Here is a 55,015-nt window from a genome sequence, read left to right on the forward strand (position 1 = left end):
GAAACCCGTTCTTTTGTGCCGTCTGCTGAGTTTGTGGCGGGGGCGAATGTGTCTGGGGAGTGGTATGAGCGGGCTGGGGTTGATCGTGAGGGGTTTTGGGCGGAGCAGGCGGGGCGGTTGTCGTGGGAGCGGGGGTGGGATCGGGTGTTGGACTGGTCCGGGGCTCCGGTGGCGCGGTGGTTTGTGGGTGGGTCGTTGAATGTGGCTTATAACTGTGTGGATCGGCATGTGGAGGCGGGGTTTGCCGATCAGGTCGCGATTCATTGGGTGGGGGAGCCGGGTGATCGGCGGGATCTGACGTATGGGCAGTTGCGGGTTGAGGTGTGCCGGGCGGCGAATGCGTTGGTGTCGTTGGGGGTGGGGTCGGGGGATCGGGTGGCGATTCAGTTGCCGATGATCCCGGAGGCGATTGTGGCGATGCTGGCGTGTGCGCGGATCGGGGCGTTGCACAGTGTGGTGTTCGGGGGGTTTTCCCCGGCGGCGTTGCGGTCGCGGGTCGATGATGCGGCCGCGAAGGTGGTGATCACCTCCGATGGGCAGTATCGGCGGGGTAAGGCGGCGCCGATGAAGGCCAATGTGGATGAGGCGTTGGCGGGGGCGGAGTCGGTGGAAACGGTGCTGGTGGTGCGCCGGACCGGGGATGAGGTGTCGTGGGTGCAGGGCCGGGATGTGTGGTGGCACGAGGTGGTCGAGGCCCAGTCGGACAGTCATACCGCGGAGGCGTTCGACGCGGAGCATCCGTTGTTCATCCTCTACACCTCGGGCACGACGGGGAAGCCGAAGGGGATCCTGCACACCTCGGGTGGGTATCTGACGCAGGCGGCCTACACCCATCATGCGGTGTTCGATCACCGGGCGGGCGAGGATGTGTACTGGTGCACCGCCGATATCGGGTGGGTGACCGGGCACACCTACATCGTGTACGGGCCGTTGGCGAACCGGGCCACGCAGGTGGTGTACGAGGGCACGCCGAACACCCCGCACGAGGGGCGGCACTGGGAGATCATCGCCGAGCACAAGGTGTCGATCTACTACACCGCGCCGACGCTGATCCGCACGTTCATGAAGTGGGGTGCCGACATCCCCGCCCGCTACGACCTGTCGTCGCTGCGGGTGCTGGGCAGTGTGGGTGAGCCGATCAACCCGGAGGCGTGGATGTGGTATCGCGAACACATCGGCGGTGAGCGGTGCCCGGTGGTGGACACCTGGTGGCAGACCGAGACCGGGGCGATCATGATCTCCCCGCTGCCCGGGGTCACCGCGGCCAAACCCGGTTCCGCGCAACGCGCCCTGCCCGGGATCTCCGCGAAAGTGGTCGACGACCAAGGGGTCGAAGTCCCCCCGGGCGGCGGCGGATACCTGGTGCTCGACGAGCCGTGGCCGGCGATGCTGCGCGGGATCTGGGGCGACGAGCAACGTTTCCGCGACACCTACTGGTCCCGCTTCGCCGAGCAGGGCTTCTACTTCGCCGGTGACGGCGCGAAATACGACGACGACGGCGACATCTGGCTGCTGGGCCGGGTCGATGACGTCATGAACATCTCCGGGCACCGCATCTCCACCACCGAGGTCGAATCCGCCCTCGTGTCCCACCCCGACGTCGCCGAAGCCGCCGTCGTCGGCGCCACCGACCCCACCACCGGACAAGGCATCGTCGCGTTCGTCATCCTCCGCGGCACCGCCACCGACCACGGCACCGACACCGCCACCACCCTGCGCAACCACGTCGCCACCGAGATCGGGCCCATCGCCAAACCCCGCCAAATCCTCGTCGTGCCCGAACTCCCCAAAACCCGCTCCGGCAAAATCATGCGCCGACTCCTCCGCGACATCGCCGAAAACCGCGAACCCGGCGACGTCACCACCCTCGCCGACACCACCGTCATGGACCACATCACCACCGGCCTCAACAAAAACACCACCGACGAATAACCCACCAAACACGGGCAGGGGAACTGTTCCCCTGCCCGTGCTTGGAAACTGTCGGCGGCGGGTAACCAGGCGACTATGAACGAGCGAACCGGAGGCCGTGCCGACGACGTGCCGCTGTCCGAACACCAGCGCCCCGCGGGCATGGACGACGTGACGGTGCGGGCCGTCGGGGCACTCAGTGAGGCATTGGAAACCGTCGAGCGGGCTCGTGGGCAGCTCTACGGCTTCCACCAGTTGACCGGTAGGGCGGACGCACAGCTGGCTACCGCCGTTGACCTGTTGCGGGAGGCGGGTCACCACGAGATCGCCGACCGGCTGGATCGCGAGCTGGTGGGCCGCAATGTCATCGAAGGCCGGTGGACCTTCCAGGTGGTCGAGGAGTACGACGACGGTTACTACGTGCCGTTCCAGGGGCACGAGCGCCGTGTTCGTGACGAGATCGCCGGCGGGCGCAGGCACGTGTACGAAGCGGAGATGAAGGAGCGGGAGCGCAGCAGGCGCCCAGACGGCACGCCGGAAAGCCTCCATGCCGCGACACCGGCCTCCGAACCGGGCTGAGGGTGCGGGTTCAGCGTCCCAGCTGATTCACGATCTCCAGCAGCTTCTCCCGGAAGGCCTCGTCGTTGCCGAGCGCGCCCCACACCACGGGGTCATGCCGCTCCGCGACGACCGCGCGCTGGTAGACCTTCCGCCCCTCGGAAGTGGCGCTGATCAGCACCCGCCTGCCGTCCTGCGGGTCCGAGCCGCGCTCGACGAATCCGGATCGGCGCAGGCGGTCGACGATACGGCTCATCGTCTGATCGGCCACCCTGCACCGGTGTGCGAGGACGCGCTGGGGCAGTGCGTCCCCGCCGAGGGTGTGCAGCGCGACTAGCCCTGCGTGCGTGAGGTCCAACTGCTCGAGAAGGACCGCCCAGCGGGCTTCGATCAGGCGGGCGGCCACCGAGAGCAGGCGTCCGGTCGGCCAGGCGCGGACGTCCTCCGCCGACCCGGCGAGCGGCTCGGTGTCCACCCTCACACTCCTCCGTGCTGCGCAATGTTCAGCATGCTGAATAATAGTCCCATGGTCTCCGATCGCGCGAGTGAGCGCACCGGCCGCTCACGGGTGCCGGCCCTGCGGTGGATCCTGCCCGCGTTGCTGATCGTCGGGTGGCTGGCACTCGGTGCCGTCGGCGGACCGTTCGCCGGAAAGCTCAGCGAGGTCGCGGAGAACGACAACGCGGCCTTCCTGCCGTCCTCCGCGGAGGCCACGGAGGTCAACGAACTGCAGAAGCAGTTCGCCGACAGCCAGACGGTGCCCGCCATCGTCGTCGCCGAACGGACCGAGGGGATCTCCGCGCAGGATCGGACGTTCCTCACAGCGGCCTCCGCGAGGATCAGTGAGATCCCCGGCGTGGCAGGTGCACCCTCCCCGCCGATCCCGTCGCCACTGGACGACCAGGCCGTGCAGGTCATCGTGCCGATCGCCGCCGATGGCAACCCGGGGGACGTCGTCACCGAGGTGCGAGCAGCGTTGACCGGGGCGCCGGAGGACCTGACGGTGCTGGTCACGGGCCCGGCGGGGCAGCTCGCGGACCTGGTCGAGGCCTTCAGCGGGATCGACGGGCTACTGCTTATCGTGGCGGGTTCCGTGGTCGCGTTGATCCTCGTCGTCGTGTACCGCAGCCCGGTGCTCCCGGTGCTGGTGCTGCTGTCGGCGGTGTTCGCGCTCGGCCTCGCGAGCCTGATCGTGTACCTGCTGGCCGACGGCGACGTGCTGGCGCTGAACGGGCAGAGTCAGGGGATCCTGTTCATCCTCGTGTTCGGCGCCGCGACGGACTACGCGCTGCTACTGGTATCCCGGTTCAGGGAGGAACTGCGGGACACCGCCGACCGGGTCGAGGCCATCGGGAAGGCTTGGCGGGCGACGATAGAACCGATCGCCGCGTCGGCGGGCACCGTCATTCTGGGAGTGCTGTGCCTGCTGTTGAGTGACCTGAACTCGAACAAGGGCCTCGGCCCGGTGGCCGCTATCGGGATCGCCGCCGCACTGCTGGCCTCCACGACCTTCCTCCCGGCCGCGCTCGCGTTGCTCGGGCGTGCCGCGTTCTGGCCCTTCCGTCCCGAGCTGGGCTCGGAGCATCCGGAGAACTCGGGAATCTGGGGCCGGATCTCGCGCGCGGTCGGTCGTTCGCCGAGGCTCATCTGGATCGGCACGACAGTGGTGCTCCTGCTCGGAGTCGCGTTCGTCCCGCAGCTCAAGGCGAGCGGAACCGCGCAGTCCGACGTGTTCCTCACGCCGGTGGACTCCGTGGCCGGTCAGGAGATTCTCGGCAGGCATTTCCCGGCGGGCGCGGGCTCGCCCACGGTGATCGTCGCCAATTCCGGACACCTGGGCCAGGTGCTCGACGCGGCGCGGGTGGACGGCGTCTCACGTGCCGCACCGATGGCGGGCCCGGACGGTGCGCCGAAGGTGGTGAACGGGCGAGTTCTGGTCGAGGCGGTGCTGACGACCCCCGCGGACTCCGAGGAGGCAATCTCCACGGTGCAGCGGATTCGCGAATCGGTGCACGAGGTGCCGGGTGCCGATGCCAAGGTCGGAGGCCGGACAGCGATCCAGCTCGACACGCAGGAGACGTCCGAACGCGACCGGGCATTGATCATCCCGGTCGTGCTGGTGGTGATCTTCCTGGTGCTCGCGTTGCTCCTGCGCGCGTTGCTGGCGCCGCTGCTGCTGATCGCCACGGTGGTGCTGTCGTTCGGCGCGACGATGGGGGTGTCGGCGCTGGTCTTCAACCACGTGCTGGGCTTTCCCGGGGCGGATCCGGCGGTGCCGTTGTTCGCGTTCGTGTTCCTGGTGGCGCTGGGAATCGACTACAACATCTTCCTGATGACCCGCGTACGGGAGGAAGCCGTGCGCTCGGGGACGAGGAAGGGCACGCTGCGGGGGTTGTCGGTCACCGGAGGGGTGATCACGTCCGCGGGTGTGGTGCTCGCGGCGACGTTCGCCGCGCTCGCGGTGCTGCCGATCCTTTTCCTGGCGCAGATCGCGTTCATCGTCGCGTTCGGTGTCCTGCTGGACACGACGATCGTGCGCTCACTGCTGGTGCCCGCGCTGAGCATCGAGATCGGCGACCGGGTGTGGTGGCCATCCGCGCTGTCGAGGCGAGGACGCCCCGGTGCCTCAGCCGGCTCCGCCGGGCCAGCTCAGCGTGACGATGCCGTTGCCGGATGAGCCGAGGTCGGGCGTGTCGTCCTTGCCGTGACCGGCTTCGCTGAGCGCGTCAGCCACCTCAGCGGCGCGGGATCGCGGGAGGCAGAGCCTGCGCCGGGTGACGTCCACCATCGTGGCGAAGTCCGGGTGCTCGGTGGCGGGGAAACGCTGCCAGCGGGCGACTTCGGGAGTGATGCCGAGTTCGCCGAGGGCCGCGATGGCATCATCCGCGGTGGGGCCGTCCGGCCGGCGAATGCCGTGGAACCACACCCAGAGCTCGTTGAGCGCGGTCAGCGGATGCCGCTCGGCGAGGTCGAGGACCACCAGCCTGCGCGCGTGCGAGGTCAGGGCGTTGACGAAGGCGGGCAGATCCGGCGCGTTGTAGAGCACGTGATGGCAGACGACGACGTCGAAGGCGGGCAGATCCTCGCCGACTTCGGGCCAGGTTCCGCGCACGGTTCGCGCCGCGACGCCGATCTCACTCGCGCGCAGGGCGAACCGAGCGAGCAGTTCGGCGTCGCCGTCGACCGCCGTGATATCTGTGCTTCGCGGGGCGAGCGGCAGACTCGCCGACCCGGCACCGGCGCCGACGTCGAGGACGGAGCCGGATGGGCGAAGTGCCTGCCAGGCCACCTCGAACGAGGCCCCCTCGGGCCGGTCGAGCTGGGATCGTGCGCGCCGGACGAACACGTGGCGGGGGAGCACCCAGGGGGAGTCCTCGGCGTCGGCGAGGACGGCAGGGGGTATCTCCCAGGCGGCGAGGGCGTCCCGCCAGTGCTGGATCGCGTTCACGTCGTTCGCCTCCTGCGGTGCTGGTGTGTCAGCGATGATGCCCTGCCGGGTTGGGGCGGCTATGGCTTGCTTCGCATTGTCGGTCCTCGGAACTGTCAGTCCTCGGCCAGTTCCTCCTTGATCCACTTCGTGATGGAGGAATGGCGGGGGCGCCAGCCGAGTTGGCCGCGGGTCGTCTCGTCGCGAACGCGACTGTTGGATCCGAGCGCGAAGGCGGCGAGCTCGTGCCCCCACTCCTGCACGGCAGCGTCGATGTCCCAGCCCTCTGCCGTTCCCAGGTCCAGCGCTTGAGCGATTGCGCTGGTGATGTCGGCGAGCGATGCCTCGCCGTTCTCGACGAAGTAAAATGATCCGGCCGGGGCTGCTGTCAGTGCGAGCAGGTAGAGGTCGGCCATGTCGTCGACGTGGACATTCGACCAGAGATTGTCGCCCGTGCCCACTCGTCGCACGGTTCCGCTCTTGCGGGCTTGCCGCACCAGTGCGGGGATCTGCACACTGTCCCGGCCGATTCCCCGTCCGTGCCCGTAGATCATGGTGTTGCACAGGACCACCGTGCGCACGCCGCGATCAGCGGCCGCCAGAACGTACCGGTCGATCGCGACCCTTGCCTGCTTGTCATCGGCAGGACGCCAGGTCGAATCTTTGCCGAGAATGTCGTTGGCGAAGACCTCGTCTGACGCCTCGCCACGGGAGTCGGTGCCGACGATGCTCGAACCGCTGGTGTGCAGCAGTGGTTTGCCTGATCCCGCGAGCCCCGCTACGAGTGCTTCCACGGCGCCCCGGTGATCACTGTCGGCGGCATTGATCACGGCGTCGGCGGCAAGGGCCTGATCGACGAGCAGGTCATGGTCTTCCAGCCTCCCGAGAGTTGCGGTCGCGCCCAGCCGTTCGAGCTCCTGCGCCTTGTCGGGGGCCCGAGCCAGGCCGACGACTTCGTGACCTGCCCGTAGCAGTCGGTCGGCGATAGTACCGCCGATGTAACCCGTCGCACCTGTGACGAACACACGCATGAGGTCCAGCCAATCTATGCGTAGAAGCTTTATGTATATGCATAGATTGCAGCTGCATGGAGTTTGTGTCAAACTACTGTCCGAGGAGGTGGTTATGCCGCAGGTCACCGCACGTACTCCGCGGATCACGTTGCCAACGCCCCTGGAGCGACGGTGGCAGGCGCTACGACGGTTGGAAGCAACCCTTGGCGAGGCATTGGATCGAGCCCTTCAGGCCGAGCACGGAGTCTCGGTGTCCGAGTACGCTGCCCTGGCAGCGCTGGCCTTCTCCGATGACGGTGGTCATCTGCGACAGCAGGTCCTCGCCGATGCGATCCCGCTCCAGCAGAGTTCACTGAGTCGCTTGGTCTCTCGGCTGGAACGAGCCGGCCTGACCGAACGTTTCCACTGTCCAAACGACCGGCGTGGTGTCTACACACAGATCACCGACCGAGGACGCGAAGTCGTGTTCGCGGCGCGCGCCACCTACTTGGACGTGGTCGACCGCGCTCTCGCAGGGGCCGCTGGCGATCCAGAGTTGATTCCCCTGACCGAGCACCTCCGCGGCACGCCGTCCGACGACCAGACTTGAGCTACCGGCGTGGCCGCGCTACCCGACAACATCAGTCTCGGCCGGAGACCCTGGAACTGCGAACTCGCGCCCTGGAACTGCCAACTCGGACGCCGGAACTGCGAACTCGGGGGCGGCATTACGATCGGTGGTATGTCGGATCGGTTGTACTTTCGCCAGTTGCTCTCGGGCCGCGACTTCGCGGTCGGTGATCCGATCGCCACGCAGATGCGGAACTTCTCCTACCTGATCGGTGACCGGGAGACCGGCGAGGCCGTCATCGTGGATCCGGCTTATGCGGCTGGCGATCTGCTCGAGGTCCTGGCCGGGGACGGGATGCGGCTGACAGGCGTGCTCGCCACCCATCACCACCCGGACCATGTCGGGGGCGAGATGATGGGGTTCGCACTGCCCGGCGTTCCGGAGTTGCTGGCGTTGCAACAGGTGCCGGTGCATGTCAACCAGGCCGAGAGCGAGTGGGTGCGGCGGACCACCGGCATCTCGGCGTCCGATCTCGTGTCGCACGACCACGACGACCTGCTCGAGGTCGGGGCGATCCCGCTGCGCCTGCTGCACACGCCGGGACACACCCCCGGCAGCCAGTGCTTCCTGCTGGACGGCCGGCTCGTCGCAGGCGACACGCTGTTCCTCGAGGGCTGCGGCCGGACCGACTTTCCCGGCGGGGACTCGGACGCGATGTACCGCAGCCTGCAGTGGCTGGCCGGACTCGACGGCGATCCCACGGTGTACCCGGGACACTTCTACGCCGCCGAACCGTCCGCGTCGCTCGACGTGGTGAAACAGGAGAACTTCGTCTTCCGCCCGCGCTCACTGGAGCAGTGGCGGACCATGTTTCCCTGAGTGGCCCCGGGTTCAGGACATGCCCAGCCTGCGTTCGATGGCGATCTCGATGACCACGCGTTCCGGATTGGGTTTCGGCGTGCGCTGGTAGCGCCGCGCATAGCGCTGCTCGGCGTCGCGCACCGATTCCGCGTCCTCGCGAACGACCGCTCGACCCTCCAGAGTGGACCAGCGTCCCCTTTCGACCTGGCTCACCGCGACGACGGCACCGTCCGCTCCCGCGGCGCGCACGTTACGCGCCTTGACGCTGCCCCTGCGGCAGATCACCCGTGCGACACCGAAATCCTCGTCCACGGTGACCCCGACGGGCACCACGTGTGGCGATCCGTCGGCACGCAGGGTGGTCAGTGTGCAGAGATGCCATTCGCTCCAGAACTCGCGTAGTTCGTCCGTGGCAGTTGGTGCGGTCGTGGTCATGCCCGCATTCTGTCAGTGCCCGTCTGACCGGACCCACCCTCCCGGTCAGCCGCGCCGGAATCGCCAGGTCTTGCTGTCGAACGCCACGCAGATCCCCGGGGAGAGGACGATCACCCTTAGCGTGCCGTCCCGTTCGTCGTAGTCGATCCCCTCGGTCTCGAACTCGCCGCCGCAGCCGCTCTCCAACGGCAACTGTCCGAGAGCGCTGACGCGGCCGGTGACATCGGAACCGTCCAGCGGCCTGTCGAGATCGACCTGGAGCAACGGTTTCGTCACGCCGAAGAGGTCGCCTGCCGGGTCGTTCGAGGAACACAGCAGCCGGGTCGCCGAGACGAAGTCACAGCCCTGGACGTCCCGGACGGGGCGATCGAGCCGGACGGCCGAGGCGTACGGGAGATTCGCGCCGGGATCGGTGAACGCGATTCCGGGCATCGGGTGCACCAGCAGGCGTTCCTTCGTCCCCCACTCGCCCGCGACCAGCCAGCGGCCGCCGGGAGAGACCGCGGCGAAGGAGTTGTTCGAGGCCTCCCACGACTCCAGTGCGTGGGTGTACTCCGCCCAGGAGCCGTCGGGTGCCTGCACCCGGAAGAGTTTGGGGCCGCGGTCGTCGCGCTGGTACGGCTCGACGTAGTAGCCGTTGCCCGCCCCCGGATCCCCGACGTGGTTCCAGCCGCGGGAGGCGACGCCCGGCGGGATGGTGCCGACGCCGGTGTAGCGGAACTCGGTGCCGCCCGCGCGCTGGACAGTCGCGAGCCCCTGGCTCTCGTCCAACGGGCGCGCCCGGTCGGAGCCGATCGGCGTCCACGGGCCGGTCGCGGACGCTCCCACGGGTGTCGCGACCATCAGCATCGCCGCCAGCGCCACGAGGATCCCGGTTCTCCGCACTGTTCGCTCCGCTCGTCGCGCCGCTGGATCAGGTCCCTGAGTACCAGCTCCGCCGCTCCTGGTGGAACCAACTTACGAATGTTCTTCATATTCGATCGGCCCTTGACCGTGTGTGGTCTGGACCACTAATCTCCCGAAATCGTCTACAAAGTTTCCTATTAGCCCTGCGGGGAGGGACGGCATGCGCGACGGAAGCCCTCGGCTGCTGCGGGCCATCAACGACCGCGTCGCCATCGGCGCCCTGCTCCGAGAGGGGCCGCTGACCAGAGCGGACCTCGGCGACGTGATCGGGTTGTCGAAACCGGCCACCGCTCAGCTGCTGGTCCGGCTCGAGCAGGACGGCTTTCTCGTCCGCGAGGGGGTCCGTGGCGGTAGCCGTGGCCCGCGCGCCCAACTGTGGGCGGTCAACGGTTCTGTCGCGTATGTGGCGGCCGTGGATCTGACCCCGCACGGCGCGGACTTCCTGATCGCCGACGTGACCGGGCGTGCGGTGGGCGAGCAGTGGACCGAGCTGCCGATCGAGGAGGGAACCGATGTCGTCGGTGCCTTCGCCGCCGCGCTGGACGCCGCTGCCACCAAGGCCGGCATCGAGCTGGGCCGCCTGCGACAGGTGGTGCTCGGGGTGCCGGGGGCACTCGACCCCCGAACGGGCCGCCTGGAATCGGCGCCACACCTTCCCGGCTGGTCCGGCTTCGACCTGCGCGCCGAACTGGAGCGGGCGATCGCGCCAGCCGTGACGGTCGAGAACGACGTCAACCTGGTGGCGCTACGGGAGATGGCCGAAGGAGAGGGTGCCGCGTTACGTGACTTCGTCCTCGTCTGGCTCAGCGAGGGTGTCGGTGGCGCGGTGGTGTTGAACCGGACCCTGCGCCGCGGTGCCTCGGGCAGCGGCGGGGAGATCGACTGGCTGCGGGTGCCCGACCCCCATGCCAAGGGGACAACGGGGACTCGGTGGGGCGATCTCGTCGACTCCCCGGCGATCCTCGCACTGGCGAGGACACACGGAATGTCCGCGAGCACCGGTTGGGCGGCGGTCGGTGCCGCGGTCGAGGCGGGCGAGGGCGGCAGGGAATTCCTTGCCGACCTCGCCCGTCGTATCGCCGTCGGCGTCGCGAACGTGGTCAGCGTCGTCGACCCCGAGGCGGTACTGCTCTGTGGCGAGGTGAGCAGGGCGGGCGGGACGGTCCTGGCCGAACTCGTCGCCACCGAACTGCATCGGCTGGTGGTCGCGGCCACGCCGGTCGGGCTCGCCTCGGTTCCGGGAAACGCCGTGCGAGCCGGTGCCCTGCAGGCGGCGCTCGTCGCGGTGCACGAGGACGTGTTCGGCCTGGCCCCCACGGCCAGTGATGTGCTCCACCGTTCCCCATCCGTGCACAGCTGACACAGGAGGGCCCATGCGCTCCACCATCCGCACCACCAGCATCACGGGTCGCCACCGAGGCAGGGCCCTGGTCTGTGCCGCGACGGCCACCGTGCTCACCGCCTGTTCCGGGGCGGCAGGCGGGCCGGGGGACACCGGAGTCGCCGCACCGGCACCCGCCGCCGACGCGGAACTGACGCTCACCGTGTACAGCAAGTTCAGCGCCAGGGAGTACGACGTCGTCACCGGGGCCATGGAGGGGCTCCGGGAGAAGTACCCGAACATCCGCGTCGAGCACGAGGGCAACCAGGACGACGACAAGCTGGCCGCCTCGATCCGCGGCGGAAACCCGCCGGACGTCGCGATCTCCTTCTTCACCGAGAATCTGGGCGCCTGGTGCGAGAACGGCAGCTTCCAGGATCTGGGGCCCTACATCGAACGCGACCAGATCGACCTGAACGTCATTCCCGAAGCGGTGCGGAACTACACCGAGTTTCGCGGTCGCCGTTGCGCGATGCCGATGCTCGCCGATGTCTACGGCTTCTACTACAACACCGAGCAGTTCGCCGATGCCGGAATCACCGTGCCCCCGAAAACCACCTCCGAGCTGCTGTCCCATGCGAAGAAGCTGACGAAGTTCAACCCCGACGGCTCCATCGCGGTGGCCGGATTCCTGCCCTCGATGCCGTTCTACAACAACCAGGCGCAGATCTGGGCGCCGAGTTTCGGTGCGACCTGGCTGGACGAGCAGGGCCGGTCGAACCTGGCCGCCAGTCCGGAATGGAAGGAGCTGTTCCGCTTCCAGAAGTCCCTTGTGGACTACTACGGGCACGAGAAGCTGGAGCAGTTCAAGGCGGGACTCGGTGACGAGTTCTCCGCCGACCACGGCTTCCATCGGGGCAAGATCGCGATGATGTTCGATGGCGAGTACCGCACGGCGTTCCTGGACGAGCAGGCGCCTGACCTGAAGTACGCGACGGTGCCCCCGCCGGTGGCCGACAGCCGGCCGGACCGCTACGGCGGTGCCTTCACGACCGGGACCATCGTCGCCATCCCGAAGGGGGCGCCGAACCCGGGCGCTTCCTGGGAGCTGGTCAAACACCTCAGCCTGGACACCGAAACGCTGGTGGAGCTCGCCAACGGACTGAAGAACGTCCCCAGCACCGTTCCCGCGCTGGAGGATCCCCGGCTCGAGGTGGACGAGCACTTCCAGCCCTTCCTGGACATGTTCTCCGGCGGCAAGCTGATGGCGAACCCGACCACTTCGATCGGCGACGCGCATCTGAAGGCGGTCAACGACTTCGCCGAGCGCTGGCAGGCAGGCGCGGAACCGGACCTGGAGGCCGGGTTGCGCGCGGTGGACGCGCAGATCAACGACGAACTCGAGCACGGGCCCGGCGGGAACTGAGCGGGATGACCGCCACCCTCCGAAGGCCGGCGGTCGGCGACGTTGCCGTGTCCAGAGGGGGGACACGGGAACAACGCCGCCGCAGGCACCGGCTCACCGTGCTCGGTTTCATGGCGCCGGCCCTGGCCGGTTTCCTCATCTTCTTCGGCTATCCGCTGATCGCCACGGTCTACTACTCCTTCACGCACTACGACCTCGTCAACGCCCCGGTGTGGGCCGGTTTCGACAACTACGTGCGGATGTTCACCTCCGAGCCGGTGGTGGGTACCGCGGCCTACAACACGCTCTGGCTGGTGATCGTGCTGACCGTCACCAGGGTCGTGTTCGCGCTCGGGGTGGCCTCGGTGATCGCCAGACTGCGGCAGGGGGTCGGCCTCATCCGGACATTGTGTTACCTGCCCGCACTGGCTCCACCCGCGGCGGCGACGCTGGCGTTCGTATTCCTGTTCAACCCGGAATTCGGGCCGGTGAACCGATTCCTGCGCGCGGTGGGTGTCGAAGGTGGGCTCTGGTTCAGCGACCCGGACATGGCCAAACCGGCGCTCACGCTGCTGGTGCTGTGGGGCTCCGGCGAGCTGATGATCATCATCCTGGCCGCGCTGCTGGACGTTCCGCGGGAGCAGCACGAGGCGGCCGCGCTGGACGGGGCCGGAGCGGTGCGGCGGTTCTGGCACGTCACCGTGCCCTCGATCTCGCCGGTGCTGCTGTTCGGTGTGGTGAACTCGATCATCTTCGCGCTGCAGTTCTTCACCCAGGCGATCATCGCCGGTTCCGCCGCGGCGGGCTCGTCCGACGTCGCGGGCAACACGAAGTACATCGGAGCTCCGCAGAACTCCACGCTCACGTACCCGATGTGGCTCTACGTTCAGGGATTCCGGTACTTCAACATGGGCTATGCCGCGGCGATGGCCGTGCTGCTGTTCGTCGTGTCGTTCGGGTTCACCGCCCTGCTGGTCCGGCAATTGCGCAGAGCCTCGCACGTCGAGGACGTTTCATGAGCGTCCAGTCAGGCCGCGGGACACGCTGGGACCGCAGGTTCTCCTGGATCGCGGTGCACAGTCTCGGTCTCGCTCTCGGGCTCGTCTTCACGCTGCCGCTGGTGTTCGTCGTCCTCACCGCGGTGATGGAGGACGACCAGGCGATGACGTCCAGCCTGTGGCCGGGGGAGTGGCACTTCGAGAACTTCCGCACCGTCTTCGAACGGGCCCCGCTGCTCGAGTACCTGGGCAACAGCCTGCTGTACTCGACGCTGGCGACCCTGGGCATCCTGCTGTCGGCGGTGCCCGCCGCGTACGCACTGGCCAAACTGCGCTGGCGCGGTCAGCACGTGTTCTTCGTGCTGACCGTCGCGGCGATGATGCTGCCGCCTCAGGTCGTCGTGGTACCGCTCTACGACCTGTGGGTGCGGCTGGGCCTCACCGGCAGCCTCGCGCCGTTGATCATTCCCTACGTGTTGTTCGACGCGTTCAGTGTGTTCCTGCTGCGTCAGTTCTTCCTGACCATCCCGAAGGACTACCTCGACGCCGCCCGGATCGACGGCTGCTCCGAACTGCAGGTGATGTTGCGCGTGCTGGTGCCGATGGCGAAGCCGGGTATCGCCGCGGCGGGCATGTTCTGCTTCCTCTACACCTGGAACGACTACTTCGGACCATTGTTGTTCGTGGGGGAGAACCGGGACAGCTGGCCGCTGTCGCTCGCGCTGGCCTCGTTCCGGGGTATGCACCATGTGGAGTGGAACCTGACGATGGCGGCCACCGCGCTGGTGATGGCTCCCGTGATCGTCCTTTTCGTACTCGCCCAGCGCTCGTTCGTTCGCGGAATCACGTTTACGGGAGTCAAAGGATGAGATTGACGGTCGTCGGCGGAGGGTCGACGTACACACCGGAGCTGGTGGACGGGATCTGCGCGCGCCGATCCACACTGGACGTCGAGGAGCTGGTCCTGGTCGACCCCGACGAGCGCAGGCTGGAGATCGTCGGTGACTTCAGCCGTCGGCTGCTGGCCCGCGCCGGTCATCCCGCCCTCGTGCACACGACGACCAGTGTGGCCGAGGGCGCCGAGGGCGCGTCCGCCGTCCTGTTGCAACTACGGGTCGGCGGCCAGCGTGCCCGGCGCAGCGACGAGACGTTCCCGCACGCCTGTGGATGCGTCGGTCAGGAAACCACGGGAGCGGGCGGCCTGGCCAAGGCGCTGCGGACGGTTCCGGTGGTGCTCGACATCGCCGACCGTGTCCGGGAGGTGGCAGGTCCGGACGCGTGGCTGGTCGACTTCACCAATCCGGTCGGCATCGTGACGCGCGCGTTGCTGGAGGCGGGACACCGGGCGGTGGGTCTGTGCAACGTGGCCATCGGATTGCAGCGGCTGAGTGCCCGGTTGCTGGGGGTGGACAGCGCATCGGTGCGCCTCGACCACGTCGGGCTGAATCACCTGAGCTGGGAGCGCCGGGTACTCGTGGCCGATGCGCACGGGGAGACCGATCGGCTGCCGGAACTGCTGGCCGCGCACGGGCCGGAACTGGCCGAACACGTCGGCGCCCCATGTGACTGGCTGCGCAGGACGGGGATGTTGCCGTCCTACTACCTGAAGTACTTCTACGCCCATGACGAGGCGGTCCGGGCGCAACTGACCGAACGGCCCCGTGCCGATGTCGTCAGCGAGGTGGAGGCCGAACTGCTCGCGTGCTACGCCGATCCGGCCCTGGAACGGACACCGGAGTTACTGGCGAGCAGGGGAGGCGCCTACTACTCGGAGGCCGCGATCGAGCTGGTGCGGGCGCTGATTGGCGCGGGGTCCGCCGGGGAGCATGTGGTGAACGTGCGTAACGAGGGCACCCTGCCGTTCCTGCCGGACGACGCGGTGATCGAGACGGCGTGCGCTGTGGACTCCTCGGGGGTCCGGCCGCTCCCGCAGCGGCCGGTCGAGCCGCTGCTGCGCGGACTGATCGCGCAGGTTAGTGCCTACGAACACCTTGCGCTGGACGCCGCGCTGCGCGGCGGGCGGGACCGGGTGGCCGACGCCCTGCTGGCCCATCCCCTCGTGGGCCAGTACGCCCTGGCCGACCGCCTGGCCGACGACCTGGTCGCGGCGAACCGTGCGGTGCTGCCGTGGGTGCGAAAGGGATGAGCGACTGGCACCGGGAACGAGTTGGGTACGGCTCTGAGCGATGTGCAGCCTGCCGGCGAGTGAGGCGAAAAGCATGAGCGACTGGCACTGGGATGAGGTGATAGTCGCGATCGACGGGGGCAACAGCAAGACCGACGTGGCCGTGGTGAGTGTCCGCGGCGACCTTCTTGGCCGTGCCAGAGGTCCGGGTGCCTCGCCCCAGACCGTCGGGGTGGACCGCGCTGTCACGGTGTTCGAGGAGCTGGCGGTGCGGGCGCTCGCCGCGGCGGGGCCGACGTCGTCGTCGCGGCCCTTCGTCCGGCACGTCTCCGCCTACCTTGCCGGGCTCGACCTGCCCTACGAGGAGGAGACCGTGCGGCATGCCCTGCTCGCCCGCGGCTGGTCGCCTTCGGTGGCGGTCGGCAACGACACGTTCGCTCTGTTGCGGACCGGATCGGCCGACGGCACCGGGGTCGCGCTGGTGTGCGGTGCGGGGATCAACTGCGTCGGGGTCGGCCGGGACGGCAGGGTCCACCGGTTTCCGGCACTCGGCCGGATCTCCGGGGACTGGGGCGGCGGGCTCGTGCTGGGTGAGGAGGCACTGTGGTGGGCGGTCAGGGCGGAGGACGGGCGTGGGCCCGCGACAGCCTTGCGATACGAGGTGCCGCGCCAGTTCGGGCTGGACGCGGTGACCGACGTGGTGTGGGCACTGCACACCGGTGCGCTGGCTCCTGCTGCGCTGCACGAGCTGTGCCCGGTGCTGTTCGCGGTCGCGGCCGGGGGCGACACCGTGGCCGCGGCGGTGGTGGCCCGGCTGGTGGAGGAGGTCAGCACGATGGTCGGTGTCAGTCTGCGCAGGCTCGCGATGACCGCCGAACCGGCGGCGGTCGTGCTCGGGGGTGGGGTACTGACCGGTGTCGGGCCGGGAGTCATCGCCGAGATTCGACGACGTTGCGCACGGACGGCTCCGCTGGCCGATGTGCGGGTGGCGGAGCTCGCGCCGGTGTTCGGCGCCGCGCTGCTCGGACTCGATGCCCTGAACGCGGGAGCGGCAGCGGCGAAGTCGCTGATGTCAGCCGGTCTCGACGAAGGACTCGGGGTCGGCGACGATGGCCCTGACTGCTGAGCCCGCCGCGCCGCGGACCGCGGCCTCTGTTCCGAGGGCGGAGCGGACCACCCTGATCGGCGCGAAACCGGCGCTCATCACCCGAGTCTCCAGCTCGGCGACCAGGGCGCCCGCGAGCCAGGGGTGCAGACGCGCGTAGGCGCCGCCGAGCACGACCGCTGGAACGTCGAGCAGGTTGACCACATCGGACAGTGCGGTGCCGAGCCAGCGGCCTGCGGAGGCCGTCGCGGCGAGCGCGGCCGCATCGTCGTGCTCGAGTTTGCGGACCAGTTCCCCGAGTTGTTCCGACGGCCTGCCGTCGGCGGGCACACCCGCGCGGCGCAACACGGATTCCTGACCTGCCAGGCGTTCCAGGCACCCGCGGGAGCCACAGGAGCACGCCGGGCCGTCCGCATCGACGGAGAAGTGCCCGATCTCCCCACCGAAACCGCGCACGCCCTCGAAGAGTTCGCCGGCCACGACGATCCCGGCGCCGATGCCGACCTCGCCGGAGACGTGCACGTAGTCCCGCAGTCCGTCGTGGCCACCGGCCCAGAGTTCGGCCAGTGCGGCGAAGTTGGCCTCGTTGCCGGGCAGGATGGACAGTGCCGGCAGGTCCAGTCTGGCCCGCAGTTCGCCGGGCACGTCCACGTCGCGCCAGCCAAGGTTGGGGGCGACGCGGAGCACTCCGCTGCCGGACTCGACCAGGCCCGGCAGCGCGACGCCGATGCCGCCGATGCGCACCCCGAGCGCCTCGGCCTCCTGGAGGGCGTCACGTACGGCCCTCGCGGTACGGGCGAGGACCCGCCCTGTCGGTTCCGTCCGGTTGTCCGTCTCACGCACCAGCCTGCTCCGCATCCGGCCGGTGAGGTCCACCAGGCAGGTCGCGAGGTAGTCGACGCCGATCTCGACGCCGAGCCCGTGCGGGCCCGTCTCCGACAGCGAGAGGGCGGCACCGCGGCGGCCGGGCCCTTCGCGGCGGGCCGGGCCGGAGTCCGTGACGAGACCGGCGGCCAGCATGCGTTCCACGAGGCTGGACACGGTCGCCTTCGTGAGTCCGGTACGCCCGGCGATGGAGGCCCTGGAGATACCGGGTGTGTCCGCGATCGCGGCCAGCACGAGTGCGGAGTTGTGCCTGCGCACGGTGTGCTGGCCCGCGGGATGCGGGGATGCCGGTCGCGGTGAGGTCACGTCGAGAGCCTAAACGTTCAGGGCCTGAACGAACCTCTTGACCTGCCGTCGGCCCCGCAGATAAGTTCAGTCGTCGAACTAATTGGCCGGGCTTTGCGGGCCCGGGCTCGTGAAGAACAGTGGAGGGCACCGTGGCACAACCGTCGACGCGCAGGCCAGTGCGCGAGGACAAGTTCAGCTTCGGTCTGTGGACGGTGGGCTGGCGCGCTGTCGATCCGTTCGGGGACGCGACACGTCCGACGTTGGACGCGGTGGAGGCCGTGCACCGCCTCGCCGACCTCGGCGCGTGGGGGATCACCTTCCACGACGACGATCTGATTCCGTTCGGGACCGGCGAAACCGAGCGGGACCGGCAGATCGCGCGCTTCAGGGCCGCGCTGGACGAGACCGGGCTCGTGGTGCCGATGGCGACGACGAACCTGTTCGGCCACCCGGTGTTCAAGGACGGCGGCCTGACGAACAACGACCGCGGCATCCGCCGGTTCGCCCTGCGCAAGGTGATGCGCAACATGGACCTCGCCGCGGAGCTCGGAGCGTCCACCTACGTGCTCTGGGGTGGCCGTGAGGGGTCGGAGACCGATGCCGCGAAGGACGTCGGCGCCGCGCTCGACCGCTACCGCGAGGGCATCGACACGCTCGCCCAGTACGTGCTCGACCAGGGCTACAACCTGCGGCTGGCGCTGGAGCCCAAGCCGAACGAGCCGCGCGGCGACATATTCCTGCCGACGATCGGCCACGCGCTCGCGTTCATCTCCACCCTCGAGCACCACGACATGGTCGGGGTGAACCCCGAGGTCGGGCACGAGCAGATGGCCGGGCTGAACTTCGTCCACGGCATCGGACAGGCGCTGTGGCAGCGCAAGTTGTTCCACATCGACCTCAACGGCCAGCGCGGCCCGCGCTACGACCAGGACCTGATCTTCGGGCACGGCGACCTGCTGTCGGCGTTCTTCCTGGTGGACCTGCTGGAGCACGGAGGCTACGAGGGCCCCCGCCACTTCGACTACAAACCGCTGCGCACCGAGGACATCGACGGTGTCTGGGCCAGTGCGGAGGCGAACATGCGCAGCTACCTGGTGCTGCGCGAACGGGCGCGTACCTTCCGGGCGGACCCGAAGGTGCAGGAGGCGCTGGCCTACTCCGGGGTCCCGGAGCTGTCGGTGCCGACGCTGTCGCCAGGGGAGAAGCCGGCGGATCTGAAGGCCGATCGGGCCGCCTTCGAGGACTTCGACGCCGACGCGGCCGCCGCACGGGGCTATGGGTTCGCCGCACTGTCCCAGCTGGCGCTGGACCACCTGATCGACGCCCCGCGCTGAGCGACCGCGCGCTCGGCGGCCACGGCCTGAGCGTTGCTCAACACAGGCCTCTGGACAGGGCGAGCGCGGCCGTCCGGACCGCGGGTGCGACGCGGTCGGTCCGCATCCGGTTAGACCACCCGGAGATCGAGATGGCGGCGACGGCCGTGCCGCCCGCGTCCAGCAGGGGGCTTGCCGCGCACACCACACCCGGTCCTGACTCCTCGCGCTCGTAGGCGATGCCCTCGGTGCGGATCCGGTCGAGCTGACGGCGGAGCAGGCCGGGTGCGGTGACGGTGCGCGGGCTGAGCCGGGGCATTCCGGCGTCGATGACCGCCTGCACCCGCGCCTCCGGGCCGTTGGCGAGAATCGCCTTGCCCACCGCGGTGGCGTGCGCGGGAAAGCGGCCCCCGATCCTGGACGGCAGGCGCGGCGCGTCGGGCCCGCGCAGGACGTCGAGGTAGACGACCTCGGTGCCCTCCAGGACCGCGAGGTGCACGGTGTTGTGCGTGGCCTCCCTGAGGTCGGCCAGGTACGGGCGCGCGGCATCGACGATGCCCCGCTGCCGGGTGGCCAGCTGCCCGATCTCGAACAGCCGCAGTCCCAGCCGCAGCGAGCGGCCGTCGCGTTCCAGCAGTCCGTGGGTCACGAGGTGCCCGGTCAACCGGTGCACGCTCGACTTGGGCAGCGCCGTACGGCGGGCGAGTTCGGACACCCCGAGTGCGTCGTCCCCGGGGCGGAACGCGGTCAGCAGAGCACTGATCCGGGCTGCGGTGGAGACGTCGTCGTTCCGCTCAGCGGCACACATGTGTTGATTGTGCCGTATCCGGCGGGGAAGTGTGCGGATCGTCGGCACAGTTCTGTGACGGAGGGAGCCCGCGCATGACCGAGCGGAGACGAGTGACGGCCGCGATCGTGGGGCCGGGCAACATCGGCACGGACCTGCTGGTGAAGCTGCGCCGCAGCGAGCTGGTGGATGTGCGGTACATGGTCGGGGTCGACCCGGCCTCCGACGGGCTGGCCAGGGCCGCCGACCTGGGCGTGCGTACGTCGGCGGCCGGGGTGGACTGGCTGCTGGAGCAGGAGGACCGCCCGGACCTGGTCTTCGAGGCGACCTCCGCCGGAGCGCACAGGGCGAACGCGCCGCGCTACGCCGAGGCCGGGATCCAGGCCGTGGACCTGACTCCGGCCGCGATCGGTCCCTTCACCTGTCCCGTGGTGAACCTGCCCGACCAACTGGGCGCGCCGAACCTGAACCTGATCACCTGCGGCGGCCAGGCGACGATCCCGATCGTGCGCGCCGTGTCGCGGGTGACGCCGGTGCCCTACGCGGAGATCGTCGCCTCGGTGTCGTCGCGCTCCGCTGGTCCTGGCACCAGGGCGAACATCGACGAGTTCACCGAGACCACGGCGCACGGCATCGAGTCGGTCGGTGGTGCGGCGGCCGGTAAGGCGATCATCATCATCAACCCGGTGGAACCGCCGATGATCATGCGGGACACGGTGTTCTGTGCGATCGGTCCGGACGCCGACCGGGACGCGATCACCGCCTCGATCGAGCGGATGGTGGCCGACGTCCGGGGGTACGTGCCGGGGTACACGCTCAAGGCCGAGCCGCAGTACGACGACCCGTGCCCCGACTGGAACGGCCGCGGCCGGGTCGCGGTGTTCCTGGAGGTGGCGGGCAACGGCGACTACCTGCCCGCGTTCGCGGGAAATCTGGACATCATGACGGCTGCCGCCGCCCGGGTGGGGGAGTTGCTGGCGGAACGAATCCTGGACCGGAAGGCGGTGACAGCGTGAGCGACCGGAACTGGAACGACGGCGGCCGCGAGGTGCGGCTGGTGGACACCACGCTGCGCGACGGCAGTCATGCGATGGCGCACCGGTTCACCGAGCAGAACGTGCGGGACACGGTCCGGGCACTGGACTCCGCGGGCGTCTCGCTGATCGAGGTGACGCACGGCGACGGCCTCGGTGGGTCCACCTTCAACTACGGATTCTCCCTGGTCGACGAGCGCACGCTGATCGCGGCGGCGGTCGAGGAGGCCCATGACGCGCGCATCGCGGTGCTGCTGCTGCCCGGCCTCGGCACCGTGACGGACCTGCGCGCCGCGGCCGATCTCGGGGCGGGCGCCGTGCGGATCGCCACACACTGCACCGAGGCGGACGTGTCGGTGCAGCACTTCGCGGCGGCCCGCGAACTCGGTCTCGAGACGGTCGGGTTCCTGATGCTCTCGCACATGTCGACGCCGGAGGCGCTGGCGCGGCAGGGACGGATCATGGTGGACGCCGGCTGCCAGTGCGTCTACGTGGTCGACTCGGCAGGCGCCCTGATCCTCGAGGAGGCGGCGGACCGGATCGCCGCGCTGGTGGCCGAGTTCGGCGACCAGGCCGAGGTGGGCTACCACGGGCACCAGAACCTGAGCTTCGGCGTGGCGAACTCGGTGCTGGCTCACCGCGCGGGAGCGCGGCAGATCGACGGATCCCTGGTCGCGCTCGGTGCCGGAGCGGGCAACTCGCCGACCGAGGTGCTCGCCGCGACGTTCGAGCGCCTGGGCGTCGGCACCGGAGTGGACAAGGACGTGCTGATGGCCGCCGCGGAGAACGTGGTGAAGCCGTTCATCACCCGCCTGCCCGTGATGGACCGGTCTTCGATCATCCAGGGGTTCGCCGGTGTGTACTCCAGCTTCCTCCTGCACGCCGAGCGGGCCGAGCAGCGCTACGGGGTGCCCGCCCACGAGATCCTCTACCGGGTCGGGGCGGCGAGGTATGTGGGCGGCCAGGAAGACATGATCATCGACATCGCCCTGGAGATCCTGCGTGAGCGCGAGGAGGCGGGGGCGGCAGACGCTCGGGTCAGCGCGGACGCCCTGTCAGGCTCGCGCGGCTGAGCAGGTGGACACAATGCGTGACCAGGCGTTCCCTCGGTGCCGTCAGGGTGCCTTCCAGATGGGCCACGAACAGGTTGGTCAGCGCGCCGACCAGGCCGATCGCCGTCATCTCCCGGTCCAGTTCGTCGGCGCCGGTCGGCAGCTGTTCCCGAATCAGCGCGGCGAAGGCGGGCAGCAGCTCCACGCCCTTGCGGCTGAGCGTGGGGTCGGTCAGCGGCGCGATCAGCAGGACCCTGCCCTTGCGCGGATCGTCCAGCATCAACTCGACGAACGCGGTCACGGCCGCTTCGGCCCGCTCGTTCGCGGAGACAGGGGCCGCCGCGACGGCGTCGACAAGCGCCTGGTGGGCCTGCGCGCCGACCTGCTCGTAGACCGCGAGCACCAGGGCCTCGCGGTCGCTGAAATTCTCGTAGAAGTACCGCTCGGTGAGTTTCGCCGTGCGGCATACGGCGCGCACGGTCACCGCCGCGCTGCCACCGGTGCCAAGGAGGTCGAGGCCGGCGGCCAGCAACTGCTCACGTCGAGCGTTCCGGCGATCGGTCAGTGTCGTGCCGCCCCACGTGCGCCCTGCTGTGTCGGCCATCACGTCCATTCTCCAGTACCGCGGTGGGTTCGTTGACTACGCCTGTTGTCAACCTTAGCCTGACAACGGGTGTAGTCACTTTGCCCGACACGGTGAGGAGAACGATGATGAATACCGGCCCGGTGCCGCTCGGCCCGGAATCACTCACGTGGAAGTACTTCGGTGACTGGCGGGGCCTGCTCATCGCGCTCTGGGCGGGCTCGATGCAGAACATGCATCCCGGACTCGGCGCGGGGGTGGAGCAGCACTCGCGGTTCTTCGAGGAGCGATGGCAGCGGCTTTTCCGTTCCCTGTACCCGATCGGTGGCGTTGTCTACGACGGGCCGCGGGCGCACGAGACGGCACTGCAGGTCCGGGGCTACCACGAGACGATCAAGGGCGTGGACGCACAGGGGCGGCGCTACCACGCGCTCGACCCGGACACCTACTACTGGGCCCACGCCACCTTTTTCGTGAGCACCCTGCTCATCGCGGAGAACTTCATGGGCGGGCTCACCGAAACCCAGCGGCGGCAGCTGTTCGACGAGCACGTGCAGTGGTACCGCATGTACGACATGAGCATGCGGCCCGTGCCCGAGACGTGGGAGGACTTCCAGCGGTACTGGCACCGGATGTGCACCGAGGTGCTGGAGGACAACAAGGCGACCAGGGACGTGCTGGAGATCGACGACCTGGCGAAACCGGCCTACCTGCCCTGGCTGCCGGGGGCCGTCTGGCGGCTGGTCCGTCCCGCCGTCGCGCGCGGCTTCGTCTGGCTCACCGTGGGCATGTACGACCCCCCGGTGCGTGATCTGCTCGGTTACCGCTGGACGAACCGGGACCGGTGGCTGCACCGGCTGGTGGGCAGGGTGATCAACGCCGGATTCAGTCTCGTCCCACGAGAACGCAGATACCACCCGCGGGCCAGGGCGGGCTGGCGCAGGGCAGCGGGAAAGGTGCCCGCCGACGCGCCGCTGGTCGAGACCCCCGCCCGGAACCTTCCGCCGCGCGAGCGCAGGAGCAGCCCCACCCATTACGCGCCGGATGTCGACTCAGTGGACGTCACGGGCCCGGCTGACAGGGCTCGTTGACCGGGGCAAGATCAGCTACGTTCGATCCACTCGTCTTCTCCGTCACCGCAGGAGGTCAACGTGAAGCTCGGCTACCACCTCGGCTACTGGTCGTCCGGACCTCCTGCCGGAGCTCTGGAGGCGATCGTGCGGGCGGAGGAGCTCGGGTTCGACTCCGTGTGGACCGCGGAGGGGTACGGCTCGGACGCCTTCACCCCGCTGGCCTGGTGGGGAGCGTCCACCTCGCGAATCCGGCTCGGGACCAACATCGTGCAGATGTCGGCCCGTACGCCCACGGCCACCGCGATGACCGCGATGACCCTGGACCATCTCAGCGGCGGCCGGTTCGTGCTCGGCCTCGGCGCTTCCGGGCCGCAGGTCGTGGAGGGCTGGTACGGCCAGCCCTACGCCCGCCCGCTGGCGCGCACCCGCGAGTACGTGGACATCGTGCGCAAGGTCGTCGCACGGGAACGGCCGGTGACGCACGAGGGCGACTTCTTCTCGCTGCCGCTGGCCGGTGGGACGGGCCTGGGCAAGCCGCTCAAGTCGACCGTGCACCCGCTGCGCTCGCATATCCCGATTCACCTAGCCGCCGAGGGGCCGAAGAACGTCGCGCTCGCCGCCGAGATCTGTGACGGCTGGCTGCCGCTGTTCTTCTCGCCGAAGAGCGACGCGTTCTACCGGACCGCGCTGGCCGAGGGTTTCGCGCGCAGGCCGGAGCAGGCGCAGCCGGAACACTTCGAGGTCGCGGCCTCGGTCCCGGTGATCGTGCACGACGATGTCGAGCACGCCGCCGCGCTCATCAAGCCGTCGCTCGCCCTGTACATCGGCGGGATGGGTGCGAAGGGGGTCAACTTCCACCACGACGTCTTCGCGCGGATGGGCTACGAGGAGGTCGCGGACACCGTGCAGGAGCACTACCTCGCGGGCCGCAAGGAGGACGCCGTCGCGGCGATTCCCACCAGCCTGGTCGAGGACACCTCGCTGATCGGTCCGGCGGAGAAGATCAGGGAGGAACTGTCCGCCTGGGAGGAGACGGTGGTGACGACGCTGCTCGTCCGGGGTGACGCCGCGACGCTGCAGTCGGTCGCCGAGGTGCTGTCTGCGTCATCGTGAGAACCGGGACTTGTGCATGTGGGCTCGGTTTTCGGCTGCTCTGTCAGACGGCACGCGACGGACGGATACCCTCATCGCGATCATGCGTGTGATCTCGCACTGATGAGGAGGACCCCGTGGCCGAGTTGACCACCCGGACCCGGCTCGGCTATTCGTTCGGCTCCTTCGTCACCGGTGCGTTCGGCACGGTGCCGGGACTGCTGCTGTTGCCGTACCTGACCGACACGATGGCCGTTCCGGCCGCGCTGGCCGGGGCCATCGTGCTGCTGCCGAAGGCCTGGGACGTGCTGTTCAATCCGGTCGCGGGCCGGATCTCCGACGCGGCCCGCCTCAAACACGGCAGCAGGCGGCGTTTCCTGCTGTACGGCGGAATCGGCGTCGCACTCTGCTTCGCGGCGTTGTTCGCCCATCCCGGCTTCGGATCCGTGTCCGCGGACGCGGCCTACGTCGTGGTGGTGTTCTTCCTGTGTGCCACCGCGTTCGCGTTCTTCCAGGTCCCCTACAACGCGCTGCCGGCCGAGATTACCGACGTCTACAACGAACGCACCCGGCTGACGAGCTGGCGGATCGCGGTACTGGCGCTGGCGATCCTGGTCTCCGGTGCTGGTGCTCCGGCGATCACCGACGCCGTCGGCGGGGTGCCCGGCTACCGGGTCATGGGCATCGCGGTGGCCGGGCTGATGGTCGCAGGCACCATCGCGGTCTTCTTCGGGCTGCGCGGGGCGTCGGTCGGCGAGTTGCGCGGATCGACCCCCCGCCTGCGGGAGCTGGTCGCGACCATGCGGGCCTGGAAGCCGTTCCGGTGGCTGCTCGCGGTGTACTTCGTCCAGGCGCTGGGGGTCGGCACGCTGCTCGCGGGCGTCGTCTACGTGGCGCGGTACGTCCTCGACGACAGCGGGATGCAGTCGCTGCTGTTCGCCGGTTTCGTCGGCCCTGCCCTGCTGGTGATGCCGCTGTGGAACCGGCTGGGGCAACGGGGCGGGAAGCTGCTCGGGTTCCGCGTCGCGTCCGTGGCGTTCGGTGTCGCCCTGCTGGGGCTGATCGGGGCACGGGTGCTGCCCGTGCCGGTCGTGTTCGCATTCGTGGCACTGGCAGGCGTGGGATACGCCGGGATCCAGGTGTTCCCGCTGGCGATCCTGCCGGACCTGATCTCGGCGGAGGAGGAACGAACGGGGGAGACCAGGGCCGGTATCGCCGCCGGGGTCTGGACCGCGGCGGAAACCCTCGGCCTCGCACTCGGACCGGGACTGTTCGGGCTGGTGCTGACCTTCGGTGGCTACGTGTCCACGGAAGGCTCGACCACGGTGGCCCAACCGGACAGCGCGGTGGCCGCGATCGTACTGGGCTTCTCGGCGATCCCCGCGGTGCTGATCCTGCTCGGGATCCCCCTGTTGCGCCGCAGCGTGCTGGACGGAAGCAGGCAGCGAAGTCGAGTGTTGGAGGGCCGGTCATGACCCCGCTTCCGCCACACGGCCAGGACGCGTCGGCCGTGCTCGCCGAACTGCGCGAGCGGCGCGCGGGTGATCTGCCGACCCATGGCGGGCGGACGCTGGCCTACGTCTACGACAGCGGGCTCGCCGAGATCGACGAGCTGGCCGCGGCCGCGCACGCGTTGGCATCCTCGGCGAACGGGCTCGACCCGACGGCGTTCCCGAGCCTGGCATCGATGGAGAACGATCTGGTGTCCGCCGCGGCCGGGTTGCTCGGTGGCACGGCCGCGACGGTCGGCTCGGTGACGTCGGGCGGCACGGAGTCCTGCCTGCTCGCGGTGCTCGCCGCCCGCAACGCCAGACCCGACATCGACCGGCCCTCCCTCGTTCTGCCCGCGACCGCGCACGCAGCGTTCCACAAGGCCGCCCACTACTTCGGCGTCCGAGCGGTCACGGTGCCGGTGGACCCGCGCACCTTCCGTGCCGACCCTGCGGCCATGGCCGCCGCCGTGGGCCCCGACACCGTCCTGGTCGTCGCGAGCGCGCCGTCCTACGCGCATGGCGTCGTGGATCCGCTCGCCCCGATCGCCGCCGCGGCGGCGCAGCGCGGTGTCCGGATGCATGTGGACGCCTGTATCGGCGGTTGGGTGCTGCCGTACCTGCGCAGGCTCGGGGCCGACGTGCCCGACTTCGGCTTCGGCGTCGAGGGCGTCACGAGCATCTCGGTGGATCTGCACAAGTACGCGTACTGTCCGAAGGGCGTTTCCGTGCTGCTGCACGCCGACGCGGACCTGCGGCGCGCCCAGTACTTCGCCAGCGCGGACTGGCCGGGCTACACGATGCTCAACACGACGTTGCAGTCCACCCGTTCCGGCGGCCCGCTCGCCGCGGCGTGGGCGGTCCTGCGACACATCGGCGACGACGGCTACCTCGGTCTCGCCGAGCGCACGGCGAAAGCGACGGCGACGCTGCGCAGCGGTATCGAGCAGGTGCCGGGACTGCGGATCCTCGGCGACCCGGACGCCACGTTGCTGGCCGTGACGACCGAGGAGGCCGCGGGCTTCGACGTGTTCACCGTGGCCGACGAGATGCGGGTACGCGGCTGGTACGTGCAGCCGCAGTTCGCACACGCGTCATCCCCGGTGAACCTGCACCTCACGGTCACCGCGGCGAACCGGGGCAATGAACAGCGGTTCCTCGACGACCTGCGTGCCGCTGTCGACGCCGCCCGCTCCGCCGGGCCGGTCACCATCGACGACGGCCTGGTCGCGTTGCTGGCCGAACTCGATCCGGAGCAGCTGACCGGAGAGCAGTTCGCGGGCCTGCTGGCCGGTGCGGGACTTGGCCCCGGCGGGGGACTGCCGGAACGGATGGCGGAGATCAACGCGCTGCTGAGCGTCGCACCACCCGGGTTGCGCGAGCGGCTGCTGCTGGAGTTCCTCGGCCTGCTCTACCGGCCGGAGGAGTGACATCGGTTCAGGGGTTGGTACTACCGAGGAGGACATCTGATGCGCAGCGTGACCTATTCGATGAACGTCTCACTTGACGGCTACATCGTGGGCCCTGACGGCGAATTCAACTGGACGGCGCCCGACGAGGAGGTCTTCCGCTTCACCACCGACGAGACTCGGGAGGTCGGCGTATACCTGTTGGGACGACGACTGTACGAGACGATGTTGTACTGGGAGACCGTCGACCAAAATCCGTCGCTCGACTTCTCAACGCTCGAGTGGGCCGCGATCTGGAAGCCGCTTCCCAAAGTGGTGTTCTCCACCACGCTGTCGGCGGTGCAGGGCAATGCCCGGCTGGCCTCCGGCGGTCTGGCTGAGGAGATCGAGCGATTGCGGGCCGAGCCGGGGGAGGGCGACATCGCGATCGGCGGTGCGACTCTCGCCGCCGAGGCTGCCGCGTTGGGTCTGATCGACGAGTACCGGGCCAAGGTCCATCCGGTGCTGGTTGGCGGTGGCGTTCCGTTCTTTCCTCAGCGCGAGCGCCGGGTGGATCTCGAACTCGTCGAGACCCGCACCTTCAACTCGAAAGTCGTCTACCTCCGCTACCGCGTGGCGCGCTAGCCGGGGTTGGGTGTGGGGCGTGTGGTCGTGGTCGGGGTATGTCCGGTGTGGACTGTGCGGGTTTTGGTTCGGTGATCGGCTGGATGGTTTTGGTGTAGGTGCGTCCGGTGGGGGTGGTGATGGTTGACGTCCCGCTGCCGGGATGGTGTGTGAGTGTCCAGCCGGGTTGGTCTTTGCGGTAGTGGTCTCGTTCGCATTTGGCGCCGCCGTTGGTGTCGGAGGTGATTCCGAGATCGCCCCACTCCTGCAGGTGGTCGAAGTCGCACCGCTGCGCCGGGCGGTGACAGCCGGGTGTGGCGCACTCGCGGTCGCGGGCGGCGACGAAGTCGCGCAGGAACGCCGACGGTCTTCGACGGGTGCGTCCGAGGTCGCGCACCGCACCCGATGCCGGGTCGGTGAGGACCTTGCGGATCATGCTGTTCGGGTTGGTCATGATCTCCCGCGCGATGGCCGCTGGGAGGGGACCATAGCCGGCGAGTTCGCAGCCGGTGTCGGACATGGTCAGGGCGGTGTCGATGGGCATGTGCAGGAACACCACCGCGGCTGCTCGGGGTGCTCCGGCACCGGGATCCTGGCCGAGCAGCAGCGCGGCATACACGTCCGCGCGGAGTTGTTCCAGGCTCCTGTGGTCCCCGCCGTTGCGTAGTCGTCGCGCCATGGCGTCGACCCGGGCATATGCCGAGGCCGCCACCTCGGCGGGGAGATCCGCCGACAGGGTCGCCATGCCGTTGTCCTGCGGCGTCAGCACCACCTTGCGGCCCGCACGGGCTTTGCGGGCCCGGGTACTCTGCCCGTCGGGGTCGACGTTCTCCACCAAACGCCGAGTCGCGCGAACCAAGGAATACGGGTCGGTGAACTGTAGCCGCCCCGACACGAGTTTCGCCGCGAGCAACTCGTCCACCTGGCGGGCCTGTGAGTTGTCGAGCATCGCGGTCGCCTCGACAATCTTCCCGGCCGGAAAGCCCTCGATGTCCCCGGCGTCCATCGCTGCCAACAACAGTGGCATCCGGTGCACCAGATCGGTGCCCCGGGCGATCCGGGTCGCGGCGGCGGTCTCGGAGATCCGTGCCTCCAGCGCCACTTCCTTCGCCACCGACGAATCCCGGCCCCGCACGGCGGCCAGGCGGGCCACCGCCCGCGCCTCGGCGGCGTCCGCCCGCGCCCGCAACCGTCGCGCGGCGGCCACCGCCTCCACCGCACCATCGGCATCCAACACGGCGAAGTCCTCAGCGGTACAGGTCAACAACCGCCGGTCGGCCCACTGCTGCTCGGTCAACGGCACCGGACGCACGAGATCAGCGGGCAGGAACAGAGCCCCCGCCACGCTGCTGACCTCGACGAATGCCGTCATAGGGCAATTCTATCGAACAAATGTTCTAGCATGGTGGCGCGGGTGTCGAACCACCCGAAGGAGAACAACAGTCAGGAACCCGACAACTGACAGTGACGGTCCATCGGCATGAGTACGTTCCAGGGCGAAGGTGGCAAACGCGGCTAGGGCACCGTGCCGGTTCGCCACTCGTCTCCGGAGTCGGCCAGGCCTGGGCTGGCAGGAGGCACTCAGACTCCCGCAAACCCGAACGCATCCATGCGCGAACCCGCATGGGTGAATACCCCTGCCCGATGCCCGGCCCGGTGTTAGCTTCCGGCCATGACCTCAACGACCGCGCACCAGCAGCACATCGACCACGACCACGCGCACGGCGAGGGGTGCGGACACGTGGCGGTCCCGCACGGCGACCACGTCGACTACGCGCACGACGGCCACCTGCACCGGGTGCACGACGATCACGTCGACGAGTGCGAGCCCTCCGGGCACACCACACACGACAGTCACGAGCACACCCACGGGGAGGGGTGTGGGCATGTGGCGGTGCCCCACGGGAGCCACGTCGACTACGTCCACGACGGGCACCGCCACGCCTCACACGGCGACCACTACGACGAGCACTGAATCCCGCCTCCCGCCGCAACAGCGGACACGACCGCTTCGTCGTGATCATGGACGTGCACGACGTCCCACTCCGGGAACGGGTCGGCCGCTGCCCGCCAGTCCATTCCGGACTCGGCCTCGGTGAGCAGGCAGCCATCGAGCTCCGCCCGCAACGCGGGGGCGTCGAGCCGCGTCCCGATGAAGACCAACTCCTGGAGGGTGGTCCCGCCGGCGCCCTGTGGCTCGAACCTCGCAACCGAACCCGCCTGTGACCACAACCCGGTCACCGACGGCCGCGTCGCCAGGGTGAAGAACCCCTTCGAACGCAGGACAGTGCCGAACGCACCTGAGTCGAGCCGGGACGACACGAACTCCCACAGCCTGCCCGGATGGAAGTAACGCCCGTCGCGGAAGACCAGGCTGGAAATGCCGTACTCCTCGGTTTCCGGCACGTGGTCGCCGTTCAGTTCGGCGACCCAGCCCGCGGCCTCCTGTGCCCGCAGGACGTCGTACCGGCCCGTTCCGAGCAGACGGTCCTGTGGGACCCGCCCGAACGTGCTGTGCACGACCTCCGCCGCCGGGTTCAGCCTGCGCAGTGTCGCGGTCAGCCGATCCAGTTCGGCCGGGCCGATCAGGTCGGTCTTGTTCACCAGCAGCACGTCGGCGAACTCGATCTGGTCCATCAGCAGGTCGCTGACCGTCCGCTCGTCCCCGTCGTACTGGTCGAGGCCGCGCTCGGTGAGCGCGTCTCCCGCGGCGAGTTCCCTGCCGAAGTTCGCCGCGTCCACAACCGTGACCATCGTGTCCAGTCGTGCGTCCGGCAGGAGGACCACGCCGTCGTCCCCGGCGAAGGAGAACGTCGCCGCGACCGGCATGGGTTCGGAGATCCCACTCGACTCGATGAGCAGGTAGTCGAACCGGTCCTGGTCGCACAGCCGGGCGACTTCGGCGAGCAGGTCGTCCCGCAACGTGCAGCAGATGCAGCCGTTGGTGAGTTCGACAAGCCGCTCCTCGGTCCGCGAGAGTTCGCTGCCGTCGCGGACCAGGGCCGCGTCGATGTTGACCTCACTCATGTCGTTCACGATGACCGCGACACGCAGACCCTCCCGGCCGGCCAGCACCTCGTTGAGGACGGTGGTCTTGCCGGCGCCGAGGAAGCCGGACAGCACCGTGACGGGCAGCGTCACCGGTCCCGCTCGAACCGATGGAAGTGCTTGATCAGCGACCTCGGCACGAGTTTGCGTTCGCCGTCAACGGTGATCGGCACCAGATCGGGCGCGGACGCCTTCCACTGCGACCGGCGCGACCGGGTGTTGCCGCGCGACATCCTGCGCTTGGGCACGGCCATCAGTTGTTCCCTCCCCGGCCCGCGCGCTGCCCGTAACGGCGGTGGAACTTCTCGACCTGGCCCGCGGTGTCCATCACGCGGCGGGTACCGGTCCAGAAGGGGTGCGACGCGGAGCTGACGTCGACCTGGATGAGCGGGTAGGTGTTGCCGTCCTCCCATTCGATCGTGCGTTCGGAGGTGATGGTCGACCGGGTGAGGAACGCATCTCCTGTGGAGGAGTCCTGGAACACCACGGGGTGGTAGTCGGGGTGGATGCCGGGTTTCATCGTGTGTCGTCCTTTCGTGGTTGGGCACTCACGTCGTGTCGGTCGGGGGAGACCTCGGTGTCGTCGCAGGGTTCCTCGTGCCAGGAACCGAACGGATCGGGATAGTGCCGCCAGGCCGCGCGGCCCTCGGCGAGTTCGGCGTCGGTGAGCAGAGCGCCGCGCAGGGCCGCCTCGATCTCCTCGGGCGTCGCCTGATGGGTGAGCACGACGAGTTCCTGTGCCCGGTCGCCGAAGTCGGGGTGCCAGCGCAGGGAGGCCATCGTCCTGCGCTCGGGCGACACCTCGTCCCACGCCGGCCCCTCCGGGGAATCCAGCCAGGGACCGGCGTGCCCGATACCGAGCCCGCCGCCTGCCGACTCGATCCAGAAGGCGACATCGGGCTGACTCGCGACCCATGCCCTGCCCCTGGTCCGCACGACCCCGTCGAGCAGGACGTCGATGGCGTCGTGCAGCCGGTCCGGGTGGAACGGGCGGCGCGCGGTGAAGGTGAGCAGCTCGACACCGCAGTCCGGGACCAAGGGTGGTTCGCCGGTGAGCAGCGGGCCGTGCATGTCGGTGACCTCGCCACGCCGGGCCGCGGCCGGGATCGACGCCCGCAGCGCCGCGGAGTCGAGGCCGGACAGCTCGACCCTGGCCGCTGCGGGGGCGACGCGGTCGAGCACGGCGCCGGTCTTCGCTTCGGTCCAGGCGTCGGCGGCCCCGCCCGTGAGCACCAGGACGTCGGCGAACTCGACCTGGGACAGCGCGACCTGGGCGACGGTCCGCTCGTCCTCCGGACTGGCGCGCAGACCGCGTTCCTCGAGGATGTCCTCACCCGTGGCGTCGGCGAACCAGGTGCTCCTGTCGACCACGGTGACCACGGCCTCGAGATCGACGTCGGTGATCACGGGCTGGTCGCCGACCAGCACGTTGTGCAGCGCCCAGCTCACGGGCTCGGGCTCCATCGCCTCGTCGAGGCGGACCACGATCCGCTCGACCTCGGGCATCCGGCTGAGTCTGCGCAGCAGGGGGAGCAAATCCTCCCGCAGGGTGCAGGACACGCACCCGTGCGCGAGTTCGAGGGCGCTGAGCTGGTCGCGGGCGCCGAGCTGCAACCTCCGCCGGACCACGCCGGAGGTGATGTGGCGCAGGTCGTGGTGCACCACCGCCGTACCCGGCTCGTGAGCGCGGAGGGTGTCCGCGAGCTGCGAGCCCGGCCCGGGGGAGAGGCCGCTGATGAGCAGGAGTGGCACACGGGGACGTTCTGACACGAGAGCTCCACTGGACCCGGTCGGGTCATCGATCGCTGGTACGGACAGCTGTGTACAGTAGATGAAAATGACATTCAATACCAATTAGGAGGGCGTGTGTCAGCCGTGTGCCAGGTCACCGGTCGCAAACCGGGGTACGGCAAGCAGGTTTCGCACTCGCACAAGCGGACGTCGCGGCGCTGGGAGCCGAACCTGCAGACCCGCAGGTACTGGGTGCCCAGCGAAGGCCGCCATGTCCGGTTGCGTGTGTCGGTGAAAGGGATGAAGACCATCGACAGGCGGGGGATCGACGCCGTCGTCGCGGGCCTCCGCGCACGGGGGGTGAAGCTCTAGATGGCACGCGGTAACGACATCCGTCCGATCATCAAGCTCCGCTCCACCGCGGGTACCGGCTTCACCTACGTGACCAGGAAGAACCGCCGCAACGACCCGGACCGGATGGTGCTGCGCAAGTACGACCCGGTGGTCCGCAGGCACGTCGAGTTCAAGGAGGACCGCTGATGGCCAAGAAGTCCAAGATCGCCAAGAACGAGCAGCGCAGGGTGGTCGTCGCCCGCCACGCCGGACGCAGGGCGGAGTTGAAGAAGATCATCTCCTCGCCTGCCTCCAGTGGCGAGGAGAAGGCCGCGGCGGTGTCCGCGCTGCAGGCACTGCCACGCGACTCCAGCCCCACCAGGATCCGGAACAGGGATGTGGCCGACGGGCGCCCGCGCGGCTACTTCCGGGACTTCGGGCTCTCCCGGATCCGATTGCGGCAGATGGCGCACAACGGCGAACTGCCCGGCGTGACCAAGTCGAGCTGGTGAGGGGGCAGGGCATGGCGAAGATCACCAGGGAGCGTCCCGGCAAGCGCAAGCGGAACCTGCTGAAGGCAGAGCGGGTCGCCGAGGTCGACTGGAAGGACGTCGACCTGCTGCGCAAGTTCATCTCGGACCGGGGCAAGATCCGGGCACGGCGAGTCACCGGCCTGACGCCCCAGCAACAGAAGCAGGTGGCCGTGGCGATCAAGAACGCGCGCGAGATGGCGCTGCTGCCCTATCCGAACGGCAGGCGCGGGTAGGACATGCGGCACGTGCCGGTTGTGTGAAAATCGCGCCACGACGGAGACCGCGCCGGACCAGGAACCCGACCCCGAGCTGCTCCAGCTGTGGTCGAAGGTTTTCGGTTTCGCCCGTGCGGGTGAGGCCGCGACCCTGGCCGCCTACGTGGGAAGCGGGGATATCGGCGAACCTCACCAACGAGAAGGGTGGCACCCTGGTGATGCTCGCCGCATATCACGGGCACGCGAAGCCGGCCGAGGACAGAGCCGCGTTGCTGGAGCGCGGATCCGACCCCGACCGGCTCAACGACCGGGGGCAGAGCCCGCTGGCCTGCGCGGTCTTCAAGAACGAGCCAGATGTGGTGAAGACGCTGGTCAAGGCGGGTGCGGATCCGGCAGCCGGGCAGCCGACGGCGATCGAGACCGCTCGGATGTTCGACAACGCCGAGATGCTCGCGCTGCTGCAACCCTGATCGAAAGGCGGGAAAGGCCGGGCGGCATGCTTGGCGGCATGGTTGCCGCACCGGACCCCCACTACCTCGTCGGACTCGACCTCGCAGGGCGCAGGGTCGTAGTGATCGGGGGTGGCACTGTCGCCCAGCGGCGGTTGCCCAGACTGGTCAGCGCGGGCGCCGTGGTGCAGCTCATCTCGCCGGAGACGACGCCCTCGGTCAGTGGCATGGCCGACGCGGGGGAGATCACCTGGGTGGAGCGTCCGTACCGCGAGGGCGACCTCGACGGAGCCTGGTACGCCCTCGCCTGCACCGACGATCCAGAGGTGAACGCGGCCGTGTGCGCGGAGGCCGAGCGGGCTCGGGTGTTCTGTGTCCGCGCGGACGCCGGCATCGAGGGCAGTGCGGTCACCCCGGCCAGCGGCGGGCACGACGGACTCTTGGTCGGCGTGCTCTCCGGCGGTACCCCGCGTCGCTCGGCCGCGGTGCGCGACGGTCTGCTGGACGCGCTGCGTGTGGGCACCGTGGCCGACCCCGGCGAGGACCTCGACGAGGGTGGTGAGCCGGCCGGAGTCGCGCTGGTCGGCGGTGGTCCCGGCGATCCGGAGCTGATCACGGTCCGTGGCCGCAGGCTGCTGGCCCGCGCCGACGTGGTCGTGGCCGACCGCCTCGGACCGCGTGACCTGCTCGACGAACTCGCGCCGCACGTCGAAATCGTGGACGCCGCCAAGATCCCCTACGGCAGGGCGGCGAGTCAGGACGTGATCAACAGCACCCTCATCGACCGGGCGAGGGCGGGCAAGTTCGTCGTCCGGCTCAAGGGCGGCGACCCGTATGTGTTCGGCAGGGGGTTCGAGGAGGTGCTGGCCTGCGCGGAGGCGGGTGTGCCGGTGCGGATCGTGCCGGGCATCACCAGTGCCTTCGCGGTACCCGCCGTCGCCGACGTCCCGGTGACCCACCGGGGCGTGGCGCATGAGGTGGTGGTCGTGTCCGGCCACGTGCCGCCGGGACACGAGCAGTCACTGGTGGACTGGGAAGCGCTCGGCAGGCTGCGCGGCACCCTGGTGCTGATGATGGGAGTCGAGCGCATCGCCCAGTTCGCCGACGCCCTGCTCGCGGGCGGACGTCCGGGTGCGACCCCCGTCGCGATCATTCAGGACGGCACGATGCGCACCCAGAAGGTGCTGCGGTCGTCTCTCGACGCCGTCGCAAGGGACGCGGCGCAGGCGGGTGTCCGCCCGCCCGCCGTCACCGTGATCGGGCCGGTCGCCGGAATCGCCCCGGAATCGGCGCTCCCGCTCACGGGTGGGCGCAACAACGACGGATGAACGCGGTGATGGATTCGGTCAGCCTGCCCGGGTCCAGCCGTAGCTCCACGGGGCTGCGCGCCTCCACGAACTCCGCGTCGGGCAGATCGGCCGCGAGGGAGTCGGCGTCGCCGAACGGGTGGATGGGATCGCGCTGGTGCCCCACCACGAGCGCGGGGACCTCGATGGTTCTGCGCACCGACTTCGGCGGGGCGATCCGGCCGAACAACACCCCGTGGATCAGGGCCGCCATCGACGCGGGCTCCTGGTCCAGGGTGTCGGTGACGACGTCCACCCACTGGTTGCCGTGTGGCACGCGGTGCGCGAGTGCCGCGACCGCCCGCACGGAGATCGGGACGAACCGCGCGGCGAACAGCAGCGGTGCGAAGGTGAGCAGGCCGGCCACGATGGCGTTGTCCAGCACCGGCATCTCCACGACGACCCCCTTGGCACGCTCCGGTGCGCGCACCGCGACCTCGAGCGCCACATTCGCCCCGAGCGAGGTTCCCCCGACCACGGCCTGCTCGATCCCGAGGTGGTCGAGCAGGCCGATCGTCTGCTCCGCGAACGCCGGCATCGAGTAGCGCCAGGACTCTCTGGGCCGGTCGGAATCCCCGTGGCCGAGCAGATCGAGGGTCACGACGCGGTACCCGGAGCGGGCCAGTGCGCGAGCCAGCGGGGCGTGCATCCTCCGGGTGAACATGATGCCGTGGGTCAGCACCACGGCATGTTCGCCGGAGCCGTACTCGGTGTAGGCGAGGCGGTGGCCGTCGTGGATGAACGATCCGGCGAGTTCGATCGGCTGGGAGCGACGTCCCGGTGGCTCCTGGGCGGTGGGCGGAGAGGGTTCGGTGTGTGCGGTCGCAGCGGCGGACGAAACCATGGTCGCGAGGTCCTTCCGTCTTCGAGCGGTCGCGTGCGGGGCGGGTCCGCCGGCGCTGTCGCGGTGGCGAGCCCTGCACAGTGTCGCAAGAGGTACCCACGGTCCCGGCTCGATCCGGGGGCAGATCACGTCTCGCTCGCGCAACAGTTGCGCATAATCCTCACCGGCTGGCAGGTTGCCAACGAGATGGTCCATGATGACGCGCATGACTCATACCGCCGACGTTCCCGACAATCTCGTCGCGCTGAAGGTGCAACGTTCCGGTCACGTCGCCGAGGTGACCCTGCTCGGCCCGGCGAAGGGCAACGCGATGGGTCCGGACTTCTGGCGGGAGCTTCCGCTGGTGTTCCACGCCCTCGACGCCGACCCGGAGGTCAGGGCGATCGTGCTGACCGGCAGTGGAAAGCACTTCTCCTACGGGCTCGACCTGCCCGCGATGCTGCCGTCCTGGTCGGAATACCTCGGCGGGGACGCGCTGGCCGGGCCGAGAACGGCCTTTCTCAAGGAGATCCGGTCGCTGCAGGATTCGGTCAGCTCGCTGGCCGAGATCACCACGCCGGTCATCGCGGCCGTCTCCGGCTGGTGCATCGGTGGCGGGATCGACGTGATCAGTGCCGCTGACATCCGACTGGCCAGTTCCGACGCCAAGTTCAGTGTGCGCGAGGTGCGGGTCGCGATCGTCGCCGACCTCGGCAGCCTGCAGCGCCTCGGGGCGATCGTCGGCGAGGGACACCTGCGGGAGCTGGCACTGACCGGCAAGGACATCGACGCGCAGCGCGCCGAGCGAATCGGCCTGGTCAACGACGTCTACCCGGACCAGGAGTCCTTGCTGACCGCGGCGCGTGAGATGGCGGCGGAGATCGCGCGGAACCCGCCGTTGGTGGTGCGCGGTGTGAAGGACGTGCTGTCGGAGAACCACCGTGCCCGGGTCGAGGCCGGTCTGCGGTACGTGTCCACTTGGAACGCCGCTTTCCTGCCCAGCAAGGACCTTGGCGAGGCAGTGCAGGCGTTCATGGAGCGCAGGGGCCCGGAATTCTCGGGGGAGTAACGTCCGCCTGGCCAGATTGATCACCCGGAGTGATGTCTACTCTCGGTGTGCCCAATTTGTCCACATTGGACAACTTTGGTGGTTCGTTCGTGTTTCGGTGGGCGACCGGGTGAATGTTGCCGTTGGAGGTTAACAATTCCGGCTCCGAAACCGAATGTTTAGACGAGCGTCCGTCGCGGCAGTCTGGGGTTGGCGCGGGTTTGCCGCGTGGACGCGATTCCTCTGGAGTCAACACTGAGAGCGATGAGTACCGAAACTGACAGCGCGGACGCTGCGTACGAACCCGCATTTGCCGACGGCACGGGTTCCGCGACGGACACTGACAGTGCACCGGCATCCCCGGCGCCCGGCGCGGCGGGCGGGCCCCCGACCACGCCGTGCACCGTGGTGTGGAGCGAGGGTCGGCCGTACGTGCTCGAGGGCGGCTCCGGCCGTCCGCGCTGGATGGGTACTGACGGGCACGGCAGACCGCAGTCGCTGACCGGCGCGCAGCTGGAGCGACGTGGCTGGAGCTACCGCCGCGGGAACTGACACGTTGCGGTGGGCGTGGTGGCCGCTGCGGCTACGGTGAGTCCGTGAGTGAGCCGGAGACTTCGCAGACGGACGGGGCGGACCGCCCCGAAGACGGGCGGGCGGGAACCGGGCAGGACCGGCCCGGGCGTCAGAGCTCTGGCGATTCGATCTCGGACTCGAGCGTCCAGCCGAGTGCCGAGCCGTCGCTGGCTCGTCAGGCGCTCACGGTGCCCAACCTGCTCTCGATCCTTCGCCTGGCACTGGTGCCGGTGTTCCTCTGGCTGCTGCTGGGCCCCGAGGAGGACGGCTGGGCGCTGGCGATCCTGATGTTCGCCGGCTTCACCGACTGGCTCGACGGGAAGCTCGCCCGCTGGCTGGACCAGATGAGCAGGCTGGGCCAGTTGCTCGACCCCGCTGCCGATCGCCTCTACATCGCCGCGACGCTGGTCGCGTTCCTCTTCCGCGACATCGTGCCGTGGTGGATGGTGGTGGCGCTGCTGGCCAGGGAACTCTGTGTCGGTGTCTGCCTGCTCGCCCTGCGGTGGCGCGGTTTCGGGCCGCCGGAGGTCACTTATGTCGGCAAGGCGGCGACGTTCAACCTGATGTACGCCTTCCCGCTTCTGCTGCTGACGCAGGGCGGATCGACCCTGGCCGAGGTGGCGCGCCCGGTGGCCTACGCCTTCTCGCTGTGGGGCGGAGTCCTCTACTTCTGGTCTGGCGTGCTGTACGTGATCCAGACGGTGCGCGCGGTCTCCGGCGCCGCGCGGGCGGCGCCATGATCACGCTGCGCCGAGGCCTGCCGCGCGCTCACCGGCGGCTGACCGCCCTGCGTAACCCGTCCGCGCACGGAATCGTGACATGGCGGTTGGGGGAGCCCCGGCGCCCGGAACCGATCAGGCACGGTACGTTGGCAACCACACGTTCTCCAGTACCGAACCTTCCAGTGCGTAAGGAGCTCAGGTGAGCACGAACGACGGGCCCGGCGTTCCCCCGGAGCAGTCTCCGGAGCGGACCTCCGTCTTCCGGGCCGACTTCCTCGCCGAGGCCGAAGGCCAGGAGACGCAGGCCCCCGAGCCATCAGTTGCCGGAGTCGACGCGCTGCCGGCCGGATCGGCGTTGCTGGTTGTCAAGCGGGGTCCGAACGCGGGCTCGCGCTTCCTGCTCGACAGGGACACCACCAGTGCGGGCAGGCACCCGGACAGCGACATCTTCCTCGACGATGTGACGGTCTCGCGCAGGCACGCGGAGTTCCGCCGTGAGGGTGGCGAGTTCGTGGTGATCGACGTCGGCAGCCTGAACGGCACCTATGTCAATCGCGAACCGGTCGATCAGGCGGTTCTCGCGGGTGGTGACGAGGTGCAGATCGGCAAGTTCCGCCTCGTCTTCCTGACCGGGCCCGGACACGGGGGCCAGGGGGCGCAGTGACGGCGGCCGGGCGGCCACAGCGCGATGGGTTGAGCATCGGGGCCGTGCTGGCGCAGCTGCGCGGCGATTTTCCGGATGTCACCATCTCGAAGATCCGGTTCCTCGAATCCGAGGGGCTGGTTCAGCCTGGCCGTACGCCGTCCGGCTACCGGCAGTTCGCCGCCGCGGACGTCGAGCGGCTGCGGTTCGTGCTTTCCGCTCAGCGGGACCACTACCTGCCGCTGAAAGTGATCAAGGAGCAGCTCGACGCCGCGGACCGTGGAATCGAGCCAGGGACACCGGTGCCCCGGCTGCCCCGGAAGCTGGTTTCGCTCGGCGCGCCTGGAGACGATCACGCCGATGGCGGGGGAACCCCGGTGCCGTGCGCGGACGACTTCGTCGCGGGTCGGGAGACCCGGCTGACCCAGGAAGAGTTGCTCGCCGAAGCCGGGGTCGACGCTTCGATGCTGAACGAGCTGCAGCAGTACGGCCTGGTCCGGCCTGGTCCGGCCGGCTTCTTCGACGGCGATGCGGTCCTGGTCGCGAAGACGGTCAAGGCGATGACCGACTTCGGGATCGAGCCGAGACATCTCCGCGCGTTCCGGGCGTCCGCCGACCGGGAGGTCGGTCTGCTGGAGCAGATTGTCGCGCCCGTGTTCCGTCATCGCGACGCTGGCGCGAAGGAGCGGGCGGATGAGCTGGTGCGGGAGCTCGCGGCGTTGTCGGTAACCCTGCACACCCTGCTGGTCAAGGCGGGCATCCGCAGTGTGACCGGGCGCTGAGCACGGGGAGCCGCCGGTCGGCCACGTCTATTTCGCCACAATGCTGTGACCCAAGATTCGGCGTGGAATGCCGTACGGTTGGTGCAGGGTTTGCCTAGGATGGACCCGGAGCAGTCGACACAGCCACCACGACAGCGAGCACACGACACCAGCGAGCACAGCGCTCACGGGACGGGTACCGTCGATTATGTCGATGCGGGATCCTCGTACCAGCGCTGCAGCCCGCGCGCAGAAGAGGGAGGCGAAGCCCGATGAACGAGATGCGCGTCGTCGGTGTGCGGGTCGAGTTGCCCGCCAATCAGCCAATCCTGTTGCTGCGCGAGACTGAGGGCGAGCGATACCTGCCGATCTGGATCGGCTCGGTCGAAGCCACGGCGATCGCGTTGGAGCAGCAGGGGGTCCGGCCGGCAAGGCCGCTGACCCACGACCTTCTGAAAGAGGTCATCGGAGCGTTGGGACGTGAGCTGGAGCAGGTCGTGATCACCGATTTGCGCGAGGGCACGTTCTTCGCGGAGCTCGTGTTCGACGGTGACATCCGCGTGTCCGCACGGCCGAGCGACTCGATCGCGCTGGCGCTGCGTGCGGGAGTACCGATCCACGCCGAGGACGGCGTCCTCGAGGAAGCGGGCCTGATCATCCCGGACGAGCAGGAGGACGAGGTCGAGAAGTTCCGCGAGTTCCTCGATTCTGTGTCGCCGGAAGACTTCCGCGGCGCCGACACATGATGGTGACTGTGCGCTGGTAGTGGCGCCGCGGAAGTCTTGGGAGCCGGGGCTAGTCCTGTGCTGGGCGGGTGGCGCGGTCGAAGAGTTCGGCGAGTTCCCGGCCGTAGGCTTCCACGTCCAGTTCGGGGTCCTCGGCGAACCGCGCTGACACGCCGTCCAGCGCCTGCCTGATCGTCATCGCCATCACGGCGACGTCGAAGCTGCCGAACGCTCCTTCGCGCTGGCCCTGTTGCAGTTGTCGTTCGAGCCGCCCGACCCGCAGGTCGTGCCAGACCATGCTCACGACCGGCGTGTCGAGGTTCTTTCGGGCGTTGGTCCCGATCTCGATGAGTGCCCGAGTCCGTTCGGGATACGCGTGCAGGAAAGCGACCTCGGACTCGATGTAGGCGCGCAGCAGCTCTGGACGGTCGGCATCCGAGGGCGTGCGTGATCCCAGGTAGGTGTCCATCGTGTCGATGATGTCGAGCAGCGTCGCCTGCAGGAGATCGGCCTTTCCGGCGAAGTGGTAGGAGATCAGTCTCGTGCTGCTCAGTTCGGCCCGCTCGACGATGCGAGCGAACGACGTCTTCGCGTAACCGATGTCGGCCACTGTCGCGATCGTCGCGGCGATGATCTGGGCGCGGCGGCTGTTCTCGCTCGTGGGGACGCCCATCCCCGCGCCGAACTGTTCGGAGCGCTCCTCGTTTACTTGCATGAGTAAGAATTTACCCGGCCAAGTAAGAGCACGTCAATCCGGATGCGCGTGCGACAGAGCCTCGGGTGTCCGCGCGTCGCGTTGACCGCTTCGTCCGACCCGCTTACCGTCGGAGGAGATAAATCGCGTCAGTGTAGTTCCCCTGCCGGTGCGCTGCTGGTCGCGATTGTCGTCCGGAGCTCCCGTCCCTGGGAGCTGCGGTGTCGTTCGTCGGCCATGGGGCCGGGCGAGGGGAGGCATGCGTGGTCGAGGAAAGGCCGATCGAGGCCGTCGACGGCGAGCAGGGTGAGTTGTTCCCCGACGCGTCGCTGCCGGACGAGCTGGTCGGCTACCGGGGTCCGGCCGCGTGCCAGATCGCCGGTATCACCTATCGCCAGCTCGACTACTGGGCCAGGACGAAGCTCGTCGCGCCGAGCATCCGCACGGCTCACGGCTCCGGTTCGCAACGTCTCTACTCGTTCAAGGACATCCTGGTCCTGAAGATCGTCAAACGACTGCTCGACACCGGGGTCTCACTGCAGAACATCCGGGTCGCCGTCGAGCACCTCCGGGCCAGGGGAGTGCGGGACCTGGCGAGGGTGACGCTGTTCTCCGACGGCACGACAGTCTACGAGTGCACCTCGCCGGAGGAGATCGTCGATCTGCTGCAAGGTGGTCAGGGTGTTTTCGGTATCGCGGTCAGCGGTGCCATGCAGGAGATCAGCGGGACGATCCACGAGTTCCCCGCGGAACGCGCGGACGGCGGCGAGATCGAGCAGCAGGTTCCCGACGAGCTCTCGCAGCGGCGCAGCGCCCGGCGTACGGGCTGAGGTCGAGCGCCGCCGGACTACCGCCGACCGCCCGGATCGCCCGGGTGTGGGGACGCTAAGGTGATCAGCGTTGTCGCCGAACCGCGCGGGAGAGACCAGGCCACCAACAGTGGGCCTGGCGCCGAAGGAGCAACTCCTCCCCGGAAACTCTCAGGCACCAGGGACCGCGGGGTGAGACGCCTCTGGAAAGCGGGTCGTCGGGTCACCCTCCGACGACCCCGCCGAAGGTGCAAGCCCAGCTGAAAGCAGGGCGAACCTCTCAGGCGCCCGGACGAACGGGCACGGACAGAGGGGGAGGCCGTTACCACGCCGGAGGAGCCATTACCCGCGAGGTAATGGTTTCGACCAGCCCTCCGCCGGTAGCGTCGCAGCGGTGACGACGACCATCTCATCTCGCTCGGTGGGGGAACTGCTGCGGGAGTGGCGTGACCGGCGCCGGACCAGCCAGCTCGACCTCGCGATCGCGGCGGACATCTCCACCCGTCATCTCAGTTTCGTGGAGACCGGGAGAGCGAAGCCCAGCAGGGATATGGTGCTGCGTCTCGGCGAGCACCTCGATGTCCCGCTGCGGGAACGAAACCAGCTGCTCCTCGCCGCGGGGTATGCGCCCGTCTACGCGGAATCCTCACTCACCGAGCCGAGTCTTGCCGCCGCGCGGCAGGCGGTCCGGCGATTGCTGCGTGCCCATGAGCCCTACCCTGCCGTGGTGATCGACCGTGTCTGGAACATGGTCGACGGCAATGCGAGTATCGGGATCCTCACCGAAGGCATTGCCGAGGACCTGCTGACCCCACCGGTGAACGTCCTGCGCGCCACGCTGCATCCCGAGGGGATGGCCCCGCGGATCGCCAACCTTGGCGAGTGGCGGGCGAACCTGCTTGGCAGGCTGCGCCGTGAGGTGCGGGCCACGGCGGACGGCGCACTGTCCGAGCTGCTCGCGGAGCTGCGCGAGTACCCGTGCGCGGACGAAGTCCCGGAGGTCGACGTTCCGGGGCCGGGGGACATCGTGGTTCCGCTGCGCCTGCGGCACCACGACGGCGAGCTCACCTTCTTCAGCACGGTCGCCACGTTCGGCACGCCGCTCGACGTCACGCTCGCGGAGCTGTCGATCGAGTCGTTCTACCCGGCCGACGACACGACGGCCGCGGCGCTCACGAGCACCTGACGGGCTGGACCAGCTGACGGCCTCCGGCACGGTCACATGCCGCTGGCGGTGAGAATCTCCTGTTGGGCAGGCTCGAGGAGGTAGGCGCGGAACGATTGGGCCGCGTGCTTGTGCACGACGTCGATGCCGTCCCCGGCCAGACCGATGAACGGGTAGTCGGCCGAGCCGCTCGAAGCCACCGACTCGGCCGGGGAGCCGACGAGCCGGGGATCGATGTTGTCGAGTTCACTGGTCCACCAGGAGGATTCCGGGATCCAGCCAGCGGGCAGTCCGCCGATGGTGTCGAGGCCGGTCTTGCCGGTCAGCGCGTCGAGCACGGTCCTGGAGGGAACAGCGTCGACGTCGACCCGGATGCAGTGGGCCCGAACGACGGTGTTGGCCTGGTTCCAGTTTTGCGCTGCCGTGGTCACCGCCTTCTCGGCGCTTGGGGTGACGACGACCCGGAGTGCGGTGTCACCTTCCGGGCAGCTGGACGCCTGTGCCTCAGCGCGCCGGTTCAGCATGTCGTCGGCCCAGTTCCACCCGACCCAGCCGAGGCCGAGCAGTGCGACGAGTACGGCGCAGGCGATCGGCCACGCGGCGATCCTGCGGCGTGGGCCGCGGCCGATCGCACGATGTGTACCGGTGGAGGTGCAACTGTCGGGTGACGGCGGAGCCGGTGGTTCGACCCTGCTGTGACGCCCCATCCGAGTCCTTCCACTTCTCAAGCGAGAGCCGAACGCTCTCCGTGTATTACCAAAACGTTATCACCCTAACAGGGGACAGTCGCCGAGCAATGTGATGACTGTCAGTTGTGAGAATTGTCGGTGAAAGTACGTACGCCGCTCAGAATTTCGTGGCAGTGGGCGATCAACCGGCTGCGCAGTGGAGCGGCGCGGCGGGCGAATTCGGCCTGTGCCCTGGCGTACTCGGCCCGTCCGTGTGCGGTTTCGATCGGCAGCGCGGTGTACCCGAAACCGGACAGGTCGTACGGGCTCGCCCGCATGTCGAGCTCCCGGATCTCCACGGCGAGCGCGAAGCAGTCGCCGAGCAGCTCGGAAGGGATGAACGGCGAGAGCTTGTACGCCCACTTGAACAGATCCATGTTCGCGTGCAGGCACCCGGGCTGTTCCAGATCGACCTGCTCCTCCCGCGTGGGCTGAAGGGAGTTGAGCGGCCGGGCGGGTGGCGTGAAGAAGCGGAATGCGTCGTAGTGGCCGCACCGGATGTCAAGAGATTCGACGACCGCGTCCGTTCCTGATTCGCCGAGCCTGAGGCTCAGTTGTGAATGCCGAACCTTCTCAGCCTTCTGGCGGTAGACCATCGCCCATTCGTGAAGTCCGAAACAGTTCAGCCGAGGCGCACGTGCCGCGGTCGATTCGAGTAGGGCCAGCACGAACCGCGCGGTTCGGATACGGGCATCGCCGAACTCGGCGTCGTCCAGGACGACACCGCCCCCGGTCTCACGGTATCCGGGGCGGTCGAGGAACCGGCGCGCAGCCGGTCCCCGCAGGATCACTCCGGCGCCAGGGTGCCAGCGTTCGAGATGAGCCGGGCGGTGAGAGTAGTAGGTGAACAGGAAGTCGAGCACCGGGTGCTTCTCGCCGCGGGACCGGCGCTGCTGGTGCGGCACCGTCCATCTGCGCATGCGCTCGGCGTGTGCATGCTCGCGTGCCAGCCAGTCGGGTTCGGTCAGCACGCACTGCGAACGCTCTCCCGCCGGTTCACCGTCCACCTGCTGCATACTCACAGGGTCACATGCGTCCCGTCGCGCACGGTGCCCACGTACTCCTCGACCAGGTCCTCCAGCGCCACGACGCCAACCACCTCGCGGTTGGTGTCGATCGCCCTGGCCAGGTGGCTGCCGTCCGCTCGCATCGCGGACAGTGCCTCGTCCAGCCGTGCGGTGACCGGCAGTTCCGTCAGGTGCCGGGTCTTGCTCTCGGGCACTGTCGTCTCCGGTTCGTCACCCGCCTGGTCCAGCACATCCTTGACGTGGATGTAGCCGATGAGGTCCCCGGCCGCCGTCCGGACCGGGAATCGGGAGAAGCCGGTGGAGGAAACGGCCCTTTCGACGTCGCCGACCGACGGTGTGCTGGGTAGCGTCTTCAGCTCGCCGATCGGGACCAGGACGTCCGCGACCGTCTTCTGCACCGAGGACAACGTCTGGCTGAGCCTGCGGTGTTCGGACTGCTCGAGCAGCCCCTCCCTGCGGGACTCGCTGAGCAGGTCGGCCAGCTCGTCCGAGGTGTACGCCGTCTCCAGTTCGTCCTTCGGTTCCACCTTCACCACCCGGAGTATGGCGTTCGCCACGGAGTTGAGCAGCCAGATGAACGGGTTGGTCAGCTTGACCCACACCACGTGGGCAGGCACGAGCCAGAGCGCGAGCCGCTCCGGTTCGGCGATCGCGATGTTCTTCGGCACCATCTCGCCGATGAGCACGTGCAGGAGGGTCATCGCGATCAGGGCCACCGCGAAGGCGATGACGTGCACGACATAGCTGGGCACCGGAAGGCCGAGCGCATTGAACGCGGATTCGAGCTGGTGGGCGATCGCCGGCTCGCCGAACTGCAGGAGCAGCAGCGAGCAGATGGTGATCCCGAGTTGGGCACCGGCCAGCATCCGTGAGACGTTGCGACTGGCGTTGATCACGATCCTGGCCCTGGTGTTGCCCTGCTCGAGAAGGGCCTCAAGGCGGTCCCGCCGGGAGGAGATCAGCGAGAACTCCGCACCGACGAAGAACGCGTTCGCCAGCAGCAGCACCCCGATCAGGGCAATGGCCACGCCGTCGCTCATCGTTCTTCCTCCTTCGCGGAGTGCGCGGACTGCGCGGACTCGGAGGAGTCAGCGGCCTCCTGTGCGGGCAGCCTGCGCAGGCACAGTTCGGCGATGCGGAGCCGGTCCATGGTGGTCACGGAGACCTGCCACCCGTCGATGTCCAGTTCGTCACCCTCGTCGGGGATCCGGCCGAGCCGTTCGAGCACAAGGCCGGCGATGGTCTCGAAGTCGCCTTCGGGCATGCGAAACCCGGTCAGCTCCCGGATCTCGTCGTCGCGGAGCTGGCCGGAGACCATCCAGCTGTCGGCGTCCAGCTGCTGGGAGGACGGCGCCTCGCGCTCGTCGTGCTCGTCGCGGACGTCGCCGATGATCTCCTCGACGACGTCCTCCAGCGTGACCATCCCCGCGGTCCCGCCGTACTCGTCCACCACCATCGCGAGCTGGAACCTCGAGGCCCTGAGCCGGTCGAGGAGGGCGTCGCCGGGCAGCGACTCGGGCACGGTGGGCACCGGACGCATGACCGAGCCGATCTTGACCGTCCCGCGTTCGGCGGGCGGAACTGTGAAGATCTGCTTGACATGCACGGCACCCTGCACGTCGTCGAGATCCTCGGCGTAGACGGGGAAGCGGGAGAATCCGGTGCGCCGGGAGATGTCCACCAGAGCCTGGATCGGGTCGTCCACGGTGAGCGACTCCACCTGCACTCTCGAGGTCATCAGCTCGCCCGCGTTGCGGTCGCCGAAGCGCAGGGAGCGGCCCAGCAGTTCCGCGGTGGACGTGTCCAGGGTTCCGCTCTCGGCGCTGCTGCGCACGATCGAGCCGAGTTCCTGAGGAGACCGGGCCGAACGCAGTTCCTCCTGCGGCTCGATCCCGAACTTGCGGACCACCCAGTTCGCACTGTTGTTCATCAGGGTGATGAGCCAGCTGAACAGGGCGGAGAACCGTGAGTGGTAACCGGCGACCGCGCGAGCGGTCTGCAGCGGGCGGGCGATGGCGAGATTCTTCGGCATCATCTCGCCGACCACCATCGACAGCGACGTGGCGAGGACGAGGGCGAGAACCAGTGAGCTGCCCTTGGCGACTGGGTCCGGTATGCCCATTGCGGACAGTGCGGGCCGGAGCAGTTCACCGATCAGCGGTTCGGCCACATACCCGGTTACCAGAGTGGTCAGCGTGATGGCCACCTGTGCGCCGGAGAGCTGAAACGACAGCGTGCGATGCGCCTTGAGCAGAGCTTTCGACCGTCGGTCACCGACCTGGCGGACGTTGGCCTCGACCGTGCTCCGCTCCAGTGTGGTCAGCGAGAACTCGGCGGCGACCGCGAGCCCGGTGCCGATTGTGAGCAACAGAACGAACAGGACACCGCCGATGGAGAGCAGAACGTCCATCAGCGCGCTCCGCCGTGATCGCGGCGGGCTGAGACTCCGGGATCCTCAGGATCTTCGGGGTCAGCGGGTAAGCCGGGTTCGTCACCCGGCCCAGTACTGTCACCAGGTGACTGCGCGTCGCGCACGGTGAGAAGTCACTCCTTGTCGATGATGCAGGAAATGCGGTGTGCTCATCTTAGCGAGTCGAATGCTCCGCTGCTCGGGGGATTGCGTGGTGGCGCTGATCACCCGGGGTCACGGCCAACGAGCCCGAGCAATCGTGCGGCCGGGTTCGCGTCCTCGGCGACCGGTACCGGTGGGGCGAAAATACCCGCATCCTGCCACTGCTCGATCTCGGGTCCGATCTCCTTGATCAGCGACACCGCGACGTCGGGCTCGATCGGATCCGGCGCGCCGATGGCGGTGGCAAGGTCCCATCCGTGCACCGCGAGATCCAGAGTCATCTGCCAGCCGTAGTCCGCGGCGCCGATCCGGCCGGAGCTGACATGCACCGTGCGGTTCAGCGCGCCGGGCTTCGTCCAGGCCGATCTGGCCGCCGTGGCCGCCTCCGTCCATGCCCGGAGGGGGTCGGAGCCGAGTACGTCGCCGTCGAACCGGTCGCCCACTTCCTCCAGCGTCCTGCCCGCGAGCAGGTGGGGTACCCAGAGTTGTTCGTGGACGAGGTGGCTCACCAGGTCGTGAACGTTCCATTCCGTGCAGGGGGTCGCGTTTCGCCACTGGCGCTGATCGACCCGGAGGATGGTCTGGTCGAAACCGCGCAGTGCGCGGCCGTGGGCGTCGAGAAGGTCCATGCCTCCACCCCAGCACGGTCGCGTGGCGGACGCATACCGGGCGGCGCACGACACTAGGCGGGGGTGATTTCCTCTCGCGCCCTGTGCCTGCGCACGGTCTCTTCGACCAGGTCGAGAACCGGGCCGAGGTTGTCCGCGGGAAGGCCCATCGCGAGGTGGGAGACCAACCCCTCGAGAACCAGTTCGAGAAACGCGGCGAGCACATGCACGTCGACGTCGTCACGCAGGTTTCCGGCTTCGCGCTGACGCCGCAGGCGGCGCCGGGTCGCGGTGGTGAGTTGTTCGGACCGTTCCGCCCACCTGGCGCGGAACTCCGGGTCGGTGCGCAGCCTGCGGGAGACCTCCAGCCGCGTGCCGAGCCAGTCGGCCGGATGTTCGCTGCCGTTGGCCAGCAGATCCCGCATCACCTGGACCAGCCCCTGTTCGGCGACCACGTCCGCCATGCGTGCCGCATCGTCCTCGGCCAGCGCCAGGAACAATGACTCCTTGTCCCGGAAGTGGTGGAAGATCGCGCCACGGGAGAGCCGTGTGGCTTCCTCGAGGCGACGAACCGTGGCACCCTCGTAGCCGTGGCGCGCGAAGCAGATCCGCGCGCCGTCGAGGATCTGCCGCCGGCGCGCGTCGAGGTGGTCCTGGCTGACGCGTGGCATTACCTGATCCTGTCACCCAGCGTGGACCCATGCAATCAGTACGTACGTACTGTTATTGCGTGTCGCTGTCATGGTGCGATGCGCGGCGGGCTGATGACCCTCCGGTCATCAGCCCGCCCCCAGCGGCTCAGACGCCCCTGTCAGGGAATGGTCAGTGCCTGCTCCTGCGCGGAATGGACCTCGGTCAGCACGCTGCGGTTGGCGACCGCCAGCTCGGCCCCGGTCTGCCTCGGGGGTACGCCGCTGACCATCCACTCGCCGAGCAGCAGAGCCACCTTCGCCTGCATCTCGGTGCGGAGTCGATGGAAGGAATCCGCGGGGTCCGCACCGACCTGGCCCAGCAGTAGCCACCACGCCCATGCCGCCGCACCCGCGTTGGCGATGAAGTCCGGCACGACCGGGATGCCCCTTGCCGCCATCATGGCCTCGGCCTCGGGCGTGGTCGCCGAGTTGGCCGCCTCGATAACGACCTTGGCCGCGACGTCGATCGAGTTGTCCGGGGTGATGGCGTAGGAGATCGCCGCCGGAACGAGGATGTCGGCCTCGATCCCGATCACCGCGTTGCGCGGAAGGCGCTGGACGTCGGCAGGCACCTGCGACCGGTCGACCTCGCCGTAGGCGTCCCGCAGTTCGAGCAGTGCGGGCACGTCGAGGCCCGCAGGGTGGTACAGCGTGCCCGCGGCGTCGGCCACGGCCACGACCCGCATGCCGGCCTCGTGCAGGTACCACGCCGCGCCGCCGCCCATCGTGCCGATGCCCTGGATCGCGACCGTCGTCTCGGCCGCGTCCCAGCCCCAGGTGCCCGCGACCCCGATGCACGCCTGTGCGACGCCGTAACCGCCGATCACGTCGCCAAGCAACAGTCCGCCGGGAACCGGGGCGTTCAGCCCGGCCTGCACCCTGCGCAACGTCCGCTCGGGATCGCTGGAGCGGCGGATGGCCGCGTGGTACGACTGCTCCAGGCCCAGTCCCTCGAACACCTCGTCGATCAGGTGCTGCGGCACGCCGAGGTCCTCAGCCGTGACCCAGTGAGCGTCCAGCCAGGGCCGCATCGCCGAGCAGAAGCGCTCCAGCACGCCCTTCGCCCTCGGGTTCTTGGGGTCGAAGTCGATGCCGCCCTTGGCTCCGCCGACCGGCAGGTTGAAGGTGGCGGTCTTGGCCGCCATGCCTCTGGCCAGGTCCTCGACCTCGGACACAGTGCACCCTGCGCGCATCCGGGTGCCGCCGGTGGCCAACCCGGAAACCAGTGTGTGCACCACCAGGTAACCCCGGGTACCGGTCACCGGATCCGTCCACGTCAACCTCACCAAAGGTTCAGTGCTGTCAGCCATCTAACCCACCTCCAAGCGCTCATCTCTCGACAAACCAGTCGTCCGGCGTTGCCGATTTCACCGCCGAGGGCATACCGCAGCAGCCGATCCGTTCGAACCTGTGGATCGGCGTATTCAGGGGTCCTGAGCTGCGAGTTTCCAGGGCGGCCGCATCGTGGGGCCGGTAAGTCCAGAGTGCTCCCAGAGTGGTGCGCCCGTCCAGTTACGGATCATGCATGTAAACGTTCACGCTTCCTGCACTATCGGGACGTTTGGACGGGGCAACCCGTGCTCCCTCGGTTGGGGTGCTGGACTGCCGTGCTTAATCTTGACCGCATGGAGCTGTCGTTGCACCGGTTGCGGATGCTTCGCGAATTGAATCGGAGGGGGACCGTCACGGCGGCCGCGGTGGCGTTGCACTACACGGCGTCCGCGGTCTCGCAACAGTTGGCGCAGCTCGAACGAGACGTCGGGGCGAAGCTGTTCGAACGGCTGGGCAGGCGGGTACAGCTGACCGAGCTCGGGATGCTCCTCGCCGAACACGCGGAGGAGATTCTGGGTTCGGTGGAGCGGGCCACCATGGCGCTGGAGGAGGCGCAGGAGGCGGTGACCGTCCGGCTGACGGCCGGAGTGTGGGCCTCGGTCGCCTCGGGCCTGCTGCCTTCCGCGCTCACGGCGCTGGCCGCCGAGCACCCGGGCATCCAGGTGCGGACACGGGAACTCGCCCCGGAGGACACCGCCGACGCGGTCCGGGACGGCACGCTGGACTTCTCCTTCGTGATCGACTACTCGGACACCCCGATGCCCTGGGATCCAGGGCTGGAGCGGGCCGTCATCGCCGTCGAACGCCTGCATGCCGCGGTGCCGACCGGCGCGGTGCCCAGTGGCACGATGTCGCTGCTCGAACTCGCCGAACACCCGTGGATCCTGGCCAGTCCGCGCAGTCACTTCGGTCGTGCCGTGCGGGTGGCGTGCCAGCGCAGCGGATTCGATCCCAAGATCAACCACGAGGTCGGGGAACAGGCGACGGCGCTGGCCATGGTCGGCGCGGGGCTCGGCGTCACGCTTGTGTCCGACCTCGGGCTCACTTTGCTGCCGCCCGGGGTGGATGTGGTGGCGCTGAACAATCCCGTCATGCGCACTGTCGCGATCGCCTACCGCACGACCGCCGCCCGTAGGCCGTCGTTGCAACTGGTCATCGACGCCGTTCGCGCAGCGGCGGCGGAACTCGGACTGGGAGCCCGTTCCCCGCTGCCGTGAGTCCCGTGTCTTGGTGCTCTGCGATTGTCGGACCCCGCGTGTAGCGTCCGATCGTAAGGTTTTTCGGACGGACTTCAGGCGGTGCCATGACCGCGGTGCACGCTCATTTCCCGGATGCCGAACGAACAGGAAGGGCCGATGCCGCTGCCGTCAACCGGACGGCGCGCGTACTCGCCGACCGTGCGGAGGGGGAGGCCTACGTGGCCTCGGTGTGCTTCAAACACGGGCCACCGCGGCTGCTGGGTGCCGAGCTGGAGTACACGGTGCACCATATCGCGGACCCGGCTCGCCCACTGGACCCCGATGTCATCGCCGACGCGCTCGGCCCACATACTCCGCGAACACTACGCAGGGACAGTCCGGCGCAGCCGCTGCCGGCAGGATCGCCCCTCAGCCTCGAACCCGGTTGCCAGGTCGAGATCTCCGCTCTCCCGCAACCCTCGCTCGCCGCTCTGTCCGTCGCGATCTCGACGGACCTTGACTACCTCACCGAACTGCTCGCCCGGCACGGACTGTGCCTCGGCACCCAGGGCATCGACGCCCACCGCCTGCCGCAACGTCTGTTGAACACCGAGCGCTACGCCGCGATGGAGCGGCGGTTCGCTCCGATCGGTCCCGGCGGAATCACCATGATGTGCAGCACCGCGGGGCTCCAGGTGTGCCTGGACACCGGCGAACGGGACGAACTTCCCGCTCGCTGGGCGGCACTGCACGCGCTCGGGCCCGTGCTGCTCGCCCTGTTCGCGAACTCGGCACGGCACGCGGGCAGGGAAACCGGCAGTGTCTCGGCGCGCTGGCTCGCGGTGATGGGCACCGAGCGGGCCCGAACCTACGCGGCCCGGGTTGGGCCACGGTTCGCGGACCCGGCAACGGGATGGGCCGCACGAATCATGGACACGCCATTGTTGGTGCTACCGCGCACGGCAGCGCCATGGGACGCGCCGGACGGGCTGACGTTCGGCGACTGGATCGACGGCAGGGGAGCAGGCGAGGCGCTCGATCCACCCACGACGGACGACCTGGACTACCACCTCACCACGATGTTCACCCCGGTGCGGCCGAGGGGCTACCTGGAGGCGAGATACCTGGACGCCCAGCCGCCAGGGGAGTGGCTGACTCCGGTGGCACTCCTGACGGCCCTACTGTCCCGGAAGTCCGTTGTGGACTCTGTGCTCGAGGCATGTCTGCCCGTGGCGCAGCTCTGGGAACCCGCGGCCCGCCACGGCCTCGCGGTCGCCGAGTTGGCCACCGCCGCGCGCCGAGTGGCGGACATCGGCTGCGCCGCACTGCCCGAGACCGGGCTTCCTCCGGAAACCGTGTCGCGGCTGGAGTCCGCCGTGTACCGACGACTGCACCGTGCGAGAAAGGACTGAGGCTGCGGACATGAGCATGACAGAACTCGAATCGGCGAATCCGCTGCTGGATCTGACGGCCGAGCAGCTTCGCGCGTATGCGGCCGCGGCGATGGACCGGGCGCGGCGGCGCAGCAGGGGGCTCACCGACGCCGTCGACGATTCCGACCTCGTCCGTCAGCACTCCAGGCTGATGTCGCCGCTGGTGTGGGACCTCGCCCACATCGGCAGCCAGGAGGAGCTGTGGCTGGTCCGCGATGTCGGCGGACGGCCCCCGCTGCGTCCGGACATCGACGAGCTGTACGACGCGTTCAAGCACGCGAGGGCCGATCGGCCTGCGCTGCCGCTGCTCGGACCTGCCGAGGCACGTGCGTACGTCGCCGAGGTCCGTGGCAAGGCCTTGGACGTGTTGGACACGGCGCCGATGCGCGGGCAGGGCCTGACCGACCACGGTTTCGCCTTCGGCATGATCACCCAGCATGAGCAGCAGCATGCCGAGACCATGCTTGCCACCCACCAGCTGCGCGGTGGTGAACCGGTGCTGCACGCCCCACCGCCGCCCGAACGGCGCTGCGCGCCACTGCCGGAGGAGGTGCTCGTCCCGGCCGGTGAGTTCCTGATGGGCACGTCCGCGGAGCCGTGGGCACTGGACAACGAACGACCCGCGCACGTGGTCGACGTCGGCGCCTTCTTGCTCGACACCACGCCGGTCACGAACGCCGCCTACCTCGAGTTCGTCGAGTCCGGCGGTTACGCCGAGCGGAGGTGGTGGAGCACCGTCGGATGGGAGCACATCCAGCAACACGGCATCACCGCGCCGAGGTTCTGGCGGCGGGAGGCGACCGGCTGGTGGCGTACCCGTTTCGGGGTCACCGAACCGGTCCCGGCCCACGAGCCGGTGGCGCACGTGTCGTACCACGAGGCAGCGGCGTACGCCGCGTGGGCAGGCAAGCGGCTGCCCACGGAACCGGAGTGGGAGAAGGCCGCACGGTTCGATCCCGCGACCGGCCGTTCCCGTCGTTTTCCCTGGGGCGACGAGGATCCGGGGCCGGAGCACGCGAATCTCGGGCAACGCCACCTGCGTCCCGCTCCGGTCGGTGCCTACCCGCGCGGTTCCTCGCCGCTCGGGGTGCACCAGCTCATCGGAGATGTCTGGGAGTGGACCAGTTCGGACTTCGGTGGCTACCCCGGATTCTCGGCGTTCCCCTATCGGGAGTACTCGGAGGTGTTCTTCGGAGCGGCGCACAAGGTGCTGCGCGGCGGCTCGTTCGGCACCGACGCGGCGGCGGTGCGCGGCACCTTCCGCAACTGGGACTATCCGATCCGGCGGCAGATTTTCGCCGGGTTCCGTTGCGCAAGGGACGCGTGAGCCGTGTGCCGTCACCTGGCCTACGTCGGCGCGGCCTGTTCGCCAACGCGGTTGCTGCTGGCGGCTCCGCACTCGCTGACCCGGCAGTCCCACGCACCGAGGGACATGCGCGGTGGTGGAACAGTCAATGTGGACGGTTTCGGTCTCGGCTGGTATCCGGCGGACGCCGAACCGGTCCGCTACCGCAGATCCGGACCCATCTGGGCGGACGCGGGCCTGCCGGAGTTGGCTGCTTCGCTGCGCACACGCGCCTTCCTGGCCGCGGTGCGCTCGGC

59 protein-coding genes, 1 pseudogene and 2 riboswitches (1 of these 62 cut by a window edge) are annotated in these 55,015 nt (G+C 68.9%); of the genes and pseudogenes, 38 read left to right on the forward strand and 22 right to left on the reverse strand.

The annotated features are described in order from the left end of the window. Positions 1-1,932, forward strand: a 1,932-nt coding sequence (gene acs, locus BM199_RS26845) for an acetate--CoA ligase (protein ID WP_143101933.1), incomplete at its 5' end; no start/stop codon positions are given. 75 nt (positions 1,933-2,007) lie between these two features. Then, positions 2,008-2,490, forward strand: coding sequence for a hypothetical protein (locus tag BM199_RS26850; RefSeq protein ID WP_091677145.1), 483 nt, complete (start codon positions 2,008-2,010; stop codon positions 2,488-2,490). 10 nt (positions 2,491-2,500) lie between these two features. Here BM199_RS26850 and BM199_RS26855 read toward each other — a convergent pair whose 3' ends face one another. Then, positions 2,501-2,944 (reverse strand): MarR family winged helix-turn-helix transcriptional regulator, encoded by a 444-nt coding sequence (locus BM199_RS26855; protein ID WP_091677147.1) that lies wholly within the window; start codon positions 2,942-2,944, stop codon positions 2,501-2,503. A 51-nt stretch (positions 2,945-2,995) separates the two neighbouring features. On the opposite strand from BM199_RS26855, the gene BM199_RS26860 reads away from it, so the two are divergent. Beyond that, positions 2,996-5,146: an MMPL family transporter gene (locus BM199_RS26860; protein WP_091677150.1), complete on the forward strand. Its 2,151-nt coding sequence runs from the start codon at positions 2,996-2,998 to the stop codon at positions 5,144-5,146. On the opposite strand, the gene BM199_RS26865 is transcribed toward BM199_RS26860, so the two are convergent. Together BM199_RS26865 and BM199_RS26870 are read right to left on the reverse strand one after the other, a co-directional pair. Next, a complete protein-coding gene (locus tag BM199_RS26865) occupies positions 5,096-5,917 on the reverse strand; it encodes a class I SAM-dependent methyltransferase (protein WP_091677152.1) in 822 nt (273 codons plus the stop codon). The genes BM199_RS26860 and BM199_RS26865 overlap by 51 nt on opposite strands. Before the next feature lie 95 nt (positions 5,918-6,012). Then, entirely contained in the window at positions 6,013-6,927 is a 915-nt protein-coding gene (locus BM199_RS26870) for an NAD-dependent epimerase/dehydratase family protein (RefSeq protein WP_091677155.1), read from the reverse strand. 232 nt (positions 6,928-7,159) lie between these two features. On the opposite strand from BM199_RS26870, the gene BM199_RS26875 reads away from it, so the two are divergent. Further along, positions 7,160-7,498 (forward strand): MarR family winged helix-turn-helix transcriptional regulator, encoded by a 339-nt coding sequence (locus BM199_RS26875; RefSeq protein WP_245788768.1) that lies wholly within the window; start codon positions 7,160-7,162, stop codon positions 7,496-7,498. Between the two features lie 132 nt (positions 7,499-7,630). Next, the gene (locus BM199_RS26880) at positions 7,631-8,338 is read left to right on the forward strand and encodes an MBL fold metallo-hydrolase (protein WP_091677342.1); all 708 of its coding nucleotides are present in this window, start codon (positions 7,631-7,633) and stop codon (positions 8,336-8,338) included. A 12-nt stretch (positions 8,339-8,350) separates the two neighbouring features. Here BM199_RS26880 and BM199_RS26885 read toward each other — a convergent pair whose 3' ends face one another. Both BM199_RS26885 and BM199_RS26890 read right to left on the reverse strand, forming a co-directional pair. After that, on the reverse strand, positions 8,351-8,755 hold the full coding sequence (locus BM199_RS26885; RefSeq protein ID WP_091677160.1) for a TIGR03618 family F420-dependent PPOX class oxidoreductase: 405 nt from the start codon (positions 8,753-8,755) through the stop codon (positions 8,351-8,353). 45 nt (positions 8,756-8,800) lie between these two features. Further along, positions 8,801-9,640 carry a hypothetical protein gene (locus tag BM199_RS26890; protein WP_091677163.1) on the reverse strand — a complete coding sequence of 280 codons (840 nt, stop codon included), beginning with the start codon at positions 9,638-9,640 and terminating at the stop codon, positions 8,801-8,803. Positions 9,641-9,842: 202 nt separating this feature from the next. On the opposite strand from BM199_RS26890, the gene BM199_RS26895 reads away from it, so the two are divergent. The 6 genes from BM199_RS26895 to BM199_RS26920 all read left to right on the forward strand — a co-directional run bounded on the left by BM199_RS26895 (position 9,843) and on the right by BM199_RS26920 (position 16,636). Beyond that, positions 9,843-11,021 (forward strand): ROK family transcriptional regulator, encoded by a 1,179-nt coding sequence (locus tag BM199_RS26895; RefSeq protein WP_091677344.1) that lies wholly within the window; start codon positions 9,843-9,845, stop codon positions 11,019-11,021. Between the two features lie 13 nt (positions 11,022-11,034). After that, positions 11,035-12,408: an extracellular solute-binding protein gene (locus tag BM199_RS26900; protein WP_091677166.1), complete on the forward strand. Its 1,374-nt coding sequence runs from the start codon at positions 11,035-11,037 to the stop codon at positions 12,406-12,408. 5 nt (positions 12,409-12,413) lie between these two features. After that, the gene (locus tag BM199_RS26905) at positions 12,414-13,406 is read left to right on the forward strand and encodes a carbohydrate ABC transporter permease (RefSeq protein ID WP_091677169.1); all 993 of its coding nucleotides are present in this window, start codon (positions 12,414-12,416) and stop codon (positions 13,404-13,406) included. Next, entirely contained in the window at positions 13,403-14,254 is an 852-nt protein-coding gene (locus BM199_RS26910; RefSeq protein WP_091677171.1) for a carbohydrate ABC transporter permease, read from the forward strand. Before BM199_RS26905 ends, BM199_RS26910 begins: the two co-directional genes overlap by 4 nt. Then, positions 14,251-15,531, forward strand: a complete 1,281-nt coding sequence (locus BM199_RS26915) for a 6-phospho-beta-glucosidase (protein ID WP_091677174.1) — start codon at positions 14,251-14,253, stop codon at positions 15,529-15,531. The genes BM199_RS26910 and BM199_RS26915 overlap by 4 nt, the downstream gene beginning before the upstream one ends. A 73-nt stretch (positions 15,532-15,604) precedes the next feature. Then, entirely contained in the window at positions 15,605-16,636 is a 1,032-nt protein-coding gene (locus BM199_RS26920; protein ID WP_091677347.1) for an N-acetylglucosamine kinase, read from the forward strand. Here BM199_RS26920 and BM199_RS26925 read toward each other — a convergent pair. Further along, the gene (locus BM199_RS26925) at positions 16,583-17,806 is read right to left on the reverse strand and encodes an ROK family transcriptional regulator (protein ID WP_245788771.1); all 1,224 of its coding nucleotides are present in this window, start codon (positions 17,804-17,806) and stop codon (positions 16,583-16,585) included. The genes BM199_RS26920 and BM199_RS26925 overlap by 54 nt on opposite strands. Positions 17,807-17,937: 131 nt before the next feature. Here BM199_RS26925 and xylA point away from each other — a divergent pair, with 131 nt between their 5' ends. Continuing rightward, positions 17,938-19,122, forward strand: a complete 1,185-nt coding sequence (gene xylA, locus BM199_RS26930) for a xylose isomerase (RefSeq protein WP_091677353.1) — start codon at positions 17,938-17,940, stop codon at positions 19,120-19,122. A gap of 37 nt (positions 19,123-19,159) precedes the next feature. On the opposite strand, the gene BM199_RS26935 is transcribed toward xylA, so the two are convergent. Beyond that, the gene (locus tag BM199_RS26935; protein ID WP_091677177.1) at positions 19,160-19,909 is read right to left on the reverse strand and encodes an IclR family transcriptional regulator; all 750 of its coding nucleotides are present in this window, start codon (positions 19,907-19,909) and stop codon (positions 19,160-19,162) included. A 74-nt stretch (positions 19,910-19,983) separates the two neighbouring features. Here BM199_RS26935 and BM199_RS26940 point away from each other — a divergent pair, with 74 nt between their 5' ends. Then, the gene (locus tag BM199_RS26940; protein ID WP_091677180.1) at positions 19,984-20,904 is read left to right on the forward strand and encodes an acetaldehyde dehydrogenase (acetylating); all 921 of its coding nucleotides are present in this window, start codon (positions 19,984-19,986) and stop codon (positions 20,902-20,904) included. Then, positions 20,901-21,995, forward strand: coding sequence for a 4-hydroxy-2-oxovalerate aldolase (gene dmpG / locus BM199_RS26945; protein ID WP_091677183.1), 1,095 nt, complete (start codon positions 20,901-20,903; stop codon positions 21,993-21,995). The genes BM199_RS26940 and dmpG overlap by 4 nt, the downstream gene beginning before the upstream one ends. Here dmpG and BM199_RS26950 read toward each other — a convergent pair. After that, positions 21,961-22,578, reverse strand: a complete 618-nt coding sequence (locus BM199_RS26950) for a TetR/AcrR family transcriptional regulator (RefSeq protein ID WP_091677356.1) — start codon at positions 22,576-22,578, stop codon at positions 21,961-21,963. The genes dmpG and BM199_RS26950 overlap by 35 nt on opposite strands. Positions 22,579-22,685: 107 nt before the next feature. Here BM199_RS26950 and BM199_RS26955 point away from each other — a divergent pair, with 107 nt between their 5' ends. The 5 genes from BM199_RS26955 (at position 22,686) to BM199_RS26975 (ending at position 28,245) form a co-directional block, all read left to right on the forward strand. Beyond that, complete coding sequence (locus tag BM199_RS26955; RefSeq protein ID WP_091677358.1) at positions 22,686-23,648, forward strand: oxygenase MpaB family protein; 963 nt, start codon at positions 22,686-22,688, stop codon at positions 23,646-23,648. A gap of 60 nt (positions 23,649-23,708) precedes the next feature. Next, positions 23,709-24,743: an LLM class F420-dependent oxidoreductase gene (locus BM199_RS26960; RefSeq protein WP_091677185.1), complete on the forward strand. Its 1,035-nt coding sequence runs from the start codon at positions 23,709-23,711 to the stop codon at positions 24,741-24,743. A gap of 116 nt (positions 24,744-24,859) precedes the next feature. Next, positions 24,860-26,197: an MFS transporter gene (locus tag BM199_RS26965; RefSeq protein ID WP_091677188.1), complete on the forward strand. Its 1,338-nt coding sequence runs from the start codon at positions 24,860-24,862 to the stop codon at positions 26,195-26,197. Continuing rightward, positions 26,194-27,642, forward strand: a complete 1,449-nt coding sequence (locus BM199_RS26970) for a pyridoxal phosphate-dependent decarboxylase family protein (RefSeq protein WP_091677190.1) — start codon at positions 26,194-26,196, stop codon at positions 27,640-27,642. The genes BM199_RS26965 and BM199_RS26970 overlap by 4 nt, the downstream gene beginning before the upstream one ends. Positions 27,643-27,681: 39 nt before the next feature. Further along, the gene (locus BM199_RS26975) at positions 27,682-28,245 is read left to right on the forward strand and encodes a dihydrofolate reductase family protein (protein ID WP_091677193.1); all 564 of its coding nucleotides are present in this window, start codon (positions 27,682-27,684) and stop codon (positions 28,243-28,245) included. On the opposite strand, the gene BM199_RS26980 is transcribed toward BM199_RS26975, so the two are convergent. After that, positions 28,202-29,596: a DUF222 domain-containing protein gene (locus BM199_RS26980; RefSeq protein WP_091677195.1), complete on the reverse strand. Its 1,395-nt coding sequence runs from the start codon at positions 29,594-29,596 to the stop codon at positions 28,202-28,204. The genes BM199_RS26975 and BM199_RS26980 overlap by 44 nt on opposite strands. Positions 29,597-29,896: 300 nt before the next feature. On the opposite strand from BM199_RS26980, the gene BM199_RS26985 reads away from it, so the two are divergent. Continuing rightward, on the forward strand, positions 29,897-30,199 hold the full coding sequence (locus tag BM199_RS26985) for a hypothetical protein (protein ID WP_091677197.1): 303 nt from the start codon (positions 29,897-29,899) through the stop codon (positions 30,197-30,199). Here the strand turns inward: BM199_RS26985 and BM199_RS26990 are convergent. From BM199_RS26990 to mrf, 4 genes are read right to left on the reverse strand one after another with little or no spacing between them, the layout of a single operon-like run. Then, the gene (locus BM199_RS26990) at positions 30,184-31,365 is read right to left on the reverse strand and encodes a GTP-binding protein (protein WP_091677200.1); all 1,182 of its coding nucleotides are present in this window, start codon (positions 31,363-31,365) and stop codon (positions 30,184-30,186) included. The two genes, BM199_RS26985 and BM199_RS26990, sit on opposite strands and share 16 nt — an antisense overlap. Then, positions 31,362-31,526, reverse strand: coding sequence for a 50S ribosomal protein L32 (gene rpmF / locus BM199_RS26995; RefSeq protein ID WP_091677203.1), 165 nt, complete (start codon positions 31,524-31,526; stop codon positions 31,362-31,364). The genes BM199_RS26990 and rpmF overlap by 4 nt, the downstream gene beginning before the upstream one ends. Further along, the gene (locus BM199_RS27000) at positions 31,526-31,792 is read right to left on the reverse strand and encodes a type B 50S ribosomal protein L31 (RefSeq protein WP_091677206.1); all 267 of its coding nucleotides are present in this window, start codon (positions 31,790-31,792) and stop codon (positions 31,526-31,528) included. The genes rpmF and BM199_RS27000 overlap by 1 nt, the downstream gene beginning before the upstream one ends. After that, positions 31,789-33,042 carry a ribosome hibernation factor-recruiting GTPase MRF gene (gene mrf, locus BM199_RS27005; RefSeq protein WP_091677209.1) on the reverse strand — a complete coding sequence of 418 codons (1,254 nt, stop codon included), beginning with the start codon at positions 33,040-33,042 and terminating at the stop codon, positions 31,789-31,791. The genes BM199_RS27000 and mrf overlap by 4 nt, the downstream gene beginning before the upstream one ends. Before the next feature lie 96 nt (positions 33,043-33,138). Here mrf and rpmB point away from each other — a divergent pair, with 96 nt between their 5' ends. From rpmB to cobA, 6 genes and pseudogenes are all read left to right on the forward strand, one after another. Then, on the forward strand, positions 33,139-33,375 hold the full coding sequence (rpmB, locus tag BM199_RS27010; protein WP_091677212.1) for a 50S ribosomal protein L28: 237 nt from the start codon (positions 33,139-33,141) through the stop codon (positions 33,373-33,375). After that, positions 33,376-33,543 carry a 50S ribosomal protein L33 gene (gene rpmG / locus BM199_RS27015; RefSeq protein WP_091677214.1) on the forward strand — a complete coding sequence of 56 codons (168 nt, stop codon included), beginning with the start codon at positions 33,376-33,378 and terminating at the stop codon, positions 33,541-33,543. Further along, positions 33,543-33,848 carry a 30S ribosomal protein S14 gene (gene rpsN / locus BM199_RS27020; protein ID WP_091677215.1) on the forward strand — a complete coding sequence of 102 codons (306 nt, stop codon included), beginning with the start codon at positions 33,543-33,545 and terminating at the stop codon, positions 33,846-33,848. The genes rpmG and rpsN overlap by 1 nt, the downstream gene beginning before the upstream one ends. Positions 33,849-33,859: 11 nt before the next feature. Further along, complete coding sequence (rpsR, locus tag BM199_RS27025; RefSeq protein ID WP_091677218.1) at positions 33,860-34,102, forward strand: 30S ribosomal protein S18; 243 nt, start codon at positions 33,860-33,862, stop codon at positions 34,100-34,102. A 19-nt stretch (positions 34,103-34,121) separates the two neighbouring features. Beyond that, a pseudogene (locus BM199_RS27030) lies at positions 34,122-34,554 on the forward strand (ankyrin repeat domain-containing protein). 38 nt (positions 34,555-34,592) lie between these two features. Further along, the gene (gene cobA, locus BM199_RS27035; RefSeq protein WP_091677221.1) at positions 34,593-35,861 is read left to right on the forward strand and encodes a uroporphyrinogen-III C-methyltransferase; all 1,269 of its coding nucleotides are present in this window, start codon (positions 34,593-34,595) and stop codon (positions 35,859-35,861) included. Here cobA and BM199_RS27040 read toward each other — a convergent pair. Continuing rightward, positions 35,833-36,723, reverse strand: a complete 891-nt coding sequence (locus BM199_RS27040) for an alpha/beta fold hydrolase (protein ID WP_091677361.1) — start codon at positions 36,721-36,723, stop codon at positions 35,833-35,835. The two genes, cobA and BM199_RS27040, sit on opposite strands and share 29 nt — an antisense overlap. 205 nt (positions 36,724-36,928) lie before the next feature. On the opposite strand from BM199_RS27040, the gene BM199_RS27045 reads away from it, so the two are divergent. From BM199_RS27045 to BM199_RS27070, 6 genes are all read left to right on the forward strand, one after another. Next, complete coding sequence (locus BM199_RS27045) at positions 36,929-37,771, forward strand: crotonase/enoyl-CoA hydratase family protein (RefSeq protein WP_091677224.1); 843 nt, start codon at positions 36,929-36,931, stop codon at positions 37,769-37,771. A 243-nt stretch (positions 37,772-38,014) separates the two neighbouring features. Further along, positions 38,015-38,302 (forward strand): hypothetical protein, encoded by a 288-nt coding sequence (locus BM199_RS33485; protein WP_143101934.1) that lies wholly within the window; start codon positions 38,015-38,017, stop codon positions 38,300-38,302. Positions 38,303-38,451: 149 nt separating this feature from the next. Further along, positions 38,452-39,063: a cardiolipin synthase ClsA gene (clsA, locus tag BM199_RS27055; protein WP_091677366.1), complete on the forward strand. Its 612-nt coding sequence runs from the start codon at positions 38,452-38,454 to the stop codon at positions 39,061-39,063. A gap of 181 nt (positions 39,064-39,244) precedes the next feature. Then, entirely contained in the window at positions 39,245-39,709 is a 465-nt protein-coding gene (gene garA / locus BM199_RS27060; protein ID WP_091677226.1) for a glycogen accumulation regulator GarA, read from the forward strand. Beyond that, positions 39,706-40,470, forward strand: coding sequence for a transcriptional regulator FtsR (gene ftsR, locus BM199_RS27065; RefSeq protein WP_177242809.1), 765 nt, complete (start codon positions 39,706-39,708; stop codon positions 40,468-40,470). The genes garA and ftsR overlap by 4 nt, the downstream gene beginning before the upstream one ends. A gap of 251 nt (positions 40,471-40,721) precedes the next feature. Next, entirely contained in the window at positions 40,722-41,195 is a 474-nt protein-coding gene (locus BM199_RS27070) for a bifunctional nuclease family protein (protein ID WP_091677228.1), read from the forward strand. 49 nt (positions 41,196-41,244) lie between these two features. On the opposite strand, the gene BM199_RS27075 is transcribed toward BM199_RS27070, so the two are convergent. Beyond that, positions 41,245-41,889, reverse strand: a complete 645-nt coding sequence (locus BM199_RS27075) for a TetR/AcrR family transcriptional regulator (RefSeq protein WP_091677231.1) — start codon at positions 41,887-41,889, stop codon at positions 41,245-41,247. 242 nt (positions 41,890-42,131) lie between these two features. Between BM199_RS27075 and BM199_RS27080 the strand changes: the two genes are divergently transcribed. Next, complete coding sequence (locus BM199_RS27080) at positions 42,132-42,698, forward strand: MerR family transcriptional regulator (protein WP_091677233.1); 567 nt, start codon at positions 42,132-42,134, stop codon at positions 42,696-42,698. A gap of 76 nt (positions 42,699-42,774) precedes the next feature. Beyond that, positions 42,775-42,875, forward strand: a riboswitch (glycine riboswitch). A 2-nt stretch (positions 42,876-42,877) separates the two neighbouring features. Continuing rightward, a riboswitch (glycine riboswitch) is annotated at positions 42,878-42,990 on the forward strand. 81 nt (positions 42,991-43,071) lie between these two features. After that, positions 43,072-43,863, forward strand: coding sequence for a helix-turn-helix domain-containing protein (locus tag BM199_RS27085; RefSeq protein ID WP_091677235.1), 792 nt, complete (start codon positions 43,072-43,074; stop codon positions 43,861-43,863). A gap of 32 nt (positions 43,864-43,895) precedes the next feature. On the opposite strand, the gene BM199_RS27090 is transcribed toward BM199_RS27085, so the two are convergent. The 7 genes from BM199_RS27090 to BM199_RS27120 form a co-directional block, all read right to left on the reverse strand. Further along, positions 43,896-44,549, reverse strand: coding sequence for a hypothetical protein (locus BM199_RS27090; protein WP_091677237.1), 654 nt, complete (start codon positions 44,547-44,549; stop codon positions 43,896-43,898). A 101-nt stretch (positions 44,550-44,650) separates the two neighbouring features. Then, a complete protein-coding gene (locus BM199_RS27095; protein ID WP_091677240.1) occupies positions 44,651-45,586 on the reverse strand; it encodes a 3-methyladenine DNA glycosylase in 936 nt (311 codons plus the stop codon). A gap of 2 nt (positions 45,587-45,588) precedes the next feature. Continuing rightward, on the reverse strand, positions 45,589-46,638 hold the full coding sequence (locus BM199_RS27100; RefSeq protein ID WP_091677243.1) for a hemolysin family protein: 1,050 nt from the start codon (positions 46,636-46,638) through the stop codon (positions 45,589-45,591). Further along, positions 46,635-48,008 carry a hemolysin family protein gene (locus tag BM199_RS27105; protein WP_177242810.1) on the reverse strand — a complete coding sequence of 458 codons (1,374 nt, stop codon included), beginning with the start codon at positions 48,006-48,008 and terminating at the stop codon, positions 46,635-46,637. Before BM199_RS27105 ends, BM199_RS27100 begins: the two co-directional genes overlap by 4 nt. A gap of 224 nt (positions 48,009-48,232) precedes the next feature. Continuing rightward, positions 48,233-48,799: a TIGR03086 family metal-binding protein gene (locus tag BM199_RS27110; RefSeq protein WP_091677249.1), complete on the reverse strand. Its 567-nt coding sequence runs from the start codon at positions 48,797-48,799 to the stop codon at positions 48,233-48,235. Positions 48,800-48,852: 53 nt separating this feature from the next. Continuing rightward, the gene (locus BM199_RS27115; protein WP_091677252.1) at positions 48,853-49,449 is read right to left on the reverse strand and encodes a TetR/AcrR family transcriptional regulator; all 597 of its coding nucleotides are present in this window, start codon (positions 49,447-49,449) and stop codon (positions 48,853-48,855) included. A gap of 140 nt (positions 49,450-49,589) precedes the next feature. Continuing rightward, positions 49,590-50,780, reverse strand: a complete 1,191-nt coding sequence (locus BM199_RS27120) for a Glu/Leu/Phe/Val dehydrogenase dimerization domain-containing protein (protein ID WP_091677255.1) — start codon at positions 50,778-50,780, stop codon at positions 49,590-49,592. A 315-nt stretch (positions 50,781-51,095) separates the two neighbouring features. Here BM199_RS27120 and BM199_RS27125 point away from each other — a divergent pair, with 315 nt between their 5' ends. The 4 genes from BM199_RS27125 to egtC all read left to right on the forward strand — a co-directional run. After that, complete coding sequence (locus tag BM199_RS27125) at positions 51,096-52,019, forward strand: LysR family transcriptional regulator (RefSeq protein WP_091677258.1); 924 nt, start codon at positions 51,096-51,098, stop codon at positions 52,017-52,019. Positions 52,020-52,105: 86 nt separating this feature from the next. After that, positions 52,106-53,392, forward strand: coding sequence for a glutamate-cysteine ligase family protein (locus BM199_RS27130; RefSeq protein WP_091677260.1), 1,287 nt, complete (start codon positions 52,106-52,108; stop codon positions 53,390-53,392). Positions 53,393-53,408: 16 nt separating this feature from the next. Next, a complete protein-coding gene (gene egtB / locus BM199_RS27135; protein WP_425425602.1) occupies positions 53,409-54,740 on the forward strand; it encodes an ergothioneine biosynthesis protein EgtB in 1,332 nt (443 codons plus the stop codon). Positions 54,741-54,743: 3 nt separating this feature from the next. Continuing rightward, a protein-coding gene (gene egtC, locus BM199_RS27140; RefSeq protein ID WP_091677266.1) for an ergothioneine biosynthesis protein EgtC crosses the window boundary here: on the forward strand, positions 54,744-55,015 show its 5' end (the start). Its footprint extends 493 nt past the window's final position; only the first 272 of its 765 coding nucleotides appear in the window; it begins with the start codon at positions 54,744-54,746; its stop codon lies off the right edge, out of view.

Source organism: Amycolatopsis marina, from assembly GCF_900111885.1.
GTDB classification, from domain to species: Bacteria; Actinomycetota; Actinomycetes; order Mycobacteriales; family Pseudonocardiaceae; genus Amycolatopsis; species Amycolatopsis marina.

What these genes read in the sequence shown, in the direction of transcription:
- BM199_RS26850 (WP_091677145.1), top strand. Translation starts at nt 2,008, where the DNA reads ATGAACGAGCGAACCGGAGGCCGTGCCGACGACGTGCCGCTGTCCGAA.
- BM199_RS26860 (WP_091677150.1), top strand. Translation starts at nt 2,996, where the DNA reads ATGGTCTCCGATCGCGCGAGTGAGCGCACCGGCCGCTCACGGGTGCCG.
- BM199_RS26870 (WP_091677155.1), bottom strand. Translation starts at nt 6,927, where the DNA reads ATGCGTGTGTTCGTCACAGGTGCGACGGGTTACATCGGCGGTACTATC.
- BM199_RS26880 (WP_091677342.1), top strand. Translation starts at nt 7,631, where the DNA reads ATGTCGGATCGGTTGTACTTTCGCCAGTTGCTCTCGGGCCGCGACTTC.
- BM199_RS26885 (WP_091677160.1), bottom strand. Translation starts at nt 8,755, where the DNA reads ATGACCACGACCGCACCAACTGCCACGGACGAACTACGCGAGTTCTGG.
- BM199_RS26900 (WP_091677166.1), top strand. Translation starts at nt 11,035, where the DNA reads ATGCGCTCCACCATCCGCACCACCAGCATCACGGGTCGCCACCGAGGC.
- BM199_RS26905 (WP_091677169.1), top strand. Translation starts at nt 12,414, where the DNA reads ATGACCGCCACCCTCCGAAGGCCGGCGGTCGGCGACGTTGCCGTGTCC.
- BM199_RS26910 (WP_091677171.1), top strand. Translation starts at nt 13,403, where the DNA reads ATGAGCGTCCAGTCAGGCCGCGGGACACGCTGGGACCGCAGGTTCTCC.
- BM199_RS26915 (WP_091677174.1), top strand. Translation starts at nt 14,251, where the DNA reads ATGAGATTGACGGTCGTCGGCGGAGGGTCGACGTACACACCGGAGCTG.
- BM199_RS26920 (WP_091677347.1), top strand. Translation starts at nt 15,605, where the DNA reads ATGAGCGACTGGCACTGGGATGAGGTGATAGTCGCGATCGACGGGGGC.
- BM199_RS26935 (WP_091677177.1), bottom strand. Translation starts at nt 19,909, where the DNA reads ATGTGTGCCGCTGAGCGGAACGACGACGTCTCCACCGCAGCCCGGATC.
- BM199_RS26940 (WP_091677180.1), top strand. Translation starts at nt 19,984, where the DNA reads ATGACCGAGCGGAGACGAGTGACGGCCGCGATCGTGGGGCCGGGCAAC.
- BM199_RS26950 (WP_091677356.1), bottom strand. Translation starts at nt 22,578, where the DNA reads ATGGCCGACACAGCAGGGCGCACGTGGGGCGGCACGACACTGACCGAT.
- BM199_RS26955 (WP_091677358.1), top strand. Translation starts at nt 22,686, where the DNA reads ATGAATACCGGCCCGGTGCCGCTCGGCCCGGAATCACTCACGTGGAAG.
- BM199_RS26970 (WP_091677190.1), top strand. Translation starts at nt 26,194, where the DNA reads ATGACCCCGCTTCCGCCACACGGCCAGGACGCGTCGGCCGTGCTCGCC.
- BM199_RS26975 (WP_091677193.1), top strand. Translation starts at nt 27,682, where the DNA reads ATGCGCAGCGTGACCTATTCGATGAACGTCTCACTTGACGGCTACATC.
- BM199_RS26980 (WP_091677195.1), bottom strand. Translation starts at nt 29,596, where the DNA reads ATGACGGCATTCGTCGAGGTCAGCAGCGTGGCGGGGGCTCTGTTCCTG.
- BM199_RS26985 (WP_091677197.1), top strand. Translation starts at nt 29,897, where the DNA reads ATGACCTCAACGACCGCGCACCAGCAGCACATCGACCACGACCACGCG.
- rpmF (WP_091677203.1), bottom strand. Translation starts at nt 31,526, where the DNA reads ATGGCCGTGCCCAAGCGCAGGATGTCGCGCGGCAACACCCGGTCGCGC.
- BM199_RS27000 (WP_091677206.1), bottom strand. Translation starts at nt 31,792, where the DNA reads ATGAAACCCGGCATCCACCCCGACTACCACCCCGTGGTGTTCCAGGAC.
- rpmG (WP_091677214.1), top strand. Translation starts at nt 33,376, where the DNA reads ATGGCACGCGGTAACGACATCCGTCCGATCATCAAGCTCCGCTCCACC.
- rpsN (WP_091677215.1), top strand. Translation starts at nt 33,543, where the DNA reads ATGGCCAAGAAGTCCAAGATCGCCAAGAACGAGCAGCGCAGGGTGGTC.
- rpsR (WP_091677218.1), top strand. Translation starts at nt 33,860, where the DNA reads ATGGCGAAGATCACCAGGGAGCGTCCCGGCAAGCGCAAGCGGAACCTG.
- cobA (WP_091677221.1), top strand. Translation starts at nt 34,593, where the DNA reads ATGGTTGCCGCACCGGACCCCCACTACCTCGTCGGACTCGACCTCGCA.
- BM199_RS27040 (WP_091677361.1), bottom strand. Translation starts at nt 36,723, where the DNA reads ATGGTTTCGTCCGCCGCTGCGACCGCACACACCGAACCCTCTCCGCCC.
- BM199_RS27045 (WP_091677224.1), top strand. Translation starts at nt 36,929, where the DNA reads ATGACTCATACCGCCGACGTTCCCGACAATCTCGTCGCGCTGAAGGTG.
- BM199_RS33485 (WP_143101934.1), top strand. Translation starts at nt 38,015, where the DNA reads ATGAGTACCGAAACTGACAGCGCGGACGCTGCGTACGAACCCGCATTT.
- BM199_RS27070 (WP_091677228.1), top strand. Translation starts at nt 40,722, where the DNA reads ATGAACGAGATGCGCGTCGTCGGTGTGCGGGTCGAGTTGCCCGCCAAT.
- BM199_RS27075 (WP_091677231.1), bottom strand. Translation starts at nt 41,889, where the DNA reads ATGCAAGTAAACGAGGAGCGCTCCGAACAGTTCGGCGCGGGGATGGGC.
- BM199_RS27090 (WP_091677237.1), bottom strand. Translation starts at nt 44,549, where the DNA reads ATGGGGCGTCACAGCAGGGTCGAACCACCGGCTCCGCCGTCACCCGAC.
- BM199_RS27095 (WP_091677240.1), bottom strand. Translation starts at nt 45,586, where the DNA reads ATGCAGCAGGTGGACGGTGAACCGGCGGGAGAGCGTTCGCAGTGCGTG.
- BM199_RS27100 (WP_091677243.1), bottom strand. Translation starts at nt 46,638, where the DNA reads ATGAGCGACGGCGTGGCCATTGCCCTGATCGGGGTGCTGCTGCTGGCG.
- BM199_RS27105 (WP_177242810.1), bottom strand. Translation starts at nt 48,008, where the DNA reads ATGGACGTTCTGCTCTCCATCGGCGGTGTCCTGTTCGTTCTGTTGCTC.
- BM199_RS27110 (WP_091677249.1), bottom strand. Translation starts at nt 48,799, where the DNA reads ATGGACCTTCTCGACGCCCACGGCCGCGCACTGCGCGGTTTCGACCAG.
- BM199_RS27115 (WP_091677252.1), bottom strand. Translation starts at nt 49,449, where the DNA reads ATGCCACGCGTCAGCCAGGACCACCTCGACGCGCGCCGGCGGCAGATC.
- BM199_RS27120 (WP_091677255.1), bottom strand. Translation starts at nt 50,780, where the DNA reads ATGGCTGACAGCACTGAACCTTTGGTGAGGTTGACGTGGACGGATCCG.
- BM199_RS27125 (WP_091677258.1), top strand. Translation starts at nt 51,096, where the DNA reads ATGGAGCTGTCGTTGCACCGGTTGCGGATGCTTCGCGAATTGAATCGG.
- BM199_RS27130 (WP_091677260.1), top strand. Translation starts at nt 52,106, where the DNA reads ATGACCGCGGTGCACGCTCATTTCCCGGATGCCGAACGAACAGGAAGG.
- egtB (WP_425425602.1), top strand. Translation starts at nt 53,409, where the DNA reads ATGACAGAACTCGAATCGGCGAATCCGCTGCTGGATCTGACGGCCGAG.